The 57,671-nt window shown below is 70.7% G+C and carries 48 protein-coding genes (1 of these 48 running past the window's edge); 30 read left to right on the plus strand and 18 right to left on the minus strand.

All coding sequences use genetic code 11. The features are described 5' to 3' along the window. Positions 1-280 precede the first annotated feature (280 nt). A complete protein-coding gene (locus tag ACIRF9_RS32595; protein ID WP_403829459.1) occupies positions 281-931 on the plus strand; it encodes a helix-turn-helix domain-containing protein in 651 nt (216 codons plus the stop codon). A 32-nt stretch (positions 932-963) separates the two neighbouring features. Next, positions 964-1,491, plus strand: a complete 528-nt coding sequence (locus ACIRF9_RS32600) for a toxin-antitoxin system, toxin component (protein WP_403829462.1) — start codon at positions 964-966, stop codon at positions 1,489-1,491. Between the two features lie 16 nt (positions 1,492-1,507). Here ACIRF9_RS32600 and ACIRF9_RS32605 read toward each other — a convergent pair whose 3' ends face one another. Beyond that, positions 1,508-2,536, minus strand: a complete 1,029-nt coding sequence (locus ACIRF9_RS32605) for an alpha/beta fold hydrolase (protein WP_403829465.1) — start codon at positions 2,534-2,536, stop codon at positions 1,508-1,510. Positions 2,537-2,777: 241 nt separating this feature from the next. On the opposite strand from ACIRF9_RS32605, the gene ACIRF9_RS32610 reads away from it, so the two are divergent. Further along, on the plus strand, positions 2,778-3,038 hold the full coding sequence (locus ACIRF9_RS32610) for a hypothetical protein (protein ID WP_403829468.1): 261 nt from the start codon (positions 2,778-2,780) through the stop codon (positions 3,036-3,038). A 205-nt stretch (positions 3,039-3,243) separates the two neighbouring features. Here ACIRF9_RS32610 and ACIRF9_RS32615 read toward each other — a convergent pair whose 3' ends face one another. Together ACIRF9_RS32615 and ACIRF9_RS32620 are read right to left on the minus strand one after the other, a co-directional pair. Next, complete coding sequence (locus tag ACIRF9_RS32615; RefSeq protein ID WP_403829470.1) at positions 3,244-3,933, minus strand: 4'-phosphopantetheinyl transferase; 690 nt, start codon at positions 3,931-3,933, stop codon at positions 3,244-3,246. Continuing rightward, positions 3,930-4,856, minus strand: a complete 927-nt coding sequence (locus ACIRF9_RS32620) for a metallophosphoesterase family protein (RefSeq protein WP_403829473.1) — start codon at positions 4,854-4,856, stop codon at positions 3,930-3,932. Before ACIRF9_RS32620 ends, ACIRF9_RS32615 begins: the two co-directional genes overlap by 4 nt. 323 nt (positions 4,857-5,179) lie before the next feature. Here ACIRF9_RS32620 and ACIRF9_RS32625 point away from each other — a divergent pair, with 323 nt between their 5' ends. After that, entirely contained in the window at positions 5,180-6,325 is a 1,146-nt protein-coding gene (locus tag ACIRF9_RS32625) for an ATP-grasp domain-containing protein (protein WP_403829476.1), read from the plus strand. 263 nt (positions 6,326-6,588) lie between these two features. Next, entirely contained in the window at positions 6,589-8,226 is a 1,638-nt protein-coding gene (locus ACIRF9_RS32630) for a carbohydrate binding domain-containing protein (RefSeq protein WP_403829938.1), read from the plus strand. A 340-nt stretch (positions 8,227-8,566) separates the two neighbouring features. On the opposite strand, the gene ACIRF9_RS32635 is transcribed toward ACIRF9_RS32630, so the two are convergent. The 4 genes from ACIRF9_RS32635 to ACIRF9_RS32650 all read right to left on the minus strand — a co-directional run bounded on the left by ACIRF9_RS32635 (position 8,567) and on the right by ACIRF9_RS32650 (position 15,140). Then, positions 8,567-9,817 (minus strand): alpha-L-fucosidase, encoded by a 1,251-nt coding sequence (locus tag ACIRF9_RS32635; protein WP_403829479.1) that lies wholly within the window; start codon positions 9,815-9,817, stop codon positions 8,567-8,569. 81 nt (positions 9,818-9,898) lie between these two features. After that, positions 9,899-12,961 carry an alpha-mannosidase gene (locus ACIRF9_RS32640; RefSeq protein WP_403829482.1) on the minus strand — a complete coding sequence of 1,021 codons (3,063 nt, stop codon included), beginning with the start codon at positions 12,959-12,961 and terminating at the stop codon, positions 9,899-9,901. A 77-nt stretch (positions 12,962-13,038) separates the two neighbouring features. Continuing rightward, positions 13,039-14,379 carry a 6-phospho-beta-glucosidase gene (locus tag ACIRF9_RS32645; protein ID WP_403829484.1) on the minus strand — a complete coding sequence of 447 codons (1,341 nt, stop codon included), beginning with the start codon at positions 14,377-14,379 and terminating at the stop codon, positions 13,039-13,041. Then, on the minus strand, positions 14,376-15,140 hold the full coding sequence (locus tag ACIRF9_RS32650; protein ID WP_403829941.1) for a DeoR/GlpR family DNA-binding transcription regulator: 765 nt from the start codon (positions 15,138-15,140) through the stop codon (positions 14,376-14,378). The genes ACIRF9_RS32645 and ACIRF9_RS32650 overlap by 4 nt, the downstream gene beginning before the upstream one ends. Before the next feature lie 169 nt (positions 15,141-15,309). On the opposite strand from ACIRF9_RS32650, the gene ACIRF9_RS32655 reads away from it, so the two are divergent. The 7 genes from ACIRF9_RS32655 to ACIRF9_RS32685 all read left to right on the plus strand — a co-directional run bounded on the left by ACIRF9_RS32655 (position 15,310) and on the right by ACIRF9_RS32685 (position 26,053). After that, positions 15,310-16,329: a carbohydrate kinase family protein gene (locus ACIRF9_RS32655; protein ID WP_403829487.1), complete on the plus strand. Its 1,020-nt coding sequence runs from the start codon at positions 15,310-15,312 to the stop codon at positions 16,327-16,329. An 89-nt stretch (positions 16,330-16,418) separates the two neighbouring features. Continuing rightward, positions 16,419-17,705, plus strand: coding sequence for an extracellular solute-binding protein (locus ACIRF9_RS32660; protein ID WP_403829490.1), 1,287 nt, complete (start codon positions 16,419-16,421; stop codon positions 17,703-17,705). Beyond that, complete coding sequence (locus ACIRF9_RS32665; RefSeq protein WP_403829492.1) at positions 17,705-18,667, plus strand: carbohydrate ABC transporter permease; 963 nt, start codon at positions 17,705-17,707, stop codon at positions 18,665-18,667. Before ACIRF9_RS32660 ends, ACIRF9_RS32665 begins: the two co-directional genes overlap by 1 nt. Positions 18,668-18,681: 14 nt before the next feature. Then, on the plus strand, positions 18,682-19,518 hold the full coding sequence (locus ACIRF9_RS32670; protein ID WP_403829495.1) for a carbohydrate ABC transporter permease: 837 nt from the start codon (positions 18,682-18,684) through the stop codon (positions 19,516-19,518). Between the two features lie 8 nt (positions 19,519-19,526). Continuing rightward, positions 19,527-22,469, plus strand: coding sequence for a glycoside hydrolase family 2 TIM barrel-domain containing protein (locus ACIRF9_RS32675; protein ID WP_403829943.1), 2,943 nt, complete (start codon positions 19,527-19,529; stop codon positions 22,467-22,469). A gap of 48 nt (positions 22,470-22,517) precedes the next feature. Further along, a complete protein-coding gene (locus tag ACIRF9_RS32680) occupies positions 22,518-24,359 on the plus strand; it encodes a LamG-like jellyroll fold domain-containing protein (RefSeq protein WP_403829498.1) in 1,842 nt (613 codons plus the stop codon). A 26-nt stretch (positions 24,360-24,385) separates the two neighbouring features. Continuing rightward, positions 24,386-26,053, plus strand: a complete 1,668-nt coding sequence (locus ACIRF9_RS32685) for a histidinol-phosphatase (RefSeq protein WP_403829501.1) — start codon at positions 24,386-24,388, stop codon at positions 26,051-26,053. 98 nt (positions 26,054-26,151) lie between these two features. Here the strand turns inward: ACIRF9_RS32685 and ACIRF9_RS32690 are convergent, their stop codons facing one another. The 4 genes from ACIRF9_RS32690 to ACIRF9_RS32705 are packed head-to-tail and all read right to left on the minus strand — an operon-like array spanning position 26,152 to position 29,981. Continuing rightward, positions 26,152-26,607, minus strand: coding sequence for a MaoC family dehydratase (locus ACIRF9_RS32690; RefSeq protein WP_403829504.1), 456 nt, complete (start codon positions 26,605-26,607; stop codon positions 26,152-26,154). A 51-nt stretch (positions 26,608-26,658) separates the two neighbouring features. After that, positions 26,659-28,164 (minus strand): long-chain fatty acid--CoA ligase, encoded by a 1,506-nt coding sequence (locus ACIRF9_RS32695; RefSeq protein ID WP_403829507.1) that lies wholly within the window; start codon positions 28,162-28,164, stop codon positions 26,659-26,661. Positions 28,165-28,176: 12 nt separating this feature from the next. After that, the gene (locus ACIRF9_RS32700; protein WP_403829510.1) at positions 28,177-29,061 is read right to left on the minus strand and encodes an amidohydrolase family protein; all 885 of its coding nucleotides are present in this window, start codon (positions 29,059-29,061) and stop codon (positions 28,177-28,179) included. A gap of 2 nt (positions 29,062-29,063) precedes the next feature. Continuing rightward, positions 29,064-29,981 (minus strand): SDR family NAD(P)-dependent oxidoreductase, encoded by a 918-nt coding sequence (locus ACIRF9_RS32705; protein ID WP_403829513.1) that lies wholly within the window; start codon positions 29,979-29,981, stop codon positions 29,064-29,066. A 219-nt stretch (positions 29,982-30,200) separates the two neighbouring features. Here ACIRF9_RS32705 and ACIRF9_RS32710 point away from each other — a divergent pair, with 219 nt between their 5' ends. Next, a complete protein-coding gene (locus tag ACIRF9_RS32710; protein ID WP_403829945.1) occupies positions 30,201-30,626 on the plus strand; it encodes a MarR family winged helix-turn-helix transcriptional regulator in 426 nt (141 codons plus the stop codon). A 4-nt stretch (positions 30,627-30,630) separates the two neighbouring features. Then, positions 30,631-31,425, plus strand: coding sequence for an IclR family transcriptional regulator (locus tag ACIRF9_RS32715; RefSeq protein WP_403829515.1), 795 nt, complete (start codon positions 30,631-30,633; stop codon positions 31,423-31,425). 317 nt (positions 31,426-31,742) lie between these two features. On the opposite strand, the gene ACIRF9_RS32720 is transcribed toward ACIRF9_RS32715, so the two are convergent. Next, positions 31,743-32,156 carry a VOC family protein gene (locus ACIRF9_RS32720; RefSeq protein ID WP_403829517.1) on the minus strand — a complete coding sequence of 138 codons (414 nt, stop codon included), beginning with the start codon at positions 32,154-32,156 and terminating at the stop codon, positions 31,743-31,745. A gap of 233 nt (positions 32,157-32,389) precedes the next feature. Here ACIRF9_RS32720 and ACIRF9_RS32725 point away from each other — a divergent pair, with 233 nt between their 5' ends. The 4 genes from ACIRF9_RS32725 to ACIRF9_RS32740 all read left to right on the plus strand — a co-directional run bounded on the left by ACIRF9_RS32725 (position 32,390) and on the right by ACIRF9_RS32740 (position 37,536). Next, complete coding sequence (locus tag ACIRF9_RS32725) at positions 32,390-33,637, plus strand: Ig-like domain-containing protein (protein WP_403829519.1); 1,248 nt, start codon at positions 32,390-32,392, stop codon at positions 33,635-33,637. 159 nt (positions 33,638-33,796) lie between these two features. Then, on the plus strand, positions 33,797-35,188 hold the full coding sequence (locus ACIRF9_RS32730) for a glycoside hydrolase family 16 protein (RefSeq protein ID WP_403829522.1): 1,392 nt from the start codon (positions 33,797-33,799) through the stop codon (positions 35,186-35,188). Between the two features lie 178 nt (positions 35,189-35,366). Then, positions 35,367-36,956, plus strand: a complete 1,590-nt coding sequence (locus ACIRF9_RS32735) for a DUF4157 domain-containing protein (protein ID WP_403829525.1) — start codon at positions 35,367-35,369, stop codon at positions 36,954-36,956. A 193-nt stretch (positions 36,957-37,149) separates the two neighbouring features. Further along, a complete protein-coding gene (locus ACIRF9_RS32740) occupies positions 37,150-37,536 on the plus strand; it encodes a hypothetical protein (protein ID WP_403829529.1) in 387 nt (128 codons plus the stop codon). Positions 37,537-37,555: 19 nt separating this feature from the next. Here the strand turns inward: ACIRF9_RS32740 and ACIRF9_RS32745 are convergent, their stop codons facing one another. The 3 genes from ACIRF9_RS32745 to ACIRF9_RS32755 all read right to left on the minus strand — a co-directional run bounded on the left by ACIRF9_RS32745 (position 37,556) and on the right by ACIRF9_RS32755 (position 40,269). Then, complete coding sequence (locus ACIRF9_RS32745; protein WP_403829530.1) at positions 37,556-38,236, minus strand: SDR family NAD(P)-dependent oxidoreductase; 681 nt, start codon at positions 38,234-38,236, stop codon at positions 37,556-37,558. A 62-nt stretch (positions 38,237-38,298) separates the two neighbouring features. Beyond that, a complete protein-coding gene (locus tag ACIRF9_RS32750) occupies positions 38,299-39,069 on the minus strand; it encodes a 2-phosphosulfolactate phosphatase (RefSeq protein ID WP_403829533.1) in 771 nt (256 codons plus the stop codon). 303 nt (positions 39,070-39,372) lie between these two features. After that, complete coding sequence (locus ACIRF9_RS32755; protein WP_403829536.1) at positions 39,373-40,269, minus strand: helix-turn-helix domain-containing protein; 897 nt, start codon at positions 40,267-40,269, stop codon at positions 39,373-39,375. Between the two features lie 146 nt (positions 40,270-40,415). Between ACIRF9_RS32755 and tkt the strand changes: the two genes are divergently transcribed. From tkt to ACIRF9_RS32795, 8 genes are read left to right on the plus strand one after another with little or no spacing between them, the layout of a single operon-like run. Next, entirely contained in the window at positions 40,416-42,491 is a 2,076-nt protein-coding gene (gene tkt / locus ACIRF9_RS32760; protein WP_403829538.1) for a transketolase, read from the plus strand. A gap of 19 nt (positions 42,492-42,510) precedes the next feature. Further along, the gene (gene tal, locus ACIRF9_RS32765; protein ID WP_403829540.1) at positions 42,511-43,656 is read left to right on the plus strand and encodes a transaldolase; all 1,146 of its coding nucleotides are present in this window, start codon (positions 42,511-42,513) and stop codon (positions 43,654-43,656) included. After that, positions 43,653-45,188 carry a glucose-6-phosphate dehydrogenase gene (zwf, locus tag ACIRF9_RS32770; protein ID WP_403829542.1) on the plus strand — a complete coding sequence of 512 codons (1,536 nt, stop codon included), beginning with the start codon at positions 43,653-43,655 and terminating at the stop codon, positions 45,186-45,188. The genes tal and zwf overlap by 4 nt, the downstream gene beginning before the upstream one ends. Continuing rightward, entirely contained in the window at positions 45,185-46,120 is a 936-nt protein-coding gene (opcA, locus tag ACIRF9_RS32775) for a glucose-6-phosphate dehydrogenase assembly protein OpcA (protein ID WP_403829545.1), read from the plus strand. Before zwf ends, opcA begins: the two co-directional genes overlap by 4 nt. Then, positions 46,113-47,789: a glucose-6-phosphate isomerase gene (pgi, locus tag ACIRF9_RS32780; RefSeq protein WP_403829547.1), complete on the plus strand. Its 1,677-nt coding sequence runs from the start codon at positions 46,113-46,115 to the stop codon at positions 47,787-47,789. Before opcA ends, pgi begins: the two co-directional genes overlap by 8 nt. 9 nt (positions 47,790-47,798) lie before the next feature. After that, positions 47,799-48,680, plus strand: coding sequence for a phosphogluconate dehydrogenase (NAD(+)-dependent, decarboxylating) (gene gnd, locus ACIRF9_RS32785; RefSeq protein ID WP_403829549.1), 882 nt, complete (start codon positions 47,799-47,801; stop codon positions 48,678-48,680). A 6-nt stretch (positions 48,681-48,686) separates the two neighbouring features. Further along, complete coding sequence (locus ACIRF9_RS32790) at positions 48,687-49,280, plus strand: histidine phosphatase family protein (RefSeq protein ID WP_403829552.1); 594 nt, start codon at positions 48,687-48,689, stop codon at positions 49,278-49,280. A gap of 41 nt (positions 49,281-49,321) precedes the next feature. After that, a complete protein-coding gene (locus ACIRF9_RS32795) occupies positions 49,322-50,764 on the plus strand; it encodes a membrane-associated oxidoreductase (protein ID WP_403829554.1) in 1,443 nt (480 codons plus the stop codon). A gap of 1 nt (position 50,765) precedes the next feature. Here ACIRF9_RS32795 and ACIRF9_RS32800 read toward each other — a convergent pair whose 3' ends face one another. Further along, positions 50,766-52,583: a bifunctional sugar phosphate isomerase/epimerase/4-hydroxyphenylpyruvate dioxygenase family protein gene (locus ACIRF9_RS32800; protein ID WP_403829557.1), complete on the minus strand. Its 1,818-nt coding sequence runs from the start codon at positions 52,581-52,583 to the stop codon at positions 50,766-50,768. Between the two features lie 128 nt (positions 52,584-52,711). Further along, positions 52,712-53,587, minus strand: coding sequence for a shikimate dehydrogenase (locus ACIRF9_RS32805; protein ID WP_403829948.1), 876 nt, complete (start codon positions 53,585-53,587; stop codon positions 52,712-52,714). A gap of 160 nt (positions 53,588-53,747) precedes the next feature. On the opposite strand from ACIRF9_RS32805, the gene ACIRF9_RS32810 reads away from it, so the two are divergent. Further along, a complete protein-coding gene (locus ACIRF9_RS32810; RefSeq protein WP_403829559.1) occupies positions 53,748-54,413 on the plus strand; it encodes a TetR family transcriptional regulator in 666 nt (221 codons plus the stop codon). A 365-nt stretch (positions 54,414-54,778) separates the two neighbouring features. After that, positions 54,779-56,122 (plus strand): MFS transporter, encoded by a 1,344-nt coding sequence (locus ACIRF9_RS32815; protein ID WP_403829561.1) that lies wholly within the window; start codon positions 54,779-54,781, stop codon positions 56,120-56,122. 199 nt (positions 56,123-56,321) lie between these two features. On the opposite strand, the gene ACIRF9_RS32820 is transcribed toward ACIRF9_RS32815, so the two are convergent. Further along, the gene (locus tag ACIRF9_RS32820) at positions 56,322-56,771 is read right to left on the minus strand and encodes a PPOX class F420-dependent oxidoreductase (protein WP_403829563.1); all 450 of its coding nucleotides are present in this window, start codon (positions 56,769-56,771) and stop codon (positions 56,322-56,324) included. A 119-nt stretch (positions 56,772-56,890) separates the two neighbouring features. Here ACIRF9_RS32820 and ACIRF9_RS32825 point away from each other — a divergent pair, with 119 nt between their 5' ends. Together ACIRF9_RS32825 and ACIRF9_RS32830 are read left to right on the plus strand one after the other, a co-directional pair. After that, entirely contained in the window at positions 56,891-57,481 is a 591-nt protein-coding gene (locus ACIRF9_RS32825; RefSeq protein ID WP_403829565.1) for a TetR/AcrR family transcriptional regulator, read from the plus strand. Beyond that, positions 57,478-57,671 carry the beginning of an MFS transporter gene (locus ACIRF9_RS32830; protein WP_403829567.1) on the plus strand. 1,201 nt of this gene lie beyond the right edge of the window, so only the first 194 of its 1,395 coding nucleotides appear in the window; the start codon lies at positions 57,478-57,480; its stop codon lies beyond the right edge, outside the window. Before ACIRF9_RS32825 ends, ACIRF9_RS32830 begins: the two co-directional genes overlap by 4 nt.

Raw genomic sequence — 57,671 nt, forward strand, 5'->3', positions numbered from 1 at the left:
CGATCTCCCGCCGGATCGCCTGCAGTCCGGCGTCGTGCCCGTGGCGCTCCACGGCCGCCGCGAAACAGGCGAGCATCGGCAGGCACCAGCTGGACCGGAAAAGTGTCTCGAAAGGTATGTGACGTGGCAACTATCGTGGCATTCCGTGCTCTTGACGGCTGAAATTGGCCACAGTTGTGGCGAGACCTGGATGTGAGTTCGAAAGACGGGCTACTCTCCACGCAGTTCACGGCGTTCGCCTGCCGGTGAGAGGGACGTGAGAGACGTAGGAGACCTGTCGGTGTCGGATGGCTTCGAGGTTCCGGGCGCCACGGCGACGGTGCTGCTGTCGGCCGTCGTCGCCCGTGTCGCCCAGCTCGCCGACCGGCTCGGGGTGGCGCACGCCGAGGTGTTCGACACCGGGCGGCTGTCCGTCGCCTCCGGTGTCCCGGAGTACGTGGTCAAGGCCCTGCTGAGCGGCCGCCCGGCGGGCGAACCAGACGTCCAGACCCGGTTCCTGCAGCGTCTGGACCTGCTGCGCCGCACCCGGCTCAAGCCGAACGGCCGAAAGTACACCCAGCAGGAGATCGCCGACGGCGCCGGTATGTCGCGGCAGCAGGCGGGCGCCCTCATCAACGGCGACCGCCGCCCCACGATGGAGCACTGCGACGCGATCCAGCGGTTCTTCCGGGTCCACGCCGGCTTCCTCACGGCGGAGGACCCCGAGGCCCTCGCGGGCGCCCTCCAGCACACCGAGCAGGAGCTGCTGCAGAGGCTCGCCGCACGGGAGGCCGCCGCGGCCGCCGAGGACCCGCTGGAGCGGCTGCTGCAGGACCACGGCGTGCGCGGGATCGCCTGGCGGGCGGCACAGCTGCCCACCGACCAGCACCGGGACAAGGTCGCGGAGTGGCTGGACATGCTCCTGGAGAGCGTGAAGCGGCCCGAGTCGTGATCCGGGGGAGAACAGTGGGCATCGCCAGGGAAATGCGCCGCCTGAGCGGCGAACTCGTCTCCGAACTGACCCTGCCGGCCCCCGCCGCTCCGGCGGAGCTGTACTCCGCGCTGTGCGACGGGATGAGCAGACGCCGGGGCCGGCCCGTCCACTTCCGCACGGCGGCCTTCCCCACCGACACGGCGAGCGGGCTGTGGCTCGACATGGCCGACCAGGACCTCGTCGTCATCGAGGAACGCACCGCGCCCGACCACCAGTTGGTGATCCTCGGACACGAGCTGTGGCACATGAACGCGGGCCACTGCGGCCACCACGTCGAGGGCGCCTCGGTCGCGGCCCGTTTACTCCACGACGGGGCGGACCTCCAGGCGACGGTCCGCAGGGTCGCCGCACGCACCCGCTTCGACCTGTCCGACGAGAAGGAGGCCGAGAGCTTCGGCCTGCTCCTGGCCAGCAAGTGCCGTACATGGCTGGCGGGTTCCTCCCCGCGCGGCCGCGGCCGCGACCACCTGGCGGGCCGGATCGAGGCCTCGCTGGGCTATCTGGGACCGCAGAACTGACCTCTCCGTACGATCATCAGGTCGCGCTGCGCCGACTTGCCTCCCGCAGGTCCCGTACGGTCTCCTCGGGCAGACCCGGGTGCGCCGTCGGACGGCCCTCGCGCAGGAGTTCGCGCCAGTGGTCGCGGCTCCAGTCGGCCGGGGCCGTGGTGCGGGTGAACTCCTCGACCAGGGCGCGGAACCGGGCGGGGTCGCTGTGGAACGGGAAGTGTCCTGCGCCCTCGAAGATCTCCAGCCGGCTGCCCGGCATCGCCTCGTGCGCGCCGTGGGCGTGGCGGACCGGCACCACGCTGTCCCGGTCGCCCCACAGCAGCATGGTGGGCATCCCGGCGGTCAGATAGCAGCGGTCGAGCATGGTCACCACCTGCCCGCGCCAGTCGACGACCGCGCGCAGGGTGCGGATGAAGGCGTTGCGCGAGGTGTCGTCGGGCAGGGCATCGACGAGATGGAGCAAGTCGGGTGCGTCCTGGCCCAGATCGGTGTCCAGGAGCTTCATCAGCCTTATCGCCAGGCCGACTTGGAGACGCATGCCGGGCAACCGGAGTGCTGAGAGCGCGAGATGGGCGCCGGGGAGGGAGACGAGCCGCAGGGCGGGCGTGACCTCGCGGCCGACACCGCCGGCGCTGACGAGGATGAGCCGTTCGGTGCGCTCGGGGAACTGGTAGGCGAACTGCATCGCCACTCCCCCGCCGAGCGAGTGCCCGACCAGCGTCGCCGACTCGATGCCGAGCGTGGTCAGCAGATCGCGCAGCCCGTTGGCGTACGCGGCCACCGAGTAGTCGGCGCGGGGCTTGTCGGAGGCGCCGTGGCCGAGGAGGTCGGGGGCGATGACCGTATGGGTGCGGGCCAGGCCCGGGATCAGCTCGGACCAGGTGGCCGAGGAGTCGCCGATGCCGTGGATGAGCACCAGGGCGGGACCCTGGCCGGCCATCCGGAAAGCACGCCGGTAGCCGTGCACGACCCGGTACTGCAGGGTCGGCTCCGGGTCGCCCACCGGGCGCAGTCGCGCGGCGCGCGCCGGGCGACGCTTCGGGACGTCGATCACGCGCCCTCCTTGCGTGTCCTGTAGCCGTCGACAGTTGGCCGAAAGCGCTTCCTCCCAGCGTAGGGACCGTTTTCCCCGGGGGATTTCGGGGAGGTTTCGCCTCCGCTAAGCGGGCGAACCGGAAGGCGGCTGGACCGGATTGTCAGTGGTGGGCGGCAAGCTGGGAGGTGCGCCGTCGTGGGGCGGCGTACGCGCCGCCTCGGCGCGTGGGAGACGACGCCGACACGGGGAGAGCCGACCGATGCCCACTGCCGTACTGACCGACCGCGAGCGCACCGCCGTCCAGGCCTATCTGCGGCTCCTGCACACCGTACGGGCCGCCTTCGGCGAGGAGTTCGGCGGCACGTGCGGCGAGACCTCCGGCCCGCCGCACCACCGGCTGCCCCCGATGGTCCCGCCCGCCGTACTGGCCGAAGCGGAGCGGGCCCTGGCGGAGGCGGGACTCGCGGGCAACGAGGAGGAGTTCTTCAAACTGCTGCACAGTTGGTGCCCGGCGCCGTGAGCGGGTGGCGGGGGGGCCGGAGACGGCGAGGGGCCGCGGTCGCGGGGCCGGGGGCTGGAGCGCCGCGCCGGACGCTGGGGCGCGGGGCTGGTCGCAGGCAGCCGGCGACCGGCCGCTAGCGGCTGACGGCTGACGGCTGACGGCTGACGGCTGACGGCTGACGGCTGACGGCTGACGGGGATCATCGGGGCGGCCGTGGGCTGCCTCAGGTGTGGTGGACCGTGACCGCCGTGGCGACCAGGCCCTGACGGGCCGTCCAGGTGCCGTCGAAGTGTTCGAGCCGTTGGCCGCCGACCACCGGTCCGGGCACGAGGAGGCGGGCGCGGAAGGTACCGCGCGTCTGCCCGGCGGGGCCGGCCGAGACGTCGATGTCGGCCTCGCTGAAGTCCAGCCACTTACGGGTGAGGGGGAACCACGCCTTGTAGACGGACTCCTTCGCGCTGAACAGCAGCCGGTCCCAGTGCACCCCGGGCCGCTCCGCGCTCAGCCGGCCGAGCCGCTCCTCCTCGGCCGGCAGGGCGACGGCGGACAGGACACCCTGCGGCAGCGGCTCGTCGGGCTCGGCGTCGATGCCGAGGGAGGCCAGGTCGGCGGCGCGGACCAGAGCGGCGGCACAGTAGCCCTCGCAGTGGGTCATGCTGCCGGTCAGGCCGTCCGGCCACTGCGGGGCGCCGCGCTCGCCGGGCAGCACGGGCTGCGGGGGCACCCCGAGCTTCTCCATGGCGCGCCGCGCGCAGGAGCGTACGACGGTGAACTCGCGGCGCCGCTTGGCGACCGAACGGGCCACCAGCGCCTCCTCCTCGGGGTACAGCGGCGCGTCCTCGAACTCCCGGACGCCCTCCACCCCCAGGGCCTCGACGGCCACCACGGACTCCGGCAGCAGTTCCTCGATCACCCGGCCTCGCCCTCCGCCCGCGACGTCTCCCGCGCCGCCTCCCGCTGTTCCTCGCCCGTCTTCAGCACCGTCTCCGGCCCCGCCGGCAGGATGCGGCGCAGCCGGCCCGGGGGCTGCGGGCGCGGGCGCCACTCGCGCGGGTAGCCCACCGACACCTCCTCGAAGCGGACGCCCTCGTGCCAGGTGGTCCGGGGGATGTGCAGATGACCGTAGACCATGGTCGCGACGCGGAAGCGGCGGTGCCAGTCCGCGGTCAGCTCGGTGCCGCACCACATGGCGAACTCGGGGTGCCACAGCACGTCCATCGGGTGGCGGTGCAGCGGATAGTGGTTGACGGGGACGACGGGCAGATCGGCAGGGAGTTCGGCGAGTCTGCGTTCGGTCTCGGCGACCCGCGCCCGGCACCAGGCCTCGCGGCTCGGGTAGGGGTCGGGATGCAGCAGGTACTCGTCGTTGCAGACGATGCCGGTCCCCTCCGCGTACGCGAGCCCCTCCGCCTTGGTGGTGCAGCCGGCCGGCAGGAACGAGTAGTCGTACAACAGGAAGAGCGGCGCCACGGCCACCGGGCCGCCCGGGCCCTCCCACACCGGGTAGGGGTCCTCGGGAGTGATCACGCCCAGGTCGCGGCACAGGTCGACGAGGTGCTCGTAGCGGGCGACCCCCCGCAGGCCGACGGGGTCGGAGGGGTGGGTCCACAGTTCGTGGTTGCCGGGGGCCCAGACCACCTTGCGGAAGCGGCCGGCGAGGGTCTTCAGCGCCCAGCGGATGTCGGCCACGTTCTCCGAGACGTCCCCCGCGACCAGCAGCCAGTCCTCGTCCGTCTCCGGCGCCATGCGCTCGACCAGGGCGCGGTTCTCGGGATAGCCGATGTGCAGATCGCTGATGGCCAGCAGATGTCCGGCACCGCCGGCCGTCGACCTCACCTCGTGTCCCTCCGTTCACCGACCCACGAAGGTCACCACGACAGCACATTCATGGGCACGGGACAAGGCCACACTCGGTCGCCGAACGCGATCGTGCGGTTACCGGCGGGTCAGGTCATTACCCGAGCTCTCGACAATCAGGAACAAGATCAGAAAATCCGTAACACGCGCGTTGCACGCGGCACCCCCGGGAAGCCGTATGATCGCCCCAACACCACCGCCATGAACGCCCCTTCAGCAGGGCGGTTTGGTGACCCTCCATTCCCCCTGCCCGGGCACGGGCTTGCTTTGCCCTGCCCGCGAACCGTGAAAGGCGGCCTCGCATGGTCTCTCGCGTACGCGTCTGGCTCAACCGCACGTACGCGGAGAACGTGTTCTTCATGGATCAGCTGCGGCGAAATCCGAGCGATCGCGCGGTCGAGATCCATGCGACGCACGGCGACGCCGACTCTCCCGTGCTGGCCGCCGCCGACACCGCCGACCTGGAGCCGGAGGGCCTGTCCCCCGCCGCCTACGTCGAGTACGCCCTCGACCAGTGCCAGCGCCGCGGCATCGATGTCTTCGTGCCCCGCCTCCAGCAGGCCGCGATCGTGGCGCACCGCTCCGACTTCGAGGCGATCGGTACGGCCCTGCTGGCGCCGACGCCCGAGGCCGTGGCCGTGTTCGAGGACAAGGTGGTCGCCTACGAAGCGGTCCAGGCGATCGGCGTGCCCGTGCCGCCGTGGTACCGGGTGCGCAACGCCGAGGAACTCGTCCCCGCCGTAGAGGAGTTGGAGGAGGCCGGGTACAAGGCGTGCTTCAAGCCGGCGTCCGGCGCGGGCGGGGTGGGCTTCCGTGTGATCACACGCGCCCCCTTCTCGCTCATGCACCTCAGCGGCTTCCCCACGCCGTACGTGCAGCTGGATCTGGTGGTCGAGGCGCTGAAGCAGTCCGACGAGGGCGTGGACTGGCTGGTGATGCCGCGTCTGGAGCAGCCCGAGGTGTCGGTGGACTGCCTCACCGGCCCCGACAACATCGTCCGGATGGCGATCGGCCGCAGCAAGAACGGCCGCCGCCGGGGCTTCACGCTGCACGAGCAGTGGCTGGAGCCGGCCCGGCGCATCGCCGAGGGCTTCGGACTGCACTACCTGTCCAACATCCAGTTCCGGATGTTCGGCGACCAGCCGGTGCTGATGGACGTCAACACACGGCCGGCCGGCGGGCTGCACCAGCTGTCGCTCTGCGGGGTCAACGCGCCCTGGGCCGCTGTGCAGTTGGCGCTGGGTGAGGACCCGGGTGAGGTCGTGCCGCCGTTCCTGGGGCAGGACTACACGGTGGTGTCGGGGCCGCGTCAGCTCCGCTCGATCTCGCTGCCCCAGCAGCGGGCGGAAGAGACCACCGAGCCGTTGCTGCCGGCCGTTCCCGCGCAGGCCGACTCCGTCGAGGTGAACGCGCCTGCGGCGGCCGCGGCCGAAGTACTGCCGCTCTAGGCCGTACGCCGGGCGCGGGCCGACTGCGACTTGTCGCGCCCACGCGGCGGAGCCGCGTGTCCACACAGCCCCGCGCCCCTGAGAACAATCACCTCACCGGTATGGACCAATCTCGCCGTTCTCCTTGACAGGCGGATTGGTCCATACCAACTTTGTTGCGCACCCCCTTGCACAGCTCTGCACTCCCGAACACCCCACCTCTTCAGGGAGATCGCGTGCGCACGACATCCCGTAGACGCCCCTGGCGTCGAGTTCTCGCCCTGATGGGCTCCGCGGCACTCGCCCTCGCCGGAGCCATCGCCCTTCCCGGCACCGCCCAAGCGGCCAACGTCCTCACCAACCCCGGTTTCGAGTCCGGGGCGCTGTCGCCCTGGTCCTGCACCGGCAATCTCGGCTCGGTCGTCTCCTCGCCCGTGCACGGCGGCTCCAAAGCCCTTGCGGGGGCGGTGAGTTCGAGCGACAACGCCAAGTGCAGCCAGACCGTCTCCGTCCAGCCGAACACGGCGTACACGCTGAGCGGCTGGGTGCGGGGCAGTTACGTCTACCTCGGCGTCGACGGCGGCGCCTCCACCTGGACGTCGTCGCCGTCGGCGTACAGCCAGTTGTCGGTGTCCTTCACCACCGGGGCCTCGCAGACCAGCGCGACCATTTATGTGCACGGCTGGTACGCCCAGGGCACCTACTACGCCGACGACATCAGCCTGGACGGGCCCGGCGGGGGCGGCGGCTCGGACAGCCAGGCGCCCAGCGCACCGACCGGGCTGACGTCCACGGGCAAGACGTCCTCCAGCGTGTCGCTGTCCTGGACCGCCTCGACGGACAACGTCGGGGTCACCGCGTACGACATCTACAGCGGGTCCGCGCAGGTGCTCAGCGTCTCCGGGACCTCCGCCACGGTCAACGGGCTGTCCCCGAGCACGGGTTACACCTTCACGGTGCGGGCGCGCGACGCCGCCGGGAACGTCTCCGGCGCCTCCAACTCCGTGTCCGTGACGACGAACGCGGGCAGCGGCGGGACCTCGTTCAAGCAGGCCGCGCCCTATCTGTACGAGGGCTGGGGCGATCCGCCGAGCGTGTCCACGGTGATGAGCGCGACCGGCATCAAGTGGTTCACGATGGCGTTCATGCTGGACGGCGGCGGCTGCAACCCGATGTGGGACAGCACCCGTCCGCTCACCGGCGGGATCGACCAGACCGTCATCAACCAGGTCCGTTCGGCGGGCGGTGACATCGTGCCGTCGTTCGGCGGCTGGCAGGGCAGCAAGCTCGGCGCCAACTGCTCCTCCGCCAGTGCGCTCGCGGCCGCCCTGCAGAAGGTGATCGACGCCTACTCGCTGAAGGCGATCGACATGGACATCGAGAACACGGACGAGTTCGAGAACGAGGCCGTGCAGGCGCGGATCCTCACCGCGCTGAAGACCGTGAAGGCCAACAACCCCGGCCTGAAGACCATCGTCACCTTCGGGACCTCGACCACCGGACCGACGTACTACGGCAACCGGCTCATCGAGCAGGCCAAGTCGCTGAACGCCGACATCGACGTCTTCACCATCATGCCGTTCGACTTCGGCGGCGGCTCGGACATGTACGGCAACACCGTGAACGCCACCGAGGGGCTCAAGGCCAAGCTGAAGTCCACCTTCGGATGGGACGACGCGACCGCCTACGCCCACATCGGCATCTCCGGCATGAACGGACTGTCCGACCAGCAGGAGAACACCACCCCCGCGATCTGGACCCAGATCCGCGACTGGGCCAACTCCCACCACATCGCGCGCCTCGCCTACTGGTCCGTCAACCGCGACCGGCCGTGCCCGGGCGGGGGCGTGGTGAGCAACTGCTCCGGCATCAGCCAGAGCACCTGGCAGTTCACCTCCATCACGGCCGGCTTCACCGGCTGAGTCCCGCTCCCCCACCGCGGGCCGCTCCGACCCGTGCGGTCCCCCGGATCCAGGTCCGGGGGACTTTTTTTCGCGGGAGGTGTATCAGGGCCCCGGGTGCGCGCTCTTAACGATGTAACCGTGAGGGCCACCGGGGAACGACGGGGGACAACGGGGGTACGGGGGCCCCGGTGGGCCTGCGGCGCAGCACAGTGATCCACACAGTTCCATGGGGAAGCACCAACGGGGGCAACGGGGAAAGCCGGGGATCAATGGGGGATCCCCGGGCACGGGGGATCGGGTCGGTCGGCCGCTGTCACGGGGAGCGGCCGCCCGCTCGCCCCCGTTTTCCCGTGCCGGGTCAGAAGCGGCCCGACCCCCGGTACAGCTCCAGCTCGCCGTCCAGTTCCACCGCCAGCACCGTGGCGTACGGGTCGAGGTCGGCCTCGGCCGGCGGGTCGATCCACAGCACACCGACCGCCTCGTGCAGCCCGCCCACGACACGGTGGCCGAGTTCGGTACCGGTGCCCAGGACGGTGACCTTGCGGACCGGCGTCACCAGACCCCGTACGCCGATCTCCGCGCGCGGGATGTCGAACAGGGTGAGATACAGGGTGCGGCCGTCCGCGGAGAGCGTGCTCGGACCGTAGTGGTGCCCGGCCGGCAGCCCGCGCACCGTCCCGTACACGGCGTCGGCGTGCCGACGGATCCACTCCCCCAGCCCTTCGAGGCGCTCGACCTGGGGCTGCGGGATCGTGCCGTCCTCCATGGGACCGACGTCCAGCAGCAGGTTTCCGCCCCCGCCGATGGTCTCGGCGAAGTAGCGGACCAGCTGGGCCAGTGACTTGTGGTTGTGGTCGTGGTGCTGGTAGCCCCAGGAGTCGTTGATCGTCAGGCACAGCTCCCAGGGGCCGTCCGGCGGCACGATGGGGGCGCCCTGCTCGGGCGTGGCGTAGTCGCCCTCGCTGAGCATGCGCGCGTTGAAGACGACGTGCGGCGAGTACGACCGGATGAGCGCGGCCAGTCCGGGAATGCGCCACTGCTCCTCGCTGCGGTCCCACTCGCCGTCGAACCACATCAGGTCGGGCTCGTAACGGGACGCCAACTCGGTGATCTGGCCGTCCCGGTAGGCGATGAACCGCTCCCAGGCCTGAAGGTCCTCGTCCTCGGCCGAGCACTCGGAGTAGCGGTTGTCCTCCATCTCCGGCGGACGGCCCGGCTTGCGGGTGCTGGCGTAGTCGGGGTGGTTCCAGTCGGAGTGGGAGTAGTAGAAGCCGACCTTCAGGCCCTTCTCGCGCAGGGCGTCGGCGTAGCCGGTGAGGTAGTCGCGGCCGAGGTTGAGATCGCCGTACGCGGTGTCCCACAGGGCCACGCCGTCGTGGTGACGGGTCGTCAGTACGGCGTACTTGGCTCCCGCGCGGGCGAACAGGTCGGCCCAGGCACGCGGATCGTACTTCGCTCCGGTGAAACGGCCGAGCTGGGACATGTACCGGTCGTGCGGCACGATGTCGTCGTAGAACGACCAGGACTCCTGCACGCCGTCGACGGCGTAGATCCCCCAGTGGACGAAGATCCCCAACTTGGCGTCGGTGAACCAGGGTTGCATGGGCACGGATGAACTCCTCGGCAAAGAGGGTGACTTCGAAGGGGGGCGGGCACGGCAGGGCCGTGCCCGCCCGGAAGAGGTCCGGCCCTACCGGCCGCGACGCAGCCGGAGCGTCAGGACCTGGAAGGGGCGCAGGGTCACCTCGACCGCGCCGTCGGCGAACACGGCCGCCGCCGCGTCCTCCTCCCACGGCCGCTCCAGCAGGTCGGTGACCTGGGCGCCGGCCAGCGGGAAGCCGGTGCGCAGCACACCCCGGGCACGGCCGCCGCGGGACTCGTACAGCCGCACCACCACATCGCCCGAACGGTCGTCGGCGAGCTTGACCGCCTCGACGGTCACGCCCGCGCCCTCCACCGCCACGACCGGCTCCGCGGCACCCGCCGACTCCGCCACGCGCAGCGGCAGGTTGAGCGCGTAGCCCTCGGCGACGGCGTCCCCGATCGTGGCGCCCGGCAGCAGGGAGTAGGTGAAGCGGTGCCGGCCCTGGTCGGCCTCGGGGTCCGGGACGCGCGGGGCACGCACCAGGCTGAGGGCGACCGTGGTCGTCGTACCGCCGTCCTCGCGGACCGTACGGGAGACGTCGTGGCCGTACGTCGAGTCGTTGAGGACCGCGACGCCGTACCCGGGCTCGCCGATGTGCACCCAGCGGTGGCCGGAGACCTCGAAACGGGCCGACTCCCAGCTGGTGTTGGTGTGCGTGGGCCGCTGGACATGACCGAACTGGATCTCGGCGGAGGAGTGCGCGGCCCGCACGTCGACCGGGAAGGCCGCCTTGAGGATCTTCTCGGCCTCGTGCCAGTCGATGTCGGTCTCGATGTCGATACGGGGGCTGCCGGCCCGGACGGTGATCGTCTGGGTGAGGGTCGAGCCCTTGCCGAAGGAGCGGGTGACCCGGATCGCGCCGAGCAGCGGGTCGTCCTCGACGACGGTGACCGAGTCCGGGTCCAGCAGGTCCGTGAAGCGGTTCTTGTAGTGCTTGTCGATGTCCCAGGCGTCCCAGTAGTTGGGCAGGTCGGTGTGCAGACGGAGCAGGTTGCCCTGGCCGGCGAGGACCTCGCGGCCGGCCCGGATGTCGTATACAGAAGACAGTGTGCCGTCGTCCGCCACCTGTACACGGACCAGTCCGTTGTCCAGGACCCGGCCGTCGGAGACCGTCACCGGCTGCGGTGAACCCTCCGCGGTGGCGAGGGGCGCGCTGCCGCTCGCGGGCACCTCGACGTACGCCGGCGCACCCGCGGAGGTGCGGATCACCTCGGCGCGGTCGTACGGGCCGGTGTTGAACACCCGGGTGCCGCCCGCGCCGAGCGCCGCGACCGCCTCGGCCGTCAGCGCCTCCAGTTCCCCGGCCACGCGCGCGTACTCGGCCTCGGCCTCGCGGTGCACCCAGGCGATCGACGAGCCCGGCAGGATGTCGTGGAACTGGTGCAGCAGCACCGTCTTCCACAGCCGGTCCAGCTTCTCGTACGGGTAGGAGTAGCCCGGCGCGTGCAGCGCGGCCGTCGTCGCCCACAACTCGGCCTCGCGGAGCTTGTGTTCGCTGCGCCGGTTGCCCTGCTTGGTGCGGGCCTGCGAGGTGTAGGTGGCGCGGTGCAGCTCCAGGTAGAGCTCACCGACCCACACCGGCGCGTCCGGGTACTCCTCGCGGGCCTTGGCGAAGAAGGTGTCGGGGTGCTCGACGACGACCTTGGGCGAGCCCTCCAGGTCGGCGAGGCGACGGGCGCGCTCCATGATCTCGCGGGTGGGGCCGCCACCGCCGTCGCCCCAGCCGAACGGGGCGAGCGAGCGCGTTCCGGCGCCCTTCTCCGAGTAGTTGCGGACCGCGCGGTCCATCTCCTCGCCGCTGAAGCGGGCGTTGTAGGTGTCGACGGGCGGGAAGTGGGTGAAGATGCGGGTGCCGTCGATGCCCTCCCACCAGAAGGTGTGGTGGGGGAACTTGTTGGTCTGGTTCCAGGAGATCTTCTGGGTGAGGAACCAGTCGTTGGCGGCCAGCTTGGCGAGCTGCGGGTAGGCGGCGGTGTAGCCGAAGGAGTCCGGCAGCCAGACGCCCTTGGTCTCCACGCCGAAGTGCTCGATGAAGAACCGCTTGCCGTGGATGAGCTGGCGGGCGATGGCCTCGCCGCCGGGCAGGTTGCCGTCGGCCTCCACCCACATGCCGCCGACCGGCGCCCACTGGCCCTTCTTCACCGACTCCTGGATGCGGGCCCACACGTGCGGGTAGTTGTCACGCACCCACTCGTACTGCTGGGCCTGCGAACAGGCGAAGATGAACTCCTCGTACTCGTCGGCCAGCGACGTCACGTTGGAGAAGGTGCGGGACGTCTTGCGCTTGGTCTCGCGGATCGGCCACAGCCAGGCGGAGTCGATGTGCGCGTGGCCGACGCCGGAGATGGTGTGGGCGCTGGCGTGCGCGGGCCGGGCCAGGACGGGCGCGAGCACCTCGCGGACGGCCGCCGCGCTGCCGGAGATGTCGTCCAGGTCCAGGGCGTCCATGGCGCGGTCCAGGGTGTGCATGATCTCGTGGCGGCGCGGCTCGTGCTCGCCGAGGTGGACCATGAGCTCGCGCAGCACCTGGAGGTCCAGGTCGAGGTGCCAGACCTGCTCGTCGAGGACGGCGAGGTCGGCGCGGCGGAATGTATACAGTGGACGGTCGCCTGCGGTCAGTACATCGCCGAGCGGCGTCGGCGCCGCGAAGTCGTTCGCCAGGATGTCGGGGTTGGAGGCCGCCTCGACCAGGTAGTCGATCTGCTCGCCGCCCACGGCGGGGTTGCCGATCGGCACGTACTGGTTGAGCGGGTTGACCGCCTTGAGCGGCGTCCCGTCGGTGAGGTGGACCAGTGCCTCGGCCTGGTTGCCGGGCCAGTCGCCCACGAAGCCGAGGTCGATGACCGCCTCGACCCGCTTGCCCGCCCACTCGGCGGGGACCTGCCCGCTCATCCGGAACCAGGTCGTCCCCCACGGCGGGCCCCACGGGGTGTCCATCGCGAAGGGCTCGTAGGCGGCGGCCGCGGCCTCCTCGAACGGCACCGGCTCCCCCGGCGCCTGCCAGGCCTCGACCTCGAAGGGAACGGTGGCCGCGTAGATCGCGGGCTTGATGCGCTGGTTGTGGACGCGCTCGACGCGCTCCTCGATGCGGCGGCGTTCGTCGTGCATGGGGTGTCTCCAGGAAACCGGGAAGAAGGAACCGGGTGGGGAGAGCCGACAGGCTCAGAAAGCGCTTTCTCTATATCTCAGCGCCTAAGGTACGCGAGCCCGGGATGGACCTCGGCATAGCCCTCGACGAGCCTGCGGGCGACATTCACGGAGTCGACCAGCGGATGCAGCGCGAACGCCTTCACCGCCGTCGCCCGCGAGCCGGACTCGGCCGCGGCCAGCACCTCCCGCTCGACCGCCTTGACCGCGCACACCAGCCCGGTGGCGTGGCCGGGCAGCGGGGCGACCGCGACGGGGTGGGCGCCGTTGGCGTCGACGAGGCAGGGGACCTCGATGACGGCGTCCGCGTCGAGCACCGAGAGGGTGCCCTGGTTGCGCACGTTCAGGATGAGCGTGGTGCGCTCGTCGCGGGCGATCGCCCGCATCAGGGCGAGGGCCACCTTCTCGTAGCCGCCGGAGAGGTCGTCGGCGTCGCGTTCACCCGCGCCGGCCGTCTCGCGGTTCTCCGACATGTACGTGGCCTCGCGCTCGGCGCGGGTGCGGTCCCAGGCGGACAGGGCCGCCGCGCCTGGGTCGCGCATCTCCTCGTAGAAGTGGGCCTGCTGCTCGCGCAGGAAGGCGCCGCGGGTCTTCTCGGCCTGCTGGTAGGCGCGGACGGCCTCGCGGTTGAAGTAGTAGTAGTGCAGGTATTCGTTCGGGATCGCGCCGAGCGACTGCAGCCAGTCGACGCCGAACAGCTTGCCCTCCTCGAAGGAGCCGAGCAGGTCGGGGTCGGCGAGCAGCCGCGGCAGCTCGTCGCGGCCGGCGACGCGCAGGCCGCGGACCCAGCCGAGGTGGTTGAGGCCGACGTAGTCGATCCACGCCTCCTTCGGGTCCGCGCCGAGCACCCGGGCGATTCGGCGGCCGAGGCCCACCGGTGAGTCGCAGATGCCGATGACGCGGTCGCCGAGATACCGGGACATGGCCTCGGTGACCAGGCCGGCCGGGTTGGTGAAGTTGATGAGCCAGGCGTCGGGCGCGAGGCGGGCGACGCGCTGGGCGATGTCCACGGCGACGGGGACCGTCCGCAGACCGTAGGCGATTCCGCCCGCGCCGACCGTCTCCTGTCCGAGGACGCCCTGAGCGAGGGCGATCCGCTCGTCGTCGGCCCTGCCCTGCAGACCGCCGACGCGGATCGCGGAGAAGATGAAGTCGGCGCCGCGCAGCGCCTCGTCGAGGTCGGTCGTGGCCGTCACGGTGGGGGCGTCGGGGACAGCGGAGGCCTGTTCGGCCAGTACACGGGCGACTGCATACAGTCGACTGTCGTCCAGATCGTGCAGAACGACTTCCGTGACCCGCCCCTCCGCGCGGTCCCCGAGGAGCGCCCCGTACACGAGCGGCACCCGGAACCCGCCGCCGCCCAGAATCGTCAGCTTCACGCTTGCACCTTTCCTGCCACGACCACCTCGACGCCCGCCTCCTCCAGGGAGGCACGGGTCGCCGGGTCGACCGGCGCGTTCGTCACCACCACGTCCAGGTCCTCGGGACCGCAGACCTTCGCCATCCCCGTACCCGGGAACTTCGCCGCGTCGGCCAGCAGGACAACCTTGTCACCGGCCTTGATCATGGCTCGCTTCACCGGCACCTCGACGACCGTCGTGTCCATCACCTGCCCGCCGGGACGCACTCCACTGGTGCCGAGGAAGAGCCAGTCGGCGTGCAGCTGGCGCAGATTGTCCTCGGTGAGGAAGCCGACCAGGGAACGGTACTCGCGGCGGACCATCCCGCCGAGCAGTACCAGCTCGATACCCTCGTCGTCGGCGAGCTCCTCGTAGACCACCAGATTGCTGGTGATCACCGTGATGCGGCGGCCGTGCAGCTGACGGGCGAGGCGGTAGGCGGTGGTGCCGATGTCGAGCAGGACCGACTGACCGTCCCTGATCATCGCCGCGGCGTGCGCGGCGATGGCGTCCTTCTCCGACACGCGCACCTCGGCGACCTCGGCGAAGGGCTGGTCGCCCTCCTCCACGACGGCCCCGCCGTGGACACGGGTGAGCAGGCCGTCCTCCTCGAGTTTCACCAGGTCACGCCGGATCGTGGCGGGACTCACGCCCAGTTGTTCGGAGAGATCCGTCACGGCCGCGGGACCACCGGAGCGCAGGGCCCGCAGGATGAGTTGATGTCGTCGTTCTGCCAGCACGTCGTGAACACTACTCGTCATCTTCGATCATTTCTATGCTCAGTTCTGCTCAGCTATTGACCGAGGGCGGCTGGCGTCGCACGATTCCGGTCACGAAATGAAGAGTTTTGACGAGCTCCCGTGGACGGGCGCGAGCTCCCCACGACTCCCCCGACGAGAGGACGCCTCCGTGGACGACGACCGGCCCGATGTGCTGCTGACCGGGCTGCTCTTCTACGACCTCGTCCTCACGGGGCTGGGCAAGCCGCCCACGCCGGGCGAGGAGATCTGGACCGCCGGCATGGGCTGCGGCCCCGGCGGCATCGCCAACCTCGCGGTGGCCGCCTCCCGCTTCGGCCTCAGAACCTCCCTGGCCACGGTCTTCGGCGACGACTTCTACGGCGCGTACTGCCATGAGGTCATCGCCGGCCAGGAGGGCGTCGACCTCTCGCTGTCCCGGGTCGCCGAGAACTGGCCCACCCCCGTCACCGTCGCCCTCGCGCACGGCCACGACCGGGCGCTCGTCACCCACGGCCAGGAACCGCCGTACTCGCAGGACGTGCTGATGGGCGCCCCGCCCGAGGCGCGCACCGCCCTCGTGCACATCGAGGCCGAGCCACAGGCCTGGCTCGCGAAGGCGGCCGCGAACGGTACGCAGATCTACGCCGACGTCGGCTGGGACCCCACCCAGCAGTGGTCCACCGACCTGCTCGAACAGCTCGCCCTGTGCCACGCCTTCCTCCCCAACGAGGCCGAGGCGATGGCCTACACCCGCACCGACAGCGCCGTCGCGGCCCTCGGCACGCTCGCGGAACTGGTGCCGGTGGCGGTGGTCACCCAGGGCGGCGACGGCGCCGTCGCGGTCGACCAGACGACCGGCGAGTACGCGGGGGTCCCGGCCCTTGACATCGATGTCCTGGACGCGACGGGCGCCGGTGACGTGTTCGGCGCGAGCTTCGTCGCCGCCTCGCTCGGCGGCTGGCCGCTGGAGGAACGGCTGCGGTTCGCCGTACTGGCCGCCGGGTTGTCCGTACGCCATCACGGCGGGGCGCTGGCCGCGCCCGGCTGGTACGGCGTCGACCGGTGGTGGCGGTCGGTGACCGACCCCGAACTGAAGCGTGCATACGGTTTCCTCGCCGACCGTATACCGGCGGACGTCGGCCCGCCGGTGCGGTACGCCCCGGTCACCCCGCCCGCCCGGCAGCCCTGACCGTCCCGGGCTTCCTGCCCCAAAAGCTTGCCCCTGGTTGTGCATCCCGTCTGTGAAGACGCGAACAGATCCGAAAGGCGGTGGGAGCGTTGCGGCTCTCACGTAGAGGCCTGCTGCGCGCGGGCCTGGCCGGCACGGCCGCCACGGCCCTCGGCGGCCTGGCATCCGGCTGTGCCGTTCCGACCGGTTCCACCGGCCGGAACATGGTCCTGTGGTACTGGAGCGGCGGTCTGAGCGACACGGTCGTGAAGAACGCGAAGGCCCGTTACGACAGCTCCGTGAACCTCCAGGCCATCCAGATCGGCGGCTACTACCGGTCGAAGCTGATCACCACGATGGCCGGCCGGGCCCACATCCCCGACATCGCGGGCCTCAAGGGCGAGGACATGGCGTCCTACCTGCCCAACGCCGACCAGTTCATCGATCTGCGGACACTCGGCGCCGAGAAGTACAAGAGCCGGTACCTGTCCTGGAAGTGGGACCAGGGCATCGCCGACGACGGCACGATGGTCGGCTTCCCGATCGACTGCGGGCCGGTCGCGCACTACTACATGCCGGCGGTCTTCGAGAAGGCCGGACTGCCCTACGAGCCCGAGGACGTCTCCCGCGAGCTGGACACCTGGGACAAGTTCCTCGACGCCGGAGTCCAGCTGAAGAAGCGGATCCCGGACACCTACCTGCTCACCGACATCACCAGCGTCTTCACCATGTCGGTGAACCAGGGCACGAAGAACTACGTCGACAAGGACCGCCACTTCATCGGCGACGAGGAGCACATCAAGACCGCCTGGGACCGGGCCGTGGACGCCAAACGGCGCGGGATCGTCTCCCAGCTCGTCAGCGGTACGCCGGACCAGCTGTCGGCCACCGAGAGCGGCAAACTGCCCAGCCAGCTCAACGCCTCCTGGGCCACCAGCGACATCAAACTCGGTGTGCCGAAGACCAAGGGCGAGTGGCGGGTGGCGAACTGTCCCGGCGGCCCCTCCAACATCGGCGGCTCGTTCCTGGCGATCACCAAGGCGTGCCGGGAACCCGAGAGGGCCTTCGAGGTCATCACCTGGCTGCTGAACGCGCCCAACCAGGCCCAGGGCTTCGTCGACGCGGGTCTCTTCCCGTCCACGCCGGCCTCGTACGGCATGAAGAAGCTGCAGGAGCCCGACCCGTTCTTCGGCGGCCAGGTCACGATGGACGTCTTCGGGCCGGCCGCGCAGAAGATCCCGGTCACCTACAACAGCCCCTACGACATCGCGCTCGGGCAGCCCATCAAGGACGAGATCAAGAACGTCGGCGTCCTCGGCAAGGACCCGGACCAGGCCTGGAGTGACGCCATGAGCAAGTGCCGGCGCATCGCGAAGCACCTGGGGGTGAGCTACTGATGGCCACCGCCCCCGCGCTGGACAAGCCCCCGGCGACCGTGGCGGCCGCGCCCGCCACGCAGCCCAGAAAGGGCTTTCGCACGTACTGGCACCTCTACGCCGCGATCTCCCCGTTCTATCTGCTGTTCCTGGGCTTCGGCCTGATCCCGGTCGGGTTCTCGCTCTACGTCTCCTTCCACCGCTGGGACGGCCTCGGCTCGATGGAGTGGGCGGGCCTGTCGCAGTACCAGTACCTGCTGGGCGACACCGACTTCTGGAACTCGGTCGGCAACACGATCCTCATCTGGGTGCTGGCCACCTTCCCCATGATCTTCCTGGCGATGGTCACGGCCGTGATGCTCAACTCCGCGGTCCGTTTCAAGAACGTCTACCGCTTCGCCTACTTCCTGCCGAACGTCACGTCCGTGGTGGCCGTCGCGATCATCTTCGGCTCGGTGTTCTCCACGAACTTCGGCCTGGTCAACGCCCTGCTGCAGGCGGTCGGCATCGACCAGGTGGCCTGGCTGAACACCCCCTGGGGCATCAAGGTCGCCATCGCCACGCTGATGACCTGGCAGTGGACCGGCTACAACGCGATCATCTTCCTCGCCGGTCTGCAGACGATCCCCGGTGAACTGTATGAAGCGGCCCGTATGGACGGCGCCGGTCCCGTGCAGACCTTCTTCCGGATCACGCTGCCGATGATGCGGCCGGTGCTGCTGTTCGTGCTCGTCGTGTCGACCGTCACCGGTCTGCAGAGTTTCTCCGAACCACAGGTCCTGCTCCAGACCACCGCCAACGACTCGACGTACGCGGGCGGCCCCGGCCACTCCGGCCAGACGATGGTCCTGTACTTCTTCCAGCAGACCTTCGACAACAACGACTTCGGCTACGGCGCCGCCGTGGCGTGGGGCATCTTCCTCGTCGTCATCCTCTTCTCGATCGTCAACTGGCGCCTGGTGCAGCGCCGGGGCGAAGACTAGGGAGGCCGCTCACCATGGCATCCATCAAGGGAACCCGCAGCCGGGGCATCGCGCTGCACACCGTGCTCGTGATCGGCCTGCTCCTGTCGGCCTTCCCGTTCTACTGGGCCGTGATCATGTCGACGCACTCGTCGTCGGAGATCTTCTCGTACCCGCCGAAGCTGCTCCCCGGCTCGCACTTCCTCGAGAACGCCCGTCACCTCTTCGACAACATCGACTTCTTCGGCTCGATGGTCAACTCGCTGCTGGTCGCGGGCTCGGTGACCTTCCTGGTCCTGTTCTTCGACTCGCTGGCCGCCTTCGTCTTCGCCAAGTTCGAGTTCCCGGGCAAGAACGTGCTGTTCGCGCTGCTCATGGTCATCTTCATGGTCCCCGCGCAGCTCGCGGCCATCCCGCAGTTCGTCATCATGGCGAAGCTCGGCTGGATCGGCTCGATGACCTCGCTGATCGTGCCGGCCGCCGCCAACGCGTTCGGCATCTTCTGGATGCGTCAGTACATGAAGGGCGCCATCCACGACGAACTCCTCGACGCCTCCCGCATCGACGGCGCGCACTTCCTGCGCCAGTACTGGCACGTCGCCCTGCCGGTGGTCCGACCGGGCCTGGCCTTCCTGGGCATCTTCACCTTCATGGGCCAGTGGAACGACTACGCCTGGCCCCTGATCGCCCTCACCAACCCGGACAACGTCACCCTCCAGGTCGCGCTGTCCCAGCTCAACGGAACTCACGGAACGACGGACTACGGAATGGTCATGACCGGCGCACTGCTCGCGCTGATCCCGCTGCTGATCGTGTTCGCGGTCGGCGCCCGCCAGATCATCGGGGACCTCGGCAAGGGAGCCATCAAGTGAACCACCCGCTGCCGGACCCCCTGCTGGCGCTCCGCCCCTGGCAGGCACCCGAGGTGACCTCCTGGGGGCGGCTGCCCATGAACGCCGTCGACCGGCGCGCCGGAGCAAACTCCCTGGACGGCGACTGGCGCTTCCAGTTGCTGTCCGCTCCGCAGGCGCCGGTCGGCGGTGCGTGGTCGACGGCCCTCGTGCCGGGCGTATGGACCATGCAGGATACGGACGACCCGCTGCGGGCGACGGTCGACCTTCCGCAGTATCTGAACATCCGTATGCCGTATACAGAATTCCCCCCACTGTCGCCCGTCGACCACAACCCGACGGGTGTCTACGAGCGCGAGGTCGACGTCCCCGCCGAGTGGGCCGGCCGCCGGATCGTGCTCCAGGTCGGCGCCGCCGAGAGCGTGCTGCTGGTCCATGTGGACGGGCGGCCCGTCGGCCTGTCCAAGGACTCCCACCTCGCCGCCGAGTTCGATCTGTCCGGCGTCGTACGTCCCGGTGGGCGGTCCGTCGTCCGGCTGACCGTCGTCAAGTGGTCGGACGCCTCGCACATCGAGGACCAGGACCACTGGTGGCACGGCGGGATCACCCGCTCGGTGCTGCTGTACGCGACCGACCCGCTGCATCTGGCCGACGTGACCGTGCGCGCGGCGCGGGACGGGGAGCTGCGGGTCGACTGCAGGGTGCGGGACGCGGCCGGGGCGCTGCCCGAGGGGTGGTATGTCAGCGGGGAGCTGGACGGGCTGGCGCTCACGCAGGACACGGAGTTCGACCGGGTCAACGCCGAGGACGAGCGGGTCTCGGACTTCCTCGGCGAGGCACGGCTGCACACGCGCGTGCCCGAGGTGCGCACCTGGACCGCCGAGACGCCCGAGCTGTACGGCCTGACGGTGCGCCTGCACCGCGCCGACGGCTCCGTCGCCGACACCTCCCGGCACCGCGTCGGCTTCCGGGACGTCGAGATCGTCGGCCGGGACCTGCTGGTCAACGGCGAGCGGATCTTCATCCGGGGAGTGAACCGGCACGACTTCCACCCGCTGACGGGGCGGACGGTGTCGTACGAGGACATGCGCGCGGACCTGGTCCTGCTGAAGCGTTTCGGCTTCAACGCGATCCGCACCGCGCACTACCCGAACGACCCGACGCTGTACGACCTCGCCGACGAACTCGGTTTCTACGTGGTCGACGAGGCGGACATCGAGTCCCACGACCACGCCCACGAGATCGCCGACGACCCGCGCTATCTGAACGCCTTCGTGGACCGGGTGTCGCGGATGGTGCTGCGGGACAAGAACCACCCGTCGGTGATCATCTGGTCGCTGGGCAACGAGTCCGACTACGGCGCCAACCACGACGCGGCAGCGGGCTGGGTGCGCCGGCACGACCCGACGCGGCCGCTGCAGTACGAGGGGGCGGCCAAGCTCGGCTGGGCGGACCCGGAGCTCGCCTCCGACATCGCCTGCCCGATGTACGCGCCGCTGGAGGACTGCGTGGCGCACGCGCTGTCCGGGGAGCAGACCAAGCCGCTCATCCAGTGCGAGTACTCGCACGCCATGGGCAACAGCAACGGCACGCTGGCCGACCACTGGGCCGCCATCGAGGCCACCCCGGGTCTTCAGGGCGGGTTCATCTGGGAGTTCTGGGACCACGGAATCCTTCAGTCCGTGAACGACGGAAGACCGGTCGGGCGTGGGGGCGCCGGCCTCTACGACAACGGTGTCACCGCACCCGGCTACCGCTGGGCGTACGGCGGCGACTTCGGCGAGAAGGACCACGACGGCGCGTTCATCGCCGACGGTGTCGTCTTCCCCGACCGCACCCCGAAGCCCGTCATGTACGAGCACCGGGAACTCGCCGCGCCGGTCCGGCTGGAGCTGTTCCGGCACGAGGGGCTGGTGGTCTCCAACCACCAGCACTTCCGGGGCCTGGAGTGGCTCGCGGGCGAGTGGGAGCTGGCGCTGGCGGACGGCCGTACGCTGACCGCTCCCGCCGAACTCCCGGCGCTGCGGCCGGGAGAGACGGCCGTGGTGCCGCTGCCGATCGCCTTGCCGGAGGACGGCGGCGAGGCGTGGCTGACGCTGCGCGTGACGACTGCCGAGGACCTGGCGTGGGCGCCGCGGGGCACCGAGGTGTGCGCGCCGCAGGTGCGGCTGCGGGCGGCCGTCGTCGTCGACGACCCGATGGTCCGCGGCAGTGTGGAGGTCGACGCCGACGGGCTGCTGGTCCATCCGCTGCTGACGGCCGGGCCGACGCTGTCGCTGTGGCGGGCGCCCACCGACAACGACGAACTGGGCGGCATGGCACTGCGCTGGCGGACGTGGGGACTCGATGCCCTCGTGCGCAAGGTGGTGTCGGTGCGGCGCGACGACGATTCGGTGACCGTGCTCGCCGAGTACGCGGGCACGACGGGTGTGGTCCGGCACCGGCAGGTGTTCACACCTGTCGAAGGCGGTGTCCGGGTGGACGAACTGGCCGAGCTGCCCGCGGAGTTCGACGACGTGGCTCGGGTCGGGTCGGTCTTCGAGACGGTCGCCGGGCTCGATGTGCTGGAGTGGTTCGGGCAGGGCCCCTGGGAGTCCTACCCGGACCGGAGCGGGGGCGCGCCGGTCGGCCATCACTCCCTCCCCGTGGACGAGTTGTTCACCCCCTACCTGCGGCCGCAGGAGAGCGGCGGCCGGCACGGAGTGCGGCGGTTCACGCTCTCCGGGCCGGACGCAACAGGCCTCGCGGTCACCGCGGACGAGCCGCGCCAGGTCTCCGTCACGCGGTACCGCGCCGAGGACCTGACCGCCGCAGCCCACCACGACGAACTGGTGCCGCGCGCGGGCTGCGTGGTGCACCTCGACGCCGCACACCGGGGCCTCGGTACGGCCTCGTGCGGCCCCGACACCTTCCCCTCCTATCTCGTCGCACCCGGCGTCCACCGCTGGAGCTGGACCCTGCGCACCCTGTAACCCCCCATCTCCTCAAGGACTTTCCCCCGCTTCCCCAACGGAGCACACGTGTGTACTTCGCATGCCCACGAACCGTGCGAGGCCGCGCAGGCCGGCGCCGGACGGCGTAGTTTCCTGCGGGCCACCGCGCTGCTCGGCGCCGCCGCCACGGCCTCGGTCGCACTGCCCGCGGCCGACGCCGAGGCAGCGCCCTCCGCCTGGCGCCCCGACACCGACAGCCGCCGCTTCACGCTCGCCGTGATGCCCGACACCCAGTACCTCTTCGACGGTCCGAGCATCGACAAGGCACCGGTGGAGGCGTCCCTGCGCTACCTCCTGGAGCACGGCAGGGAGGAGAACATCGTCTTCCTGTCCCACCTCGGCGACCTCACGCAGAACGGCGCCGAGGCCGAATTCGCCGCGATCGGGGAGGCGTTCGAGCTGCTCGACCGGCGCGGGGTCGGCTACAGCGTCCTGGCCGGCAACCACGACGTGAAGTCGTCGACGACCGACCAGCGCGGGGCGACCCCGTACCTGGACACGTTCGGTCCGCGGCGCTTTGGGGGGAAGTCCGGCTTCGGCGGGGCCTCCCCCGACGGCTACAACACCTTCCACCTGTTCCGTGCGGCGGGGCGCGCGTGGATGGTGCTGGCCCTGGACTGGCGGCTCTCGGACCAGGGGTACGCCTGGGCGACCGACGTCCTCGCCCGGCACCCGAGGACCCCGGTCGTCCTCACCACGCACGAACTGGTCGTCGAGGACGACTCGTTGTCGGCGTACGGGCAGCAGCTGTGGGACCGGCTGATCGAGGACCACGACCAGATCTTCCTCACGCTCAACGGGCACTACTGGCCCGCGGGCCGGGCAACCCGCAAGAACGCGGCGGGACACGACGTCCATCTGCACCTGACGAACTATCAGAACCGTTACTTCGGCGGCGCGGCGATGATCCGCCTGTACCGGTTCGACCTCGACCGGAACGTCATCGACGTGGAGACCGTGTCCCCGTGGATCCTGGGCCGGGCCGCGCGGGGGCTCAACGAGCTGGAGCGGCGGGAGATCGAACTCAGCGGTGACGCCGACCGGTTCTCGGTGGACATCGACTTCGCCGACCGCTTCTCCGGCTTCGACCCGGTGCCGGCCCGGCCCGCGCGGCCGGTGTCGAGGATCGTCGTCCCCGGCACGGTCGCCTACTGGCGCTTCGACGGCCACGACGACGGTACGACCGTCTCCGGCACCGTCCGCGACCTCTCCGGGCGCGGCAACGACCTCAGCCTCGTCACGGTCGGCGGCGGCACCCTCGGCTGGTCGTCGGACCACCACCCCGACCAACCCGGCCACGGCAGCCTGGAGTTCCGGGGCTACAAGTCGCCGCTGAAGGGTGCCTATCTGCGCACGGTCGACGGCGCTCCCCTCAACTCGGCCACCTTCGACGACGGTTACACCATCGAGGCGTTCTACCGCCTCCCTGCCGACTGGGACCCGGCGCACCACGCCTGGTCGGGACTGGTCAGCCGTACGGGAACGGGCGGCGCCGCGGGCAGGACCGGTGACGACCCCGACGAACCGCTCGCCACCCTGTCGCTGTCCAACGACCGGGAACCGCAGTGGGCGATGCGCCCGCTGAACCAGGAGGGCATCGCCACCAACTGGGGCCAGGAGACACCGCTGGAGACCTGGTGGCACCTCGCGGTCGTCAACGACGGCTCGCACACCACGCTGTACGTCGAGGGCTGCCCGGTCGTGCGCAACCCGAAGGCGAAGGCCGTGGGCATCACCTCCGTCGGACTGCCGTGGCTGCTCGGCGGCTACGAGTACGCCGGACAGATCGACCAGATCCTGCACGGCCGCCTCGGCGACGTCCGGATCGTCGCACGGGCGCTGCCCGTCTCCTCCTTCATGAACCACTGACGCCCTCGAAGAGGACTCACACCACCATGACCGAGCAGCAGCTGCCCGACTGGGCCGACCCCTCCGTCTCCCCCGCGCACCTCGACGCCCAGGGCGTCTCCCGCCGTCAACTCATCCGCCGTGCGGGCCTGTTCGGCGCGGCGTTCGCCCTCGGCTCCGCCACGACGCCCGCGCTTGCCGCACCGGGCCGCGGTCTGGGCGGTGACGACCCGCGTCTCGCCTACCTCGTCGGCGACCACCACATCCACTCCGTCTACAGCCACGACGCCAAGTACACGTTCTCCCAGCAGGCGAAGGCCGCCGCCCAGTACGGCCTCGACTGGATGGTGTTCAACGAGCACTCCAACTTCGGGCACGCCTCCCACGGCGCCGCGCTGGAGCACCGGGAGATCCTCGAGGCCCGCGCGGAGAACCCGCGTCAGCTGATCTTCCAGGGCCTGGAGTGGTACATCCCGGCGGCCGAGCACTGCACCGTGTTCGCGGCGCCGGGCCCCCACGAGGTGGACCTGCTCACGCAGTTCGAGCTCGCCTACGACGGCAAGCTGCTCGGCTACACCGAGGGCTCCGTCGGCGCCGCCGACACCGCCCGCAACGAGGCGCACGCCGTCAAGGCGATCAAGTGGCTGGCGGAGCAGCGCCGTTCGGGCTACGTCGACGACGTCCTCGTCCTCGCCAACCACCCGTTGCGTCTCGGCATCGACTCCCCGCACGAGATGCGCAACTGGCGTGACGCGGCGCCCGAGATCATGATCGGCATGGAGGGGGCGCCCGGCGCCCAGGGCGCGGCGATCCCCGGCTGGCGCGGCACCACCTCCATCCGCGGCGAGTACGAGAACAAGCCGTCGGCGCAGTCCTGGTCGGGTTATCCGACGGACGCCTACCTCACATACGGCGGCTTCGACTGGGCGACCGCGACCGTCGGCGGTCTGTGGGACTCGATGCTGGCCGAGGGCCGGCTGTTCACGATCACCACCAACTCCGACAACCACCGGACCGTCTTCGACACCTGGAAGAACGGCGACTGGCCGGCCGGGCATAACTTCGACAACACCGGCAAGCTGCCCGACCCGGTGAACACGGACACCCCGCAGCCCGGAAGCGACTTCTGGCCCGGCGAGTTCAGCCGCACCCACGTCGGCGTCACCCGCTACGGCTACCGCGCGGTGATGGAGGGTCTGCGCGCGGGCCGCGTCTGGCTCGACCACGGGCATCTGCTGGACGGGCTCGACGTCCGCGTGCGGCGGGACTGCGACGCGGGCCGGGGTGTCACCCTCGGCGGGCGGCTGCGGGTCCGCAAGGGCGAGAAGATCACGCTGTACGTGACGGTGACGACCGCCTCCCGGGCCAACCCGCAGGGAATCCTGCCCCAGTTGGCGCACGTCGACGTGATCCGCGGCGCGGTGCGCGGTCCGGTGTCCGACCGGGACACGTGGCAGGCGCCCGACACCAGGGTCGTTACCTCGAAGGACGTCTCCGCCCGCAAGGGGACGTACACCCTGCGCATCCCGCTGACCGCCGGCGAGGAGTCCTTCTACGTCCGCCTGCGCGGCAGCGACGGCAACCGCCACGGGGCCGGCTACCTCGGCGCGTCGATCGACCCGCACGGCCCGATCCCGCACGAGCCGGGCAACGGCGACCCGTGGGCGGACACCTGGTTCTACTCGAACCCGGTCTTCGTGGACGTCGTGCGCTGAAGGCCGCCCCTGAAGGGGGCACGTGGGACTGCGCGACCTGCCGCCACGGTCGCGCAGTCCCCCACGACTTCAGCCCCTACGGCGTCACCGGCAAAGCCTCACGCGTAGAAACGCGAAAGGCTCTGCAGCACGGCCGCCGGCTTGGCGCCCCCCTCGATCTCGATCGCCCCGTCGACGGTGATCTGCACCCCGCCCGGCACGTCCTCGACCTCGGTCAGCTTGCCGACCAGACGGATCCGGGAGCCGACCTTCACCGGCGAGGGGAAACGCACCTTGTTCAGGCCGTAGTTGACCTTCGTGGTGACGCCCTGGACGTCCAGCAGCTCGGTGAACAGCGGGATGAACAGGGACAGCGTCAGGTAACCGTGGGCGATCGGGGCGCCGAAGGGGCCTGTGGCGGCCTTCTCCGGGTCCACGTGGATCCACTGGTGGTCGCCGGTCGCGTCGGCGAAGGTGTTGATGCGCTCCTGGGTGACCTCGATCCACTCGCTGGTGCCGAGGTCGCTGCCGGCCAGCTTCTTCAGCTCGTCCAGGCCGTTGACGGTGATGCTCATATGCCGTTCCTCACTTGGAAGTTGACGCAAGGGGATGAACAAGGGGATGAATCAGGAGTCAGTGCCGAACCGGGAGCGCACTCGGGCTTTGAGAAGCTTTCCGGAAGCGGTGCGCGGAAGTTCGTCCGCGATCACCACCGACTTGGGGATCTTGTATTTCGCGAGCCGCCCGGCAAGGGACGCCAGCACGTCGTCGGCGTCCAGCGAAGCGCCTTCCCGGGGCACGACGACCGCGCGCGGCACCTCGCCCCACTTGTCGTCCCGCACGCCGATGACGGCGGCCTCGACGATGTCGGGGTGGGAGAGGAGGAGGTCCTCGATCTCGGCGGGGTAGATGTTCTCCCCACCGGAGATGATCATGTCCTTTATACGGTCGACGATGTACACGTAACCGTCTTCGTCGACCTTCGCCGCGTCCCCGCTGCGGAACCAGCCGTCGGCGAAGGAGGCGGCCGTCTCCTCGGGCAGCCCCCAGTAGCCGGGCATGACGTGCGGCCCGCGGACCAGGACCTCACCGGTCTCGCCCGGCCGGACCGTGGTGAGGTCGGGGGCCAGGACGCGTACGTCGCTGAAGAAGTGCGGCACTCCGGCCGAGCCCGCCTTGCTGATCGCGTGCTCGGCGTCCAGGAACAGCGTGCCGGGGGACGCCTCGGTCATGCCGTAGCCCTGGAGGAAGGTGAGCCCGCGCTCCTGGTAGGCGGCGATCAGCGGAGTGGGGACCGGGGAGCCGCCGCAGGTCAGGATCCGCAGGCTGGACAGGTCGGCGTCGGCCCAGCGCGGATGCCGGGCCACCTGGTCGAACATCGTCGGCACCCCGAACATGAAGGTGATCCGGTGCCGTTCGATCAGGTCGAAGGTGGCCTCGGGGTCGAAGGCCTCGACCAGGACACAGGTGCCGCCCTTGAGGAGCACCGGGAGCGTCAGCATGTTCAGGCCCGCCGTGTGGAACAGCGGCGCCGAGACCAGGGCCCGCTCGTCGGTGATCAGGTCGGTGTCGACGAGGACGTTGATCGCGTTCCAGGTGAGGTTGCCGTGCGTGAGCATGGCGCCCTTGGGCCGGCCGGTCGTGCCCGAGGTGTACATGATGATGCAGGTGTCGTCGGCGCCGACGGGCTCGTCGATCGGCTCGTCGGCGGCCGACGCCAGCGCGTTCTCGTACTCGGCGCCGACCTCGACGTACGTCCGTACGTCCGTGCTGCCCGGCAGCCCCGCCACCAGGCCCGCGTGCGAGGGGCCGTAGACGAGGGCCTTGGCGCCGGAGTCGGCGAGCTGGTAGGCGATCTCGGGCCCGGCGAGGCGGGTGTTGAGCGGGACGAAGACCGCGCCGAGCGTGCCGGCCGCGAAGAGGGTCTCCAGGTAGGAGGGGTGGTTCGGGCCGAGATAGGCGATGCGGTCGCCGCGGCGCACGCCCCGGGAGCGGAGTGTGTGGGCCAGCCGCGTGACGCGTGTATGCAATGTGCGGTAGTCCGTCGACTGCTCACCGTGGACCAGGGCGGTGCGGTGCGGGGTCTTGCGGGCCCGGCGTGCGGGCCACGACCCCAGTCCCTCGTTGCGCATGCTCCACGCCCCTTACGGTGTGGTCAGCCCGAGCAGACGGGCGGCGTTCTCCTTGAGGATCTTCGGCTTCACCTCGTCCTTGATCGTCAGCTTGTCGAAGTCGGCGAGCCAGCGGTCGGGGGTGAGGACGGGGAAGTCGGAGCCGAAGAGGACCTTGTCCTTCAGCAGCGTGTTGGCGTACTGGACGAGCTGCGGCGGGAAGTACTTCGGCGACCAGCCGGACAGGTCGATGTGCACGCCCGGCTTGTGCGTGGCGACGGCGAGGGCCTCGTCCTGCCAGGGGAAGGACGGGTGCGCCAGGATGATCTTGAGGTGCGGGAAGTCGGCGGCGACGTCGTCCACGTGCAGCGGGTTCGAGTACTTCAGGCGGATCCCGCCGCCTCCCGGCACACCCGCGCCGATGCCCGTCTGGCCCGTGTGGAAGAGGGCGATGGTGCCGGTCTCCTCGATGACCTCGTACAGGTCGTACGCCACCGCGCGGTCGTTGGGGAAGAAGCCCTGGATGCTGGGGTGGAACTTGAAGCCCTTCACCCCGTACTCCTCGACCAGGCGGCGGGCCTGCCGCACGCCCGCCTTCCCCCGGAAGGGGTCGATGGAGGCGAAGGGGATGAGGACGTCCGCGTTGGCGGCGGCGGCCTCGGCGACCTCCTCGTTGGGGACGGGGGCCGTGCCGGTCGCGGACTCGGCGTCCACCGTGAAGATCACGGCGGCCATCCTCCGCTCCCGGTAGTAGGCGGCCGTCTCCTCCAGGGTGGGCTTGCGCTTGCCCTCCACCTTGAAGTAAGCGGAGGACGCGTCGTGCAGGTCGTCGTCGAGCGAGGAGTGGCCCTTGGAGGACACCTCCGCGTGGGTGTGGACGTCGATCGCGACGAGTTCCTCGACGTTGAGGGTCGCCATGGTCAGGCCTCCGGGAACTTGGGTGCCGGGATGCCGACCGTCTGCAGTTCGGCACCGACCGAGGTGGGGAAGGCGTCGGCCAGGCTCGCGGGAGTCCAGCCGCCGTCGGCGTACGCCGTCCTGATCTCCTGCGGATGCGACCAGAGTGCCACCTTGTCGCCGCCGATGCCGATGGCCTGGCCGGTGATGCCCCGGGCAGCCTCGGAGGCGAGGAAGGGCACGAGCGCGGCGCAGTCCTCGGGGGTGCCGAAGCCCTCGCCCTTGCGCAGGAAGTCCGGGAAGGGCTCGCCGTTCTTCAGTGCCTCGACGTACGGGGCGAAGGCGGGGATCGTCTCGGTCATCGCGGTCGCGGCGACCGGGACGATCGCGTTGACGGTGATGTTCGCGCGGCCCAGCTCCATGGCCCAGGTGCGGGCGAAGGCGGCGATGCCGGCCTTGGCGGCGGCGTAGTTCGTCTGGCCGAAGTTGCCGCGCTGGCCGGCCGGGGAGCCGACCAGGATCAGCGTGCCGCCCTCACCCTGCTCGCGCATCCGTACGGCGGCGGCTCGGGCGCAGGTGAAGGTGCCCTTGAGGTGGGTGGTGATCACCGCGTCGAAGTCGTCGTCGGACATCTTCCACAGCACCTTGTCGCGCAGGATGCCCGCGTTGGTGACCAGGATGTCGAGCCGCCCGAACTCCTCCACCGCGCGACTCACCAGCCGCTCGGCGGCCTCGGTCGTGCCGACCGGGACGACCTCGGCGACGGCGGTGCCGCCGGCCTCGGCGATGGACTTCACGGCCTGCTCGGCGATCGCCTCGTCCACGTCGTTGACGACCACGGACGCACCGTGGGCGGCCAGGGCCTGGGCGTACGCGAGGCCGAGGCCCCGGCCGCTGCCGGTCACGACGGCGACCTTGCCGGTGAGATCGATGCTGGTCACGAGCGAGTCCCTTCAGGAGGAGCTACGGTGCGGCTTCGAGATCGAAGCTAAGAGCAATAATTGTTGTCGTCAATAGTTGTTGTCCACCTGTGGGTGAGTCATGCTGGAATCTGCACGACGCACCGCCCCCGTCGGGGGGCCGAGACCAGGGAGCCCGCCATCGCCCGCCAGGACAACGCAGTGAACGCCGCCGCACCGATCGACGGGAACGAGCCGTGGATGCGCGCGCTGCACGCGGACACGGGCTATCTGCTCTACCGGCTGGGGCTGCGCTCGGGTCAGTTGTTCAACACGTTCCTCCAGGAGTCGGGGCTGCGCCTGCGCCACTACGCGGTCCTGCGCTTCCTGGCCACCGCCGAGGGCTCGCTCCAGCGCGAGCTGAGCGCACGGCTCGGGTACGACCCGAGCGCGATCGTCGGCCTGGTCGACGATCTGGAGAAGCTCGGCTTCGCCGAGCGCCGGCCCGCCCCGGACGACCGGCGCAGCCGGATCGTCGTCCTCACCGAGGACGGCCGCGCCTTCCTGCGCGGCACCGACGAGGCGGGCCTGCGTGTCACGAACGAGCTGCTGGGCCCACTCGGCCCCGCCGAACGCGAGACGCTGCACGCGCTGCTGCTGCGGGTCGCCGAGGACGGGCTGACCTGATGCCATGAGGACGACCGAAGGGGACCAGGACCACCCCGCCACCACCTCCCGTTCCGCGCCCGACCGGCTGCTGGCCGTGCTCGCCGCGTTCGACCACACCCACCCCGCGCTGTCCCTGAGCGACATCAGCCGGCGGGCCGGGCTGACCCTCACCACCGCCCACCGGCTCGTCGGGGCGCTGACCGAGTGGGGCGCGCTGGAGCGGGACCCGTCCGGCCTCTACCACGTGGGGCTGCGACTGTGGGAGGTCGCCGCGCTCGCGCCGCGCGGCCTGGCGCTGCGGCAGGTGGCGCTGCCGTATCTGGAGGACCTGTACGAAGCCACGCACGAGAACGTCCAGTTGGCGGTGCGGGACGGGTCCGAGGTCGTCTACACCGAGTGGCTCTCGGGCCGTTCGGCGGTCGGCGTACACATCCGGGTGGGCGCCCGCTGGCCGCTGCACGTCACCGGGGTCGGGCTGGTCCTGCTGGCCCATGGCGGACCCACGCTCCAAGAGGCCTACTGCGCGGGGCCGTTGGCGTCCTTCACCGCCCACACCATCACCGATTCCGCGCGGTTGCGCCGGGTACTGGCCGAAGTCCGGCGCACCGGTGTGGCGGTGAGCAGCCGTCAGGTCACCGACGACGCCCTGTCGGTGGCCGCTCCGGTGCGCGGGCCGGGCGGTGCGGTGGTCGCCGCCGTGTCGGTGGTCGTCCCCCACGCCGACGCCCAGGTACCGGTCCTGGCACCGGCCGTACGGGTCGCCGCGCGGGGGATCTCACGGGCGCTGGGGTGGCAGCCGGAGGGGCCGCAGGGCTGAGCGTCTCGCGTGCGGGCGGCTGGGGTCCAGGGCGATTGCACCCGCCACCGGGAGCGACACCGGGCGCTTCGCCGCACCGCCGGCAGTGGCACGGGGCACTTCGCCGCACCTTCGGCAGCGACGGAGGGCTGGGCGTCTCGCGTGGGTACGGCTGAGGCGCGGGGCGCTTCGCCCTGCTGCCGGCAGCGGCGGCCTCGGTGAGCCCGGCCGTGAGACGGTGCGGGCTTCTCGAGGAGGGCGCGCGCAGAGAGGACCCCAAGGAGGGCGCCCCCAGGAAGGGCCCCCAAGGAAGGCCGGGTTCCCGGGCCGGGTGCCGCCTACTCGCCGAGCTCCTCGAAGAGCGTCAGCTGCAGGGCGCCCGGCGCCTCGAGGCGGGAGTTCAGGGAGTTCCACGGGGTGCGGGTCGGCTCGGCGACCACCTCGGCGCCGGCCGCGGCGAGCCGGGCGGTGGCGGCGGTGGAGTCGTCGACCCGGAAGGCGACCCGCACATGTCCGGCGACCCGGCGTCCGACCTCGACGTCGTCGATGAAGGCGGCGTGGTTCGGGTCGGTCAGTTCCAGGGTGGCGCGGCCGGCGTCGAGGATGGTGACCCGTCCGTCCGGCGAGGAGAACGCGGCCTGCTCGGGCAGGCCGAGGACGTCCCGGTAGAAGCGCAGGGCCTCGTCGTAGTCGTCGGCGGTGACCACCAGACGGAGTTCACGGACTGCGGGCGTGTCGGACGCGTCGGACATGCGGGCTCCTCGGGGTTCGCGGGTGCGTGGTTCCGGTTCCTGTGTCGTGCCTGTACCTGTGCCTGTCCCTGATCAACTCCACCCACTCCCCCTTTGTTTCCCTCGCCGCCTCCCCGTCCCTCCCAGCTCCTCCTCACGGAAATCTCAGCTTGCGGCCCGGTTATTCAAAGGATCAACCAATGTCAGGGACGCAGGATGCAGGCGCAAAGGTGGACATCTCAGGAAGGCGTGCCGTGGGCGTCTCGCACATATCGAACCGGTCCGAGCAGCGGTCGAAGGGGTGGTCCCGGCGCGGGATCCTGGCCGCACTGGGGGCCGCGCCGGCCGCCGCGCTGACCGGGTGCAGTTCCGGGTCGGCGGACGCCTCCGAGGGCTCGGGCACCCAGGCGTCCGCCTCCACGAAGGCCTCGGCGGCCGCCAAGCAGGCGGTGATCTCGGTCACCCCGGCCGACGGCACGAAGAAGGCCGCGTTCACCAGCCCGGTCGAGGTGACCGTGACCGACGGCACGCTCGCGTCCGTGAAGGTGACGGGCAACGACGGCTCCACGCTCGAGGGCTCCCTGAACGACGCGAAGACCCGGTGGACGTCGTCGAAGAACCCGTACTCGGGCACCAAGTACACGGTGACCGCGCAGGCGGAGGGCGCCGACGCGCAGACGGCCACGTTCACGACGAAGTCGCCCGGAGAGACCTTCGTCGGCTACTTCACCCCCGAGGCGAACTCGACCTCCGGCGTCGGCATGCCCGTGTCGATCAACTTCACGCACGCCGTGTCGGACAGGGCCGCCGTGCAGAAGGCGATCACGGTGACCGCCGAGCCGGCCGTGGAGGTCGTGGGCCACTGGTTCAGCGACACCCGGTTGGACTTCCGGCCGGAGACGTACTGGGCCGCCGGCACCAAGATCACGCTCAGTCTGCGGTTGAAGGACGTCGAAGGACAGGATGGTGTCTACGGTATGCAGTCGAAGGACGTCACCTTCCACATCGGCCGCGAGCAGATCAGCACCGTCGATCTGTCCAGCAAGCAGATGGTGGTGAAGCGCGACGGAGCGACCTACGCCACCTACCCCGTCTCCGGCGGCGACTCCGAGCACACCACCTGGTCCGGGATCATGGTGATCAGCGAGCGGTTCAAGCAGACCCGGATGGAGTCCTCCACGGTCGGCCTCGGCGACGAGTACGACATCTCCGACGTGCCGCACGCCCAGCGGCTGACCACCTCCGGCACCTTCGTCCACGGCAACTACTGGGCCTCGACCTCGGTGTTCGGCAGCCAGAACACCAGCCACGGCTGCGTCGGCCTGCACGACGCCAAGGGCGCGAGCGACAGTTCGGTCCCGGGCTACAAGTTCTACGAGAGCTCCATGCTCGGCGACGTGGTGATCGTGAAGAACTCGGGCGAGAAGACCGTGGAAGCGTCCAACGGCCTCAACGGCTGGAACCTGTCGTGGGCGGACTGGAAGGCGGGCAGCGCGCTTTAGCCCGTTTGCGTGGTTCACGCCATGAACTTCCCAGCGGCGAAAGGACTTTCCTCGCTTTAAGTCTTGACGACTCTCGGGACGGAGAGCACATTGGGCCCACTTTGAGAGCGCTCTCAAAGTCACCCGCACCCCACCACTCCGTACCCGAGAGGTCCCCCCATGAGTGCAACCTCCGGCATGTCCAGACGGCGACGCGCTCTCGTCGCCGTCCTCGGCACCCTCGGCCTGGCGGCCGCCGCGGCGACGGCCGTCACCCTGCCCGCGAACGCCTCCGCGCCCACGCCCCCCTCGGGCTGGACGCAGGTCTTCCTCGACGACTTCACCGGCGCCGCCGGCACCGGCGTCAACACCTCCAACTGGCAGTACAGCACCGGAACTTCATATCCCGGCGGCCCCGCGAACTGGGGCACCGGCGAGGTCGAGACGATGACCAACAGCACCAGCAACGTCTCGCTCGACGGCAACGGCAATCTGCGCATCACCCCGCTGCGCGACTCGGCCGGCAACTGGACCTCGGGCCGCATCGAAACCGTGCGCACCGACTTCCAGCCCCCGTCCGGCGGCAAGCTGCGCGTAGAGGCCCGGCTGCAGATGCCGAACGTCACCGGCACCGCGGCCGAGGGCTACTGGCCGGCGTTCTGGATGCTGGGCGCCCCGTACCGGGGCAACTACCAGAACTGGCCCAGCGTCGGCGAGTTGGACATCATGGAGAACGTCCAGGGCCTGAACAAGGTCTGGGCGACGATGCACTGCGGCACCAACCCGGGCGGCCCGTGCAACGAGACCACCGGCCTCGGCAACTCCACCGCGTGCCCCAACACCACCTGCCAGTCCGGCTTCCACACCTACACCATGGAGTGGGACCGCTCGGTGAGCCCCGAGGCGATCCGCTTCTACGTCGACGGCGTCAACTACCACACGGTGACGGCCAGTCAGGTCGACGCGACGACCTGGGCCAACGCCACCAACCACGGCTTCTTCGTCATCCTGAACGTGGCGATGGGCGGCGCCTTCCCCGACGCGTTCGGCGGCGGCCTGGACAGCGCCACCGAGCCGGGCCACCCGATGGTCGTCGACTATGTGCAGGTGCTGCAGGCCTCGGGCAGTGGGAGCGGTACCACGACCCCGCCGTCCGGCAGCCGTGACGCCTCCTCCACCATCCAGGCCGAGTCTTACGACAGCCAGTCCGGTACCGCGACGGAGACCACGACCGACACCGGCGGCGGCCAGAACATCGGTTACCTCGCCAACGGCGACTGGGCCCTGTACCGGGGCGTCACCTTCGGTTCGACGGCGGCAACTCAGTTCAGCGCACGGGTCGCCAGCGGTGCGGCCTCCGGGGTCAGCGGACTGGTCGAGGTGCGCCTGGACAGCGCCACCAGCACACCGGTCGGCAGTTTCGCGGTGGCCAACACGGGCGGCTGGCAGACCTGGAAGACGATTCCGGCGAACATCAGTTCCGTCACCGGCACCCACGACGTGTATCTCACCTTCACCAGTGGGCAGTCGGCGGACTTCGTCAACGTCAACTGGTTCACGTTCGGCCACTGATCCGGCCGTACGGCGCCGGGCGACCCGCCCTTCACACGGTCGGGCGCCCGGCGCCCCGTACGGCGGCCTTCCCCAACTGCCCTGCGGGGCAAGCGGATCTGCCCCTGCGCTCCTTTCCCGGCACGCGGCGGACCGGGTAGGCAGGGAAGGACCGTTCCACCCGCCCGGAAGGCATCTCGTGCGCACAGCGAAGACCGGCAGGACTCCCGACGACTCGGCCCGCAAGGGCCCGGCGACCTCGGCGAGAACCGGTACGCCGGCCGACGGACTGCTCGCGCTGCAGCGCACGGCGGGCAACGCGGCGATCGTCCAGATGCTCCGCCGGGAAGGCCACCCGGAGACCCCGGCGCAGGAGGAGCACCGGCACGGCCCGGACTGCGGTCACCGGGACGCCACGGCATCAGGCGCCGCTCCCGCGGTGCAGCGCTCGACGGTCCACGAGGTCCTGCGCGGCAGCGGCCGCCCCCTCGACGGCGCCGCCCGTGCGGACATGGAGTCCCGCCTCGGCGCCGACTTCTCCGACGTCCGTATCCACACCGACGCCGCGGCGAAGGCGTCCGCGTCGGAGATCGGCGCCCGCGCCTACACCTCGGGCAACCACATCGTCCTCGGCGACGGCGGCGGCGACCGGCACACCCTCGCCCATGAACTGACCCATGTGATCCAGCAGCGGCAGGGGCCGGTCGCGGGCACCGACAACGGTTCCGGGCTGCGGGTGTCCGACCCCGGCGACCGCTTCGAGCGGGAGGCGGAGGCGAACGCCGTCCGCGCGCTCGCGGGCCCCGCGCCGTCCGCCGACGCCACCTCGGAACACCCGACGGGCCACCACCGCACCGCCGGTGGCCCCGCGGTGCAGCGCCGCAAGGTCGAGCTCAAGCAGGGGCCGCCCCAGGCCTCCGACACGCAGGCCTTCAACACCTTCTTCACCGCCGTGGACAACGCGGTCGAGTGGGCCTACCACTACGTCATCACCGCACCGCAGCTGGGCCCCCTCGCCAAGTACGACGGGTACACCAAGCGTTGGGTCGAGGTCTGGCAGGAGTTCCACACCGTCGGCAGAAGCGGCGGCATCTCCAAGGAGTTCGGCTACGCGATCGAGTCCGTCGCCCAGGCCCGCCTGGAAAGCGCCGGAAGTCCCGCTCTCCCCGCGGGGATGCACTACTCCACCCAGGTGACGTTCGGCACCACCCGGCCGGACTACGTCCTGTACGCGCAGGGGAATCCCATCGGGGCCGTGGACATCACCGCCGCCGCCAGCACCGGCCACGTCCTGAACAAGACCAACTGGGACGGTCTTTTCCCCCAGTTCGGCGAATCCGTGTACCCCTCACTCAACCCCACGATCATCGCCGGCATGCAACTGGCCCACGGCAACGCCGCGCCGCTCAGCCAGGAGCAGGCCGACCAGCTGAAGCAGCAGGCCGCGGCGAAACGCGCCACGTGGGAGGCGAACTGGCACCAGATGGCCCTCTCCTTCACCCACGACATGCAGCGCAACGGCATCCTGAACCCCGACGGGGGCGTCAAGGCCGGCGGCGATCCGATCATCCGTGAGTCACGGCGCCGCAACGCGGTCTTCTCCTGGATGACCGCGAACCTCGGCGTGAAGCAGCAGGCCGCGGAGGAGAACGCCACGGTCATGCTGCTCAAGTTCAACCCGAGCTGGCCCGCCTCGTTCTACTGCAACGACACCACGGCGAGCGAGTCCCGCGGCGAGGCGTTCCTGACCTCGGTGTTCCCGGAGTGGGAACAGCGCAGGGGAGCCTGACTCGGACTCTCGTCACGGCCCCGTCGAGTGTCTACGCTCGATGGAACAGGTGTGCCGTTGCCACAACTCCTCGGGTGTGCGGATGAGGTGACCGGTAGTGGAAGCTCGATCGGACAGCAGTGGCCCGAACCACGATGAAGTCGCGGCGCTTCGGACTCGGGCCGATGCCGGGGATCGGAACGCGGCAGGCCGGTTGGGGGAACTGCTGGCCAAGCACGGCGATCGGGAAGGCGCTCTGCGGCTGTGGGCCCGCACCTACGGGGCCGTATCGCCCACGACGAAGCGGTTGGCCGAACTACTCGCGGAACGCGGTGACTTGGCGGGCGCGGTGGAGGTGTGGAAGTTCTCGGACCGGGTGCGGCAGAACCCGGAGGGCTACCACGCGGAGTACCTGGACACGCTGGATGTCCTCGACCGTATGGATGACGACGATCCCGAGGACTGGGCCTTCATGGAGACGGAGCAGCTGGCCGACCTGCTGGCCGAGCGCGGCGACGAGGCTTCCCTCGCGGAGTTGCGGGCTCGCGCCGACGCGGGCGACACGGCCGCGGCGAGACGGCTTGCTCGGCCGTCCAGTTGACCCGTCGATGCGTGTCAGGTCACCAAGGCAGCGGGCGCCCGTCGCGGAAGAACCCGCCGGTGGGGCCGTCGTCGGGCAGTGTCGCGGCCCATACGATCCCCGCGGCGCCCTCGCCGACGGGCCGGCCGCCCGGGCCGCCCATGTCGGTGGCGACCCAGCCGGGACAGACCGAGTTGACCAGGACGCCGTCGGCGCGCAATTCACCCGCCAGCATCCGGGTGAGCGCGTTGAGCCCGGCCTTGGAGACGGAGTAGGCGGGCGTACCGCCGGTCATGCCCGCCAGCGAGCCGCCCTCGCTGGAGACGTTCACGACGCGCGGCCGATCACTCGCCCGCAGCAGCGGCAGCACGGCCTGGACGAGCCGCCACGGCCCGTACAGATTGGTCTCCATGGCCTCCCGTACGACGTCCAGGTCCGCGCCGGTGGCCCGTTGCCAGGTGTCGTAGGTGATCGCCGCGTTGTTCACCAGCACGTCGAGACCGCCGAACCGCTCCCGCAGGACCCGGGCCGCCTCCTCCGCGTCCGAGGCGCTCGTCACGTCCAGCCGCAGCGGGTGCGCACCGGCACCGAGCCGTGCGGCGGCCTCGGCGGCGGCCCGCTCGGACCGGGCGGTGACCAGGACCGTCCAGCCACGGCCGAGGAGTTGACGGGACACCTCGTACCCGATTCCCCGGTTCGCCCCGGTCACCAGTGCGATCACTGCCGCGCCCCTTCGTCCCGCCGACTCAAGTGAGGGACAAGCCTTCCAGAGGGGCGGCCGGATCAGTGCGCTGGCACGTCGGGTACGGCCGTGAAGGCGCCGTCCGTGAGCACGGGCACGGCGGAGCAGGCGTCCAGCTCGGTCGCGATCGTGACGTCGTCGGCGAAGCCTCCCCGGGACAGTTCGAGTCCCGAGGAACAGCGGGCCACGGTGTCCGCCACGTCGGGGGTCCCGGTGAACGCGGCGCGTGCGGCGTCGGCCTCGGACGACAGAGGGCCGACCCCCTGCCCGCGCAGCTCAGCGATGATCGCACCGGCGCCCAACAAGTCCTCCAACGCGGGTCTCAGACTGCCGTCGGGCCAGCGCTCGCCTGCCGCGACCACACCGACCGGGCGGTGCTCCGTTCCGTAACCCTGGGCCGCGAGGAGACGCCCCACGGCCGTCGCGTTGCGCAGACAGCCCGCGATCACCGTCGTGTCCCCGGCCGCGGCGGCGATGGCCGAGCCGTTGGGGGAAGGCAGGACCAGGCGGGGAGTGAAGGGGGCTTTACGGAGAGCGGCGGGCGAAAGCGACCAGGGCGCGTCCGGCGTCGTCTCCCGCCGCCCCACCGCGAGTTCGGCCGCCCGCTCCCGGGCGAACGCACGCGCCGTCCCGTCCCGCCGGCCGTAGGGGAAGACACGGGTCCCACGCTCCGCGGCGACGGTCACCGACGTGGTGAAGGAGAGGACGTCGACCACCACGAGGCAGGCGACGTCCGCGGCAAGCTGCCGGGCACCGACGGGACCCCACTCGAACCGCACCCCGTGCCCTTGCTGAAGGAACCAGTCAGTCATGAGAGGGGAGTCTCGACGCAAACCCCCGGCAGCCTCAACCCCGAGGGCCGACCGACAACTGTCTACAGTCGCCCGCAGACCGCCGACCGGCCGCGGCGGATGGCCGACCAGCAACCGGCAACCGCCGACTGTCGACTGTCGACGGCCGACCGGAAACCGCAAACTGCCGACTGCCGACTGCCGACTGCCGACTGGCAACCGCAAACTGCCGACCGCCGACCAACGGCTGTCGACCAACGCCTGTCGACCAGTGACCGTCAACCGTCAACCATCAACCAGCGACCGTCGCCCCCACCCACCCCCTCACCGCAATTCCGCCCGAAACCCCACCGGCGTCAACCCCGTATGCAGCTGGAAGAACTTGGAGAAGTTCGCCGGATCGGGAAACCCCACCGCCGCGCCGACGCGCCCGATCGGCAGCTCCGTATGGGCCAGCAGCCGCTTCGCCTCCAGAACGACCCGCTTGTCGATGAAGCCCTTGGGCGTCTCGCCGGTCGCGGCGCGGACCGCGCGCACCAGGGTGCGGCGGGAGTAGCCGAGGGCGTCGGCGTAGGCGCTGACGCTGTGGTTGGTGGCGAATTCCCGCTCCACGGCGTCCCGGAAGAGGGTGAACGTCGACTCGGCGCGCCGTCCCGCCTCCGCCGAGCTCGCGGCGAGGTGGGCGAGCCGCAGCAGGAACGCGGTCAGGGAGTGCCGCAGCACCGCCGTGTGCAGGCTCAGCGGGAGGGTCGCGTGGTCCTCGTACTCCTGTTGCAGGTAGGTGAGGGCCGCGCGCAGGCCGGCGAGCCCGGCCGGGTCGGGGTGGAGCAGGGGCGGCAGGTCGTAGCGGTACAGGCCGGTGGCCTCGACCGTGGCGCGGGGCAGGAAGCCGGGCTGCATGGCGAGAACGGTTCCGCGGTACTCGCTCGACTTCGAGAAGCGGTGGACCTGCCCCGGGCGGATCCACAGCAGATCGCCGGCCGTGGCCTCGTACTCCGCGAAGTCGATCATGTGGTGGACGGGGCCGTCGTCGAACAGCATCACCACGTGGAAGTCGATGCGGTGGACGCGGTCCAGGCGGGCGCCGGCGGCGTGCCAGCGCCGGCCGGTGCCCATGGGGCCGACCTGCACGCCGACGCCGCCCACGCTCAGTTCGACGGGGAAGGGGAACGTTCTGATGCCGTCACCCTCTTGGGTGTCTTGGGAGTGTCTGTCTGCCATGTCCTTCTCGCGCCGTCCTGCTGCCGCCGTCCGTGTCCCAGTTTCACCACAGGCTGACACAGGAAGACCTTCCCCCTTAAAAGTCAGACTTTTACTTTTGAACGCGTCAGAGCTGGTCTCCCCCTCCCATCGAGGACTTCTTGAAGATGAGCACGCAGACTTCGAACAGCTTCGAGTGGACCGAACTCGACCGGCGTGCCGTCGACACCGCACGCCTTCTGGCGGCGGATGCCGTACAGCGGGTGGGCAACGGCCACCCCGGCACCGCGATGAGCCTGGCCCCGGCCGCGTACACGATCTTTCAGAAGGTGATGCGTCACGATCCGGCGGACCCGGAGTGGACCGGCCGTGACCGCTTCGTCCTCTCCCCCGGCCACACCTCACTGACCCTCTACACCCAGCTCTTCCTCTCCGGCTACGAACTGGAGCTGGACGACCTGAAGAGCTTCCGCACCCAGGGGTCGAAGACGCCCGGGCACCCCGAGTACGGGCACACCGCCGGCGTCGAGACCACCACCGGGCCGCTCGGTCAGGGTGTCGCCAACGCCGTCGGCATGGCGATGGCCGCCCGTTACGAGCGCGGCCTGTTCGACCCGGAGGCCCCGCAGGGCGAGTCCCCGTTCGACCACACGATCTGGGCGATCGTCTCCGACGGTGACCTGGAGGAGGGCGTCTCCGCCGAGGCCTCCTCCCTGGCCGGCCACCAGAAGCTCGGCAACCTGGTCTTCCTCTACGACGACAACCACATCTCCATCGAGGGCGACACCGCGACCGCGTTCTCGGAGGACGTGCTGAAGCGGTACGAGGCATACGGCTGGCACGTGCAGCGCGTCGAGCCCGCCCCGAACGGCGACATCGACGTATCCAGCCTGTATACGGCCCTGAAGGCGGCGCAGGCGCAGACCGGGCGCCCGTCGATCGTCGCGCTGCGCACGATCATCGCCTGGCCCGCCCCCAACGCCCAGAACACCGAGGCCTCGCACGGCTCCGCGCTCGGCGCGGACGAGATCGCCGCCACCAAGCGGGTGCTGGGCTTCGACCCCGAGCAGTCCTTCCAGGTCGACGCCGACGTCCTCGCCCACACCCGCGCGGCCCTCGACCGGGGCGCCGAGGCCCACGCCGCCTGGGACAAGCGGCTCGACGAGTGGCGCGGTGCCCAGCCCGAGCGGGCGAAGCTGTTCGACCGGGTCGTCGCGGGGCAGCTCCCCGAGGGCTGGCAGGACGCGCTGCCGGTGTTCGAGCCCGGCAAGTCCGTCGCCACCCGGGCCGCGTCCGGCAAGGTGCTCCAGGCGCTCGGCGCGGTCGTCCCCGAACTGTGGGGCGGCTCGGCCGACCTGGCCGGCTCCAACAACACCACCATCGACAAGACCTCCTCCTTCCTCCCCGAGGGCAACCCGCTGCCGGAGGCGAACCCGTACGGCCGCACCGTGCACTTCGGCATCCGTGAGTTCTCGATGGCCGCGGAGATGAACGGCATCGCCCTGCACGGCAACACCCGTATCTACGGCGGCACTTTCCTCGTGTTCTCCGACTACATGCGCAACGCGGTGCGCATGTCGGCGCTGATGCAGCTGCCGGTGACGTACGTGTGGACGCACGACTCCGTCGGCCTCGGCGAGGACGGCCCGACCCACCAGCCGGTCGAGCACCTCGCGTCGCTGCGCGCCATCCCGGGCCTGAACATCGTGCGCCCGGCCGACGCCAACGAGACCGCGATCGCCTGGGCCGAGATCCTCAAGCGGCACGCGACCCGTCCCGCCCCGCACGGTCTGGCCCTCACCCGCCAGGGCGTGCCGACCTACGAGCCCAACGAGGATGCCGCGAAGGGCGGTTACGTCCTGCGGGAGTCCTCGACGCAGACCCCCGACGTCGTGCTCCTCGCGACGGGTTCCGAGGTGCAGCTCGCCGTCGCCGCGCGGGAGCTGCTGGAGGCCGAGGGGATCGGGACGCGCGTGGTGTCGATGCCGTCCGTGGAGTGGTTCGAGGAGCAGCCGCGCGCGTACCGCGACAGTGTCCTGCCGCCGTCGGTGAAGGCCCGTGTCGCGGTCGAGGCGGGCATCGGCCTGACCTGGTACCGGTTCGTGGGGGACGCCGGACGGATCGTCTCCCTCGAGCACTTCGGGGCCTCCGCCGACGCGAACACCCTGTTCGCCGAGTACGGCTTCACCCCCGAGAACGTCGCCGCCGCAGCCCGGGAATCCCTCGCCGCCGCCCGTGGTTGATCCGAACGCCAGAAAGAAGATGATCACAGTGACCGAAGCAACCGCCCCCGCGGGAGCCCTGAAGCGCCTGTCCGACGAGGGCGTCTCCATCTGGCTGGACGACCTGTCGCGCAAGCGGATCCGGTCCGGCAACCTCGCCGAACTCGTCGCCACGAAGCATGTCGTCGGCGTCACCACCAACCCGTCCATCTTCCAGGCCGCCATCGGCTCCGGCGAGGGTTACGAGGACCAGCTCGCCGACCTGGCGGTGCGGGGTGTGACGGTCGACGAGGCCGTCCGGATGATGACGACCGCCGACGTACGGGCCGCAGCCGATATCCTGGATTCTGTATACACGACCTCCGGCGGCCGCGACGGTCGTGTCTCCATCGAGGTCGACCCCCGCCTCGCCCACGACACCGCAGCCACCATCGCCGAGGCCAAGCAGCTCGCCTGGCTCGTCGACCGCCCCAACGTCATGATCAAGATCCCGGCGACGAAGGCCGGTCTGCCGGCCATCACCGAGGTCATCGGCCTCGGCATCAGCGTCAACGTCACGCTGATCTTCTCGCTGGAGCGCTACCGCGAGGTCATGGACGCCTACCTGGCCGGCCTCGAGAAAGCGCTTTCCAACGGCCTGGACCTCTCCGCCATCCACTCCGTGGCCTCCTTCTTCGTCTCGCGCGTGGACTCCGAGATCGACAAGCGGCTGACGGTGCTCGGCACGGACGAGGCCCTCGCGCTGAAGGGGAAGGCCGCGCTGGCCAACGCGCGGCTGGCCTACGAGGCGTACGAGGAGGTCTTCGCCGGTGACCGGTGGACCGCGCCGGCCGGGGCGGGGGCGAACAAGCAGCGTCCGCTGTGGGCATCCACCGGTGTGAAGGATCCTGCATACAAGGACACGCTGTATGTGGACGATCTGGTGGCGCCGGGCACCGTCAACACCATGCCCGAGGCCACCCTGAACGCCACCGCCGACCACGGCGTCATCACCGGCGACACCGTGACCGGCGGCTACGCACAGGCCCGCGCCGACCTGGCCGCCGTAGCGGCACTCGGCATCTCGTACGACGAGGTCGTCACCCGGTTGGAGGACGAGGGTGTCGCCAAGTTCGAGGCGGCGTGGGAGGACTTGCTGAACACGGTCACGAAGTCGCTGCAGAGCAAGGGAGCTGACGCGGAATGACCACCATCGTTGAGTGGGACAACCCCCTGCGGGATCCCCGCGACCGGCGTCTGCCCCGTATCGCCGGCCCGTCCGGCCTCGTCATCTTCGGGGTGACGGGCGACCTGTCCCGCAAGAAGCTGATGCCGGCCGTCTACGACCTCGCCAACCGGGGTCTGCTGCCGCCGGGCTTCTCGCTCGTCGGGTTCGCCCGCCGGGACTGGGAGGACCAGGACTTCGCGCAGGTCGTCCACGACGCGGTGCGCGAGCACGCCCGGACGGAGTTCCGTGAGGAGGTCTGGCAGCAGCTCGCCGAGGGCATGCGGTTCATCCCCGGCGACTTCGACGACGACACGGCGTTCAAGCAGCTCAAGGCCGCCGTCGACGAGCTGGACACCTCCCGCGGCACGGGCGGCAACTTCGCCTTCTACCTCTCCGTGCCGCCGAAGTTCTTCCCGAAGGTCGTCGAGCAGCTGAAGAAGCACGGGCTGGCGAAGGCGCCGGAGGGCTCCTGGCGGCGGGCGGTGATCGAGAAGCCGTTCGGCCACGACCTGGCGAGCGCGCAGGAACTGAACGCGGTCGTGCACGACGTGTTCGATCCGGACCAGGTGTTCCGCATCGACCACTACCTGGGCAAGGAGACCGTCCAGAACATCCTGGCGCTGCGCTTCGCCAACACGATGTTCGAGCCGATCTGGAACCGGTCCTTCGTCGACCACGTACAGATCACGATGGCGGAGGACATCGGCATCGGCGGCCGCGCCGGCTACTACGACGGCATCGGCTCGGCCCGTGACGTCATCCAGAACCACCTCCTCCAGCTCATGGCCCTGACCGCCATGGAGGAGCCCGCCTCCTTCGACGCGTCCTCGCTGCTCACCGAGAAGCTCAAGGTGCTCAAGGCCGTGAAGCTGCCGGAGGACCTGGGCCGGCACACCGTGCGGGCGCAGTACGCGGGCGCCTGGCAGGGCGGTGAGAAGGTGCGCGGCTACCTGGAGGAGGACGGCATCGACCCGGCCTCCGTGACGGACACGTACGCCGCCGTGAAGCTGAACGTCGACAACCGGCGCTGGGCGGGCGTCCCGTTCTACCTGCGCACCGGCAAGCGGCTCGGCCGCCGGGTCACCGAGATCGCGGTGGTGTTCCAGCGGGCGCCCCACTCCCCGTTCGACTCCACCGCCACCGAGGAGCTCGGGCAGAACGCGATCGTCATCCGCGTCCAGCCGGACGAGGGCATCACGGTCCGCTTCGGCTCGAAGGTGCCGGGTACCTCGATGGAGATCCGGGACGTCACGATGGACTTCGCCTACGGCGAGTCCTTCACCGAGTCCAGCCCGGAGGCGTACGAGCGCCTCATCCTGGACGTACTGCTCGGCGATGCCAACCTTTTCCCCCGGCACCAGGAAGTGGAAGAGTCCTGGAAGATCCTCGACCCGATCGAGGAGTACTGGGCGACCCACGGCAGGCCCGCGCAGTACCCCTCGGGCAGCTGGGGTCCGAAGGAAGCCGACGAGATGCTCGCACGAGACGGACGGAGCTGGCGCAGGCCATGAAGATCGACCTGACCGACACCACGGCAAGCAAGATCAACAAGGCGCTGGTGCAGGGTCGCCGCGCCATCGGCACACCCGCCGTGGGCATGGTCCTGACGATGGTCATCGTCACGGACGAAGAGAACGCCTACGACTCGATCAAGGCGGCCGAGGAGGCCTCGCACGAGCACCCCTCGCGCACCCTGGTCGTCATCAAGCGGCACGCCCGCACCCCGCGCGAGCGCACCCAGTCGCGGCTGGACGCGGAGGTGCGCGTCGGTTCCGAGGCCGGCACCGGCGAGACGGTCGTCCTGCGGACCTACGGCGAGGTGTCCGACCACGCCGACTCCGTCGTGCTGCCGCTGCTGCTGCCGGACGCGCCGGTCGTCGTGTGGTGGCCGGTGGACGCGCCGGAGAACCCCTCCAAGGACCCGCTGGGCGCGCTCGCGCAGCGCAGGATCACCGATCTGTACGCGGTGGAGAACCCGCTGCAGACGCTGGAGACCCGGGTGCGCTCCTACGCCCCCGGCGACACCGACCTCGCCTGGACCCGGCTGACGCCGTGGCGCTCGATGCTGGCGGCGGCCCTGGACCAGGCCCGGGTGCCGATCGTGTCCGGGGCGGTGGAGGCCGAGGCGGACAACCCGGCCGCGGAGTTGCTGGCGCGCTGGCTGGAGGCCCGGCTGGGCGTCCGGATCGACCGGGTCGTCACCGCCGGGCCGGTCGTCACGGCCGTGCGGCTGGGCACCGCGGGCGGCGACATCGTCATCGACCGCCCCGAGGGTCCCCTCGCCACGCTGACGCTGCCGGACCAGCCCTCGCGCACCCTCGCGCTGAAGGTCCGCACCACCTCCGAACTCATCGCCGAGGAGCTCAGGCGCCTCGACGCGGACGAGATGTACGCCGTCGCCCTCAGGGGCGAGGCCACCAAGGAGACCCCCTCTCATGTCTGACACCCCCCTGCTCACGCGGCGGCCCGAGTGGACCGCGCTGGAGGACCACCGCGCAGGCCGGCAGACGCATCTGCGTGAGCTGTTCGCGGCGGACCCCGGGCGCGCGGAGCGGTACGTGGTCCGCGTCGGCGACCTGCGCATCGACTACTCCAAGAACCTGGTCACCGACGAGACGCTGGCCCTGCTGACCGAACTGGCCACCGCCACCGGCGTGTTCGGGCTGCGGGACGCCATGTTCCGCGGCGAGAGGATCAACACCACCGAGGGGCGCGCCGTCCTGCACACCGCGCTGCGGGCCCCGGCGGACGCGGTCGTCGAGGTCGACGGCCACAACGTCGTGCCCCAGGTCCACTCCGTGCTCGCGAGGATGAGCGACTTCGCCGAGCGGGTCCGCTCCGGCGAGTGGACCGGCCACACCGGCCGGCGGATCAGGAACGTCGTCAACATCGGCATCGGCGGCTCCGACCTGGGCCCGGCGATGGCGTACGAGGCGCTGCGGGCCTACAGCGCACGGGAGCTGACGTTCCGTTTCGTGTCGAACGTCGACGGCGCCGACCTGCACGAGGCGGTGCGGGACCTGGACCCGGCGGAGACGCTGTTCATCGTCGCGTCCAAGACCTTCACCACCATCGAGACGATCACCAACGCCACCTCGGCCCGTTCCTGGCTCCTCGAGGGCCTGGGCGGTGGGGGCACCTCCCGCTCGAGCGAATTCGAGAGTGGGGGAGAGAAGGCGGTCGCGAAGCATTTCGTGGCGCTGTCGACCAACGCCGAGAAGGTCGCCGACTTCGGCATCGACACGGCCAACATGTTCGAGTTCTGGGACTGGGTCGGCGGTCGCTACTCCTACGACTCGGCGATCGGCCTCTCCCTGATGATCGCCATCGGGCCGGACCGCTTCCGCGAGATGCTCGACGGTTTCCACCTGGTCGACGAGCACTTCCGCACCGCCCCTGCCGAGGCCAACGCCCCTTTGATCCTGGGCCTGTTGGGCATCTGGTACGGCAACTTCCTCGGCGCCCAGTCGCACGCGGTGCTGCCCTACAGCCACTACCTGTCGAAGTTCACCGCCTACCTCCAGCAGCTCGACATGGAGTCCAACGGCAAGTCGGTGGACCGCGAGGGCCGGCCGGTGGAGTGGCAGACCGGTCCGGTGGTGTGGGGCACGCCCGGCACCAACGGGCAGCACGCCTACTACCAGTTGATCCACCAGGGTACGAAGCTGATCCCGGCCGACCTGATCGGCTTCGCCCGTCCCGTCGACGAGCTGAGCGACGAACTCAAGGCGCAGCACGACCTGTTGATGGCCAACATGTTCGCGCAGGGGCAGGCGCTCGCCTTCGGCAAGACCGCCGACGAGGTCCGCGCGGAGGGTGTGCCCGAGGAGCAGGTGGCGCACCGCACCTTCCGGGGCGACCACCCCACCACCACGATCCTCGCCCGCGAGCTGACCCCGTCGGTCCTCGGCCAGCTCATCGCCCTCTACGAGCACAAGGTGTTCGTCCAGGGCGCCGTCTGGAACATCGACTCCTTCGACCAGTGGGGCGTGGAGCTCGGCAAGGTCCTCGCCAAGCGCGTCGAACCCGCCCTGACCGAGGGCGCGGCCGTCCCCGGCCTCGACCCCTCCACCGCCGCCCTCGTGGCCGCCTACCGTGAACTCAGGAAGTAGTGAACTGACATGCAGCTGGGTCTGATTGGTCTCGGCAAGATGGGCGGCAACATGCGCGAGCGCATCCGCCGCGCCGGCCACACCGTCATCGGCTACGACCGCAACCCCGACCTCTCCGACGTGAGCGGTCTGCCCGAGCTGGTCGCGCAGCTCGACGCGCCGCGCACCGTCTGGGTGATGGTCCCGGCAGGCGCCCCCACCCAGTCGGTCGTCGACGAACTCGGGGATCTGCTGGAGGCCGGGGACACGGTCGTCGACGGCGGCAACTCCCGCTGGACGGACGACGAGAAGCACGCCGCCGAACTCGGCGCCAAGGGCATCGGCTTCGTCGACGCCGGTGTCTCCGGCGGAGTGTGGGGCCTGCAGAACGGCTACGCCCTGATGGTCGGCGGCGACAAGGCGCACGTGGAGCGGCTCCAGCCGCTCTTCGACGCGCTCAAGCCGGAGGGCCCGTACGGCTATGTCCACGCGGGCAAGGTGGGCGCGGGACACTTCTCGAAGATGGTCCACAACGGCATCGAGTACGCCATGATGCAGGCCTACGCGGAGGGCTGGGAGCTCCTGGAGAAGGTCGACTCCGTCACGGACGTGCGCGAGGTCTTCCGCTCCTGGCAGGAGGGCACGGTCATCCGGTCCTGGCTGCTCGACCTCGCGGTCAACGCCCTCGACGAGGACGAGCACCTCGACAAGCTGCGCGGCTGGGCGCAGGACTCCGGCGAGGGACGGTGGACGGTCGAGGCCGCCATCGACAACGCCGTACCGCTGCCCGCCATCACGGCCTCCCTCTTCGCGCGGTTCACGTCCCGCCAGGACGACTCGCCGCAGATGAAGATGATCGCGGCGCTGCGCAACCAGTTCGGCGGCCACGCCGTCGAGTCCGCGAAGGAGTAGCCGGCCGTGGGGGATCTTCTGCTGGTCCGCCACGGAGAGACGGAGTGGAGCCGGTCGGGACAGCACACCAGCTTCACCGACCTGCCCCTCACCGAGCACGGTGAGGGGCAGGCGAAGTCGCTCGCTCCCTTCTTCTCCGGCCGGCCCTTCTGCCTCGCCCTGACCAGCCCGCTGCGCCGCGCGGTGCGCACCGCCGAACTCGCCGGCGTCGGCGCGGCGGTCGCCGAACCCGACCTGCACGAGTGGGACTACGGGGCGTACGAGGGCATCACCACCGTCGAGATCCACCGCACCCGCCCCACCTGGGACCTGTGGACCGACGGCGTACCGCCCGGCCCCGACGGGCACCCCGGTGAGTCGCCCGAGGAGATCGGGCTGCGCGCCGACCGGGTGCTCTCCCGGGTGGACGCGGCGCTCGCGAACTGCGGCGGGGACGCCGTCCTCGTCGCCCACGGGCACTTCCTGCGGGTCCTGACGGCCCGTCGGCTCGGACTCCCGCCCGCGGAGGGGCGGTTGTTCCAGCTGGCCACGGGAACCTACAGCCGGCTGTCCACGGAGCACGGACGGCCCGTGATCGCGGAGTGGAACGTCAGGCCGTAGCCGGTTGACACCGCTCACGGGGCCCGCCAGAGTCGCGGCTGATGGAGATCAACGATCTGACACCGGCCGAACAGCGCGTCTGGCGGGCCTTCGCCACGGGTACGGAGGTGGACTTCCGGGGCGGCGACGACGGCGATGACGGCGAACGGACGGTGCGGGCCCGGGTGTTGCGGGCTCTGCTCCTCAACGGGCCCCAGGAACCGGGGGAGATAGCCGCCGTCAAGGTGCGCGGCGCCCGGATCACCGGTGCGCTGGATCTGCGGTACGCGACCGTCGAGAGCGTCGTCCATCTGACCCACTGCGCCTTCGAGGAGCTGCCGGACTTCACCGGTGCCCATCTGCGCTATCTGAGCATGCGCGACTCGCAGATGCCCGGCCTGTCGGTCACCCGGGCCCAGGTCGACGGCAGCCTGCGGCTGACCCGCTGCCGGTTCGGCGGTCCGGTCCGCCTCGACGGGGCCCAGATCAGCGGGGCGCTGTTCCTGGAGGGCGTGGAGATCACCGCGGCGGCCGGGCCGCAGCCGGTGCTGCAGCTCAACCAGGTGTCCGTCGACGACGACCTGTGCGCCCGCGGTCTACGGGCCCGGGGCCTGATCCGCCTGGACGGGGCCGGCATCGCCGGTTCGCTCGACCTGGAGGACGCCGAACTCGCCCACCCCGGCGCGCACGTCCTGGACGCCGAGGCCCTCGAGATCGGCGCCAACCTGCTCGCCCGCCGGCTGCGCGCGGAAGGCCGGATCGATCTGCGCGGCGCCCGGATACCGGGCCGGGTGGACCTGCTGGACGCCCGGCTGTCCAACCCCGGCGGCACCGCCCTGCGGGCCAGCAGCTGTGCCATCGGCGAGTTCTGGCTGCGCCGCGGCCCCCGGGTCGAGGGGATGCTCAATCTGCGGCGGGCCGAGATCAACCAGCTCGACGTGGAACCGGAGATGCTCCCCGACCAGGTTCGGCTGCTCGACCTCACCTACACCTTCCTCACCCCGCACGAGCCCGCCGAACGCCGGCTGCCGATGCTGGAGCGGGACGGCGAGGGCTTCGACCCGCACGCCTACGAACAGCTGACGGCCGCCTACCGGCGGATCGGCGACGACCAGGCCGCCCGGCTGGTGCAGCTCGCCAAGCAGCGCCGACGCAGGTCCACACTCCCCTGGTACGGGAAGGTGTGGGGGCATCTCCAGGACGCCGCGGTCGGCTACGGCTTCCGTCCGCTGCGGGCCGCCGTCTGGCTGCTGTCGCTGCTGGCCGTCGGCTCCCTCGCGTACGCCGGGCACCATCCGCCCGCCCTCAAGGCGGGCGAGGCGCCGCACTTCGACCCGGTGTTCTACACCCTCGACCTGCTGCTTCCGGTCATCTCGTTCGGGCAGGAGGGCGCGTTCGCACCGCGCGGCGGGTACCAGACGCTGTCGTACGTCCTCATCGTCACCGGCTGGATCCTGGCCACGACCGTGGTCGCGGGCGTGACCAGGACGGTCAGCCGTCAGTAGGTCAGCGCACGGCGTGCTGGGCCGCGAGCCGCACCGGCGCGTTGGCGGCGCCGTAGCCCCGGTAGCCGCCGTCGCGCTGGACGAGCTCGAAGAAGACGCGGCCGACGGTACGGGTGTAGAAGTGCCGGAAGACACCGTGGGCGTCCCGGTCGTAGAGGATGCCGAGGTCCCGGTAGGTCTCCAGCTCGCCGTCGGCGAACTCGAAGCGGGCCGCGAGGTCGTCGTAGTAGTTCGCGGGGATCGGCAGCGGACGCCCGCCGGCCGCGGTGAAGCGGCGGGCCGCGGCGACCACGTCGTCGGTGGCCAGCGCGATGTGCCGGGCGTGGACCGAGTCGTCGCCGGGCGCGGCGCCGACGGTGAGCGGGAAGCGGACCCCGCCGTCGGCGTTGGTGACGGCCCGGCTGCGCAGCAGCCCGTAGGGGTCGGCGACGTCGACGCTCTCCTGCGGGTCGAGGCCGAGGACGCTGCGGTGGAAGAGGACGGCCTCGTCGAAGCGGTGCCAGGGCTGGGTGAGCGCCACGTGGTCGATGCGCAGGGCGTCCGCGGCGGCGGGACGCTGCGCGACGTCCTCGAAGTCGGCGCGCCAGTCGGGCAGTCCGGGGCGGTTCGTCGCGCACAGGAAGAGTTCCGTGCCGTCGGGTGCGGCGACCGCTTCGAGGGGTGCGTCCTCGGCGGCGCGGCGGCGCGGCAGGACGGGGGCGAGCAGGGCCTCGGCGCGGCGGGCGGCGGCGGCCGGGTCCGGTGACTCCAGGCCGATCGCGGCGAGGGTGGTGCCGTCGACGGGGGTCCCCCCGCGCGAACGAAGCCGGGAGGGGGAGAGGGCGGCCGGTCCGGTGTTGACCAGGATCCGGGCCTCGCCCTGCTCCCACAGTTCGACGGGCTTGCCGCGGTGGCGGGCGGTACGGGCGAAGCCGAGGGTGCCGAGGAGGGCGGTGACCGGTTCGGCGTCGGGGGTGACCAGCTCGGTGAAGGCGACGCCGGTGAGGGCGGCCGGGGCGGGCAGATCCGTGAGGCCCAGCTCCTCCTGCAGGACGAGCAGGGAGCGGCGGGCGTCGACGGCGGTCGGGCCGGCCTCGGCCTGCCGGAAGACGTCGTTGAAGACCTCGAGGGAGAGCGGACCGTCGTAGCCTGTATGCAATACACGGCGTACAAGATCCGGTACATCGAATCCACCCTGCCCCGGGAAGCAGCGATGGTGGCGGCTCCACTGCAGGACGTCCATGCCGAGCAGCGGGGCGTCTGCCAGCTGCAGGAAGAAGATCTTCTCGCCCGGGATCTCCTCGATGCCCTTGGGGTCCGAGCCCCGGGACAGGATGTGGAAGCTGTCCAGGCAGGTGCCGAGCGCCGGGTGGTCCGCCTGTTCGACGATGCGCCAGGCGTGGTCGTACGTACTGACGTGCCGTCCCCAGGCGAGCGCCTCGTAGGCGACGCGGATGCCGAAGTCCTGGGCGAGGTCGGCCAGCCGGCCGAGCTGCTCGGCGGCGAGCGCGTCGTCGTCCTCGGCGAGCGGGGAGACGCTGGAGCAGACCAGGACGGTGTCCGTGCCGAGCCGGCCCATCAGCTCGAACTTGTGGCGGGCGCGGCGCAGGTTGCGGGCGAACTCGGCCTCGGGCACGGCCTCGATGTCGCGCATCGGCTGGTAGAGGTCGACGGTGAGACCGAGGTCGGCGCAGCGGGCGCGGATCTCCTCGGGGGCGAGGGGACTGGCGAGGAGGTCGTTCTCGAAGATCTCCACGCCGTCGAAACCGGCGCGGGCGGCGGCGGTGAGCTTCTCGGTGAGGGATCCGCTCAGGGAGACGGTGGCGATGGACGTACGCACCTGGGCACCTCTTTGGTTCTGGTTGCTTCGAAGACGGCGACGGCTCACTCGGGCGCGACCGCGGCTTGCTCGGGCGTGGCCACGGCTGGCTCAGGCGCGGCCACGGCTTGCTCGGGGACGGCCACGGCCTACTTGGGGGCGGCCACGGCGCCGGCCAGCTCGGCGATGTCGGCGAGCATGCGGGCGCTGTCGGGTTCCCGCCCGGTGAACAGACGGAACGCGTCCACCGCCTGGAAGACGGCCATGCCGCCGCCGTCGAGGGTGGCGCAGCCCAGGGCGCGGGCGGTGCGCAGCAGCTCGGTCTCCAGGGGGCGGTAGACGACCTCGGCCACCCACAGGTCGGGCCGCAGCAGCCCGGCCGGGAAGGGCAGACCGGGGTGGGCGGCCATGCCGGTGGGGGTGGCGTGCACGATGCCGTCGGCGTGCGCGAGCAGCTCCGGCAGCCGGTCGAGGCCGGCGGCGGCCGCCCGGCCGTCGCCGAAGTGGCCGGTGAGAGAGCCGGCGAGCTGTTCGGCCCGCTCGGGCAGCGCGTCCACGACGGTGACCCGCCCGGCGCCGAGGGTGAGCGTGGCATGCGCGACGGCCGCTCCCGCGCCGCCCGCGCCCAGCTGCACGACCCGCTCCAGCGGGACGTCCGGCAGCCCGCGGGCGAAGGAGGCGGCGAAACCGGTCACGTCGGTGTTGTGGCCGATGGCCCTGCCGTCCTCGAAGACGACGGTGTTGACCGCGCCGAGCGCCTCGGCCTGCGGGGAGAGCGCGTCGAGGTGCTCGATGACCAGCTGCTTGCACGGATGCGTGATGTTCAGCCCGTCGAAGCCCAGGTCGCGTGCGGCGCGCACCAGGTCGCCGACCGCCTCCGGACCGACCCCGAGGACGTCGATGTCGATCAGCCGGTACAGGTAGCGCAGCCCCTGCCGGTCGGCCTCCCGCTCGTGCAGCGCCGGGCTGAGCGACGGGCCGATGCCGGAACCGATCAGTCCCACGAGATACGAGTCCTTGGTCACGTCCTTGGTCACGGCGGACCTCCTGAGCGGCTGGCTAATGTACGAACTGGTGAGTTAGTCATAACACCATGCCGGGCGATGGGGGAAGCCCTCGCACGTCACGGGACGGGATCGGCCTCCTAGAATCGCTGCACCGCACCCGCCCGGCCGAAGGAACCCGATGACCAGCGTCGACGAACCGGCACGACCCAACGGGCGCATCCGTGACGCCGCCCGGACCCAGGCCGAGATCCTCGACGTGGCGACCCAGGAGTTCGCCCGCGTCGGCTACGCCGGGGCCCGCGTCGACGACATCGCCGCCCGCACCAGCACCACGAAGCGGATGATCTACTACTACTTCGGCGGCAAGGAGCAGCTGTTCACCGCCGTCCTGGAGCGGGCGTACGGCGTGATCCGCGAGGCCGAGCAGCGGCTCGACGTCGAGCACCTGGACCCGGTCGCGGCGATCCGGCGCCTCGCCGAGCTGACCTTCGACCACCATGAGCAGCACCCGGACTTCATCCGCCTGGTCAGCATCGAGAACATCCACGAGGCCGAGCACATCGCCGCCTCCGAGAAGCTCGGCAAGATCGGCTCCCCCGCGCTCGACGTCATCCGCCGCATCCTCGCCGCCGGCCAGGAGTCCGGCCTGTTCACGGCCGAGGTGGACGCCGTCGACCTGCACGCCATGATCAGCTCGTTCTGCTTCTTCCGGGTGGCCAACCGGCACACCTTCGGCGCCCTGTTCGGCCGCGACCTGGTGGATCCGGCCCAGCGCGAGCACTACCGGTCCATGCTCGGGGACATGGTGATCGCCTACCTGACGGCGGAGCGGACGGCGGACTGAGCCGGGCCGACGCGGCACGGGCGGCCGGCGACTGGCTACGGGCTACGGGCTACGGGCTACCGGCTACCGGCTACCGGCTACCGGCTACCGGCTACCGGCTACCGGCTACCGGCGAGCGGACAGGCCGGCGGGCGGCGTACACAGCCGCCCGGATCGTCGGGGAACATCCACGGAAGATCCTTCCGCGCGACCTATTGACAGTGGGGAAACAACGGCGCAACATCACTGGCCATCCGCTACTAACTACCCAGTGGGTTAATTAACCGGGCACCGACCCGGCTCAGCCGCCCCGCACCCCAGGGATCCGGCCCTTCTCCCCCTTGTCCCACTCCACGTACGTTGGAGTTCCCCCGAAGGAGCACGCCGTGTCCGTCCCCGCCGCAGCACCCCCGGGCCAGCCGAAGAAAGCCGCCACGGCGGCGTGGATCGGCAGCGCCCTGGAGTACTACGACTTCTTCATCTACGGCAGCGCGGCCGCGCTGATCTTCCCGAAGGTCTTCTTCGACGAGTCGGACCCGGCCACGGCGACCCTGCTGTCGCTGGCCACCTTCGGTGTCGCCTACGCGGCCCGCCCCGTCGGCGCGCTCTTCCTCGGGCACTTCGGCGACCGGGTCGGCCGCAAGAAGATCATGGTCTTCACGCTGATCCTGATGGGCATCTCGACGTTCCTCATCGGCTGTCTGCCCACCCGGGCCCAGGTCGGCACCCTCGCCCCGGTCCTGCTGGTCGCCTGCCGGGTCCTGCAGGGCATCTCCGCGGCCGGCGAGCAGGCCAGTGCCAACTCCATGACGCTCGAACACGCGCCGTCGAACCGGCGCGGCTTCTTCACCAGCTTCACCCTGAGCGGCACCCAGGGCGGACAGCTGCTGGCCACCCTGGTCTTCATCCCGGTCGCGGCGATGCCCGAGGACCAGCTGCTGTCGTGGGGCTGGCGGGTGCCGTTCTGGATGAGCATCGCGGTCGCCGTCGTCGGCTACGTCATCCGGCGCAAGCTGGAGGAGACCCCGGCGTTCGAGGCACAGCAGGCCACCGGCGAGGTCGTCAAGCTGCCGCTGGCGGTGCTGCTGCGTGAGCACTGGGCCGATGTGCTGCGGGTGATCGGGGGCGCGCTCGTCGCCTCGGTCAGCACCATCTTCACCGTGTGGGCCCTGGCGTACGCGACCAGCGACTCGGTCGGCATGAGCCGCTCCTCGATGCTGTGGGTGGGCGCGCTCGCCAACCTGGTGGCGCTGGCGGCCATCCCGGCGTGGGCCACGCTCTCCGACCGCATCGGCCGTCGTCCGGTGTACCTGATCGGCGCGGCCGGCAGCGCGGTGATGATGTTCCTGTACCTGTGGTCGATCTCCACCGGCTCCTACCCGCTGACCCTGCTCCTGGGCATCGTCACCTTCGGTGTGGTCTACAGCGCCGCCAACGGCGTGTGGCCCTCCTTCTACGGCGAGATGTTCTCCACCCGGGTCCGGCTGTCCGGCATGGCGATCGGCACCCAGATCGGTTTCGCCGTGGCCGGTTTCGCGGTCACCTTCGCGGCGCAGATCGCCGGCCCGAACGGCGACGACTGGTCCTCGGTGGCCCTGTTCACGGCGGCCCTGTGCGTCCCGCCGGTGATCGCCGCCCTGTCGGCCCGGGAGACCGCGAAGATCCCGACCGAGCGGCTGGGCGAGCGGGGCGCCCGCGAGGTCTCCCAGCCGGAGACGGTGACCGCCTGACCCCACCCCCTCCCCTGGCCCCCGAGCCCCCGGACGCCCGCGCGGCTCCGGGGGCTCGGGCATGTCCTACGGGGTGTACGGACGGCTCACTCGACGACTTCGACCGCGTCGGGCCCGGGGCAGGGCCGGGGCGGCGGCGTCGCCCGGAACCGCTCACCGAGTGCGCCGGGCCCCGGCTGCCGCGCCGCGCGCCCGCCCCTCAGCCCTCGTTGCTCCCCCGCGGGATCCCGTACGCCCGCTCCACCCGCAGTCGGGCGACCAGGCGGCGGTCGCGGACCATGGCGGCGCGGTAGTCCTCCCAGTCGGGGTGTTCGCCCAGGACGTCGCGGTAGAGGCGGACGAGTTCCTCCACCGTGGCGTCGTAGGGGTCGGCGGCGACCGGGGCGAGGTCGGCGGTGGCCTCGACGACGGTGTAGGCGCGGTGGTCCGGGGTGGTGACGTGGTACGACGCCCGGGGGTCGCGGCGCAGGTTGCGGGTCTTGGCGCGGTCGTCCGTGACGGAGATCCGGATGACGCCCTCGTCCGGGTAGTAGTGGTGGCTGACGTTCGACAGCTGGGGCCGGCCGTCGCGCTTGAGGGTGACCAGTACTCCGCTGCGGCCCTCGGAGAGCAGTGCGAGCAGTGCGTTGCGCGTCGTGTCCTGAGTCATGTCCGGCACAACGGGCGCCGCATCGGGGCGCATTCCCCGGCCGGCCTCCCCCGCCGCGCTCCGATGCGCCCCAGCTCAACCAGTAGACACCGTCTACCAACCACTGGTAGACAGTGTCTATGAGTGATTTCGAGAAGCCGGACCCCGATCTTCGGACCCGTCTCGTCGACGTCGGCGTGGACCTGGTGTCCCTGGAGGGCGCCGGCGCGCTGACCCTGCGGGAGATCGCCCGCCGGGCCGGTGTCTCGCACGGCGCGCCCCGCCGCTACTTCCCCACCCATCTGGAGCTGCTGTCGGCCATCGCCCGCCGCGGCTTCACCCAGCTGGGGGTCCGGGTGACGACGACGCTCGGCGACGGCGGCGCGGACCCGCGCGCCCAACTCACCGAACTGGGGCACGCCTACCTGGAGTTCGCCCTGGACAACCCCGGTATGTACGAGCTGATGTTCCGTCACGATCTGCTGGAGAGCGGCCACTTGCGACTGCGGGACACCAGCCTGCCGCTGTTCGGCGTCCTGGTGGACCTGGTCGGCCGGGTCCGGCCCGACGCCGACGCGCGTGCGGTCGCGGGCGCACTGTGGGCGAACCTGCACGGCATCGCCCAGCTGTGGGGCTGGGGCAGCCTCCAACTCGCCACCGGCGCCGACGACTTCGTACCCCTGCTGCGGACCGCGCTGGACGCGCACCTCGGGCCGGAGGACGGCCGGTGAACCGACCCCTGACGCTGGCGAGCAGTGTCGCGGGGGCGGTGGTCGTCGCCCTCGACGGCACCGTGCTCACCGTCGCCCAGCCGACCCTGCGCCGCGACCTGCACGCCTCCCTCACCCAGGTGCAGTGGACGAGCACCGGCTATCTCGTCGCCGTGGCGGGCCTGTTGGTGTTCGCCGGGCGGCTCGGCGA

The organism is Streptomyces sp. NPDC096132, from assembly GCF_044763345.1.
In the GTDB taxonomy this organism is placed as follows: Bacteria; Actinomycetota; Actinomycetes; order Streptomycetales; family Streptomycetaceae; genus Streptomyces.

What these genes read in the sequence shown, in the direction of transcription:
- ACIRF9_RS32600 (WP_403829462.1), top strand. Translation starts at nt 964, where the DNA reads ATGCGCCGCCTGAGCGGCGAACTCGTCTCCGAACTGACCCTGCCGGCC.
- ACIRF9_RS32610 (WP_403829468.1), top strand. Translation starts at nt 2,778, where the DNA reads ATGCCCACTGCCGTACTGACCGACCGCGAGCGCACCGCCGTCCAGGCC.
- ACIRF9_RS32625 (WP_403829476.1), top strand. Translation starts at nt 5,180, where the DNA reads ATGGTCTCTCGCGTACGCGTCTGGCTCAACCGCACGTACGCGGAGAAC.
- ACIRF9_RS32630 (WP_403829938.1), top strand. Translation starts at nt 6,589, where the DNA reads ATGGGCTCCGCGGCACTCGCCCTCGCCGGAGCCATCGCCCTTCCCGGC.
- ACIRF9_RS32640 (WP_403829482.1), bottom strand. Translation starts at nt 12,961, where the DNA reads ATGCACGACGAACGCCGCCGCATCGAGGAGCGCGTCGAGCGCGTCCAC.
- ACIRF9_RS32665 (WP_403829492.1), top strand. Translation starts at nt 17,705, where the DNA reads ATGGCCACCGCCCCCGCGCTGGACAAGCCCCCGGCGACCGTGGCGGCC.
- ACIRF9_RS32670 (WP_403829495.1), top strand. Translation starts at nt 18,682, where the DNA reads ATGGCATCCATCAAGGGAACCCGCAGCCGGGGCATCGCGCTGCACACC.
- ACIRF9_RS32685 (WP_403829501.1), top strand. Translation starts at nt 24,386, where the DNA reads ATGACCGAGCAGCAGCTGCCCGACTGGGCCGACCCCTCCGTCTCCCCC.
- ACIRF9_RS32690 (WP_403829504.1), bottom strand. Translation starts at nt 26,607, where the DNA reads ATGAGCATCACCGTCAACGGCCTGGACGAGCTGAAGAAGCTGGCCGGC.
- ACIRF9_RS32695 (WP_403829507.1), bottom strand. Translation starts at nt 28,164, where the DNA reads ATGCGCAACGAGGGACTGGGGTCGTGGCCCGCACGCCGGGCCCGCAAG.
- ACIRF9_RS32700 (WP_403829510.1), bottom strand. Translation starts at nt 29,061, where the DNA reads ATGGCGACCCTCAACGTCGAGGAACTCGTCGCGATCGACGTCCACACC.
- ACIRF9_RS32710 (WP_403829945.1), top strand. Translation starts at nt 30,201, where the DNA reads ATGCGCGCGCTGCACGCGGACACGGGCTATCTGCTCTACCGGCTGGGG.
- ACIRF9_RS32715 (WP_403829515.1), top strand. Translation starts at nt 30,631, where the DNA reads ATGAGGACGACCGAAGGGGACCAGGACCACCCCGCCACCACCTCCCGT.
- ACIRF9_RS32720 (WP_403829517.1), bottom strand. Translation starts at nt 32,156, where the DNA reads ATGTCCGACGCGTCCGACACGCCCGCAGTCCGTGAACTCCGTCTGGTG.
- ACIRF9_RS32730 (WP_403829522.1), top strand. Translation starts at nt 33,797, where the DNA reads ATGAGTGCAACCTCCGGCATGTCCAGACGGCGACGCGCTCTCGTCGCC.
- ACIRF9_RS32750 (WP_403829533.1), bottom strand. Translation starts at nt 39,069, where the DNA reads ATGACTGACTGGTTCCTTCAGCAAGGGCACGGGGTGCGGTTCGAGTGG.
- ACIRF9_RS32755 (WP_403829536.1), bottom strand. Translation starts at nt 40,269, where the DNA reads ATGGCAGACAGACACTCCCAAGACACCCAAGAGGGTGACGGCATCAGA.
- tkt (WP_403829538.1), top strand. Translation starts at nt 40,416, where the DNA reads ATGAGCACGCAGACTTCGAACAGCTTCGAGTGGACCGAACTCGACCGG.
- tal (WP_403829540.1), top strand. Translation starts at nt 42,511, where the DNA reads ATGATCACAGTGACCGAAGCAACCGCCCCCGCGGGAGCCCTGAAGCGC.
- zwf (WP_403829542.1), top strand. Translation starts at nt 43,653, where the DNA reads ATGACCACCATCGTTGAGTGGGACAACCCCCTGCGGGATCCCCGCGAC.
- opcA (WP_403829545.1), top strand. Translation starts at nt 45,185, where the DNA reads ATGAAGATCGACCTGACCGACACCACGGCAAGCAAGATCAACAAGGCG.
- pgi (WP_403829547.1), top strand. Translation starts at nt 46,113, where the DNA reads ATGTCTGACACCCCCCTGCTCACGCGGCGGCCCGAGTGGACCGCGCTG.
- gnd (WP_403829549.1), top strand. Translation starts at nt 47,799, where the DNA reads ATGCAGCTGGGTCTGATTGGTCTCGGCAAGATGGGCGGCAACATGCGC.
- ACIRF9_RS32795 (WP_403829554.1), top strand. Translation starts at nt 49,322, where the DNA reads ATGGAGATCAACGATCTGACACCGGCCGAACAGCGCGTCTGGCGGGCC.
- ACIRF9_RS32810 (WP_403829559.1), top strand. Translation starts at nt 53,748, where the DNA reads ATGACCAGCGTCGACGAACCGGCACGACCCAACGGGCGCATCCGTGAC.
- ACIRF9_RS32820 (WP_403829563.1), bottom strand. Translation starts at nt 56,771, where the DNA reads ATGACTCAGGACACGACGCGCAACGCACTGCTCGCACTGCTCTCCGAG.
- ACIRF9_RS32825 (WP_403829565.1), top strand. Translation starts at nt 56,891, where the DNA reads ATGAGTGATTTCGAGAAGCCGGACCCCGATCTTCGGACCCGTCTCGTC.